Here is a 55,717-nt window from a genome sequence, read left to right on the forward strand (position 1 = left end):
AAGAGGATAATTATTTTTTATCTCCCTTAGCATAGGATTTCTAATATTCATTCCATATTTAATTCGATTAACAGCTGGCTTTAAATGCAGGCTCATACCAAAGATAAGTTCTTCATCCTTTTCAATACCAAGGTCTAGCTGTTCTTCTATCTTGGATAAGGTAAAGGTTACAAGTTCAAAAATATCTTTCTCAATTACATGGTCAATTTCTCCTCTTTTTTGGGAGACCATTTTTGTACCTAATAAATGCATAGCAATATATGCTATCTCTTCTTGTGGAAAGGTTACTTCATATAGTGCTTCCACTTCTTTCACCATTTGACTTGCAACATGATATTCTTTTTGTTGTTGCATTTCATCTAAATCAGCATGGATAAGTGCTGCATAGTGTCCGCTTACAATTCTTTTATGCGCTATAATGATATGAATTAACAAGTTATTGATTGCTATATCTGATAAAGTAATATCATGTTTCTCAATTTGTCTTAAAATAATAGTTTGGATTTTCTCCTTGTTAGTATCAGAGAAAAAGGATGGAAGCGGTACATCTAACGCACTACTTGTTTGCTGATTTCTATTAAGCACATATTCAGATAAACAAAAACGGACCTTTATCTCTTCTCCTAATACTTTTAGTCCATAATTTGGTTTTGCTTCCAAAGTAATATCATATTTTTGTAATATTTCTTTTACACTTTTTATATCTAATTGAATCGTTGATTTACTAATATATAATTCTTCGGCTAAGTCATCTAGCTTAATATAGTGGTCACTTAACAGAAAACGAGTAATTAAATAGGTTACTCTATCTTCTGGAGTCTTTGGTATTGCCTTATTATAAAAGGAATTTTCAACAGAGATTGACTGTAAAAAGGCTTGAAATAATTGTTTATCCCTAATCTCTAATTTATATCCTTTTGAAATAACAGCGATAATCCTCGCTCCATTGCTATTCAATATATAATCTAAATTCTTGATGTCTTCTCTAATCGTCCTACTCGTCACTTCATTTTCGGTAGCTAAATAACTTCCTGTTATAGGTGTATCCGCTGTCATTAATTCTCGTAGTATCTCTTTCATCCGGGAGCTTAACAATACAAAGTCTCCTTTCCTTAGTGGGGTACGTAATGTTTTTGCCCATACTAAAGTAGCTGCATTCATTACTCAAAAAGGCTCTGATCCTTTTTTCATGACCAGAACCATTATACTACATAAACAAATAGTATCTTATACTTATTTATTGCGATATATTTCAATAATCTCTACAGCTAAATCACGTACAGTCATAGCAGTCATCAAATGATCCTGAGAATGAACCAAGATAACGTTCACACCTTTTCCATTACCACTTGCTTCTTCTTGAAGTAGTTTTGTTTGAAAACTATGTGCTTTTCCAAGCTCTGCACTAGACTCTGCTAACAGTTTGTCTGCTTGTTCGAATTTCCCTTCTTTTGCTTCTTGTATTGCCTCCATTGCGCAAGAACGTCCATTCCCAGCGAATAAGATAATTTGAAATGCGATTTCTGTCATTTTGTCCATTGCTTCCATACATAGCCACTCCGTTTCTTTCCAGCCTATTTCTAAGATTCTAGAAGAGGCTTTTCTCTATAAGCTAAAACCTCTTCTATATTCATTTCTTTCTACTTATCCTTGTTTTTCTGTTTCATAATAGTTCTTATCTAGAACTTTTAAGAATGGCCACCAAATCGCCATTACTACTAATAAGTTGAATATCTGAAGTGCTGCACCTCTCCATGAGTTTCCTGTAGCTAAGAATCCACTTATTCCAATTGGAGTAGTCCAAGAAACGATAATTCCCGCTGGCTTAGGTACTAGCCCTACTGACATTGTAAAATAGGTAATAATTGTAATAACAACAGGTGCTAATAACCAAGGGATAACAACTAATGGATTCATGATGATAGGTAGACCGAAAATGATGGGTTCATTTACATTAAAGATTCCTGCTGGTCCTCCTAATTTCCCCAATTCTTTTGTCTGTCTACTTTTCCCTACTAAGAAAATCAAGATTACTACTGCCAATGTCATCCCAGTTCCACCCATACCAACTAGGAATGTGTCCATAAATTGCTTGGTAATAATATTTGGAAGCTCTGTTCCAGCCTGGAAAGCACTTAAATTCTGATCATTTAATGCATACCATATTGGATCTAATACAGAGTTCATAATAATTTGTCCATGTAAACCAAAGAACCAGAATATTTGAATTAAAAGTACTACTATAATCGTAGCAGGTAGGCTGCTTCCTAAGCTAGTTAAAGGTTCTTGGATAATAGTATAGATAAAGTTTTGTACCGTATCAAACGATGTAAAACTAAATAAGATACGAATAATTAAGAAGAAAGTCAATGTTAGTGTGATTGGTATTAATGCACTAAAGGACCTTGAAACTGATTCTGGTACACCTGGTGGCATTTTAATAGTCCAATTCTTCTTCACAAAGAAACGATATAATTCCGCAGAAATAAAAGCGGTAAAAATCCCCAAGAACATACCTTGAGCTCCTAGAATAGCAGTAGGGATAACCCCAGTAACACCATCTAGCTCTTGCGGGTTTAAGATTAGGAAAGAGGCAACAGCCACTGCTGATCCATAAATGGCTTCTAACCCATAGCTTTGAGTTAGTTTATAACCTATTCCCATCAGTACGAATAATCCCATAATACTAAGTGTAGCAGCAGAAGCTGGCCCTAACGCATTTTGGTAGGCAGCGTAACTATCTTCACTTAGTACTTTATCAAGGAAAGGAAAATTAGCAATTACAACAAAGATAGAACCAAATATGATTAAAGGCAAGGCAATCATAAATCCATCTCTTAATGCCGCCAAATAGCGATTGTTATTCAACTTTTCTGCAATAGGCAAAAGACTGTTTTCTAGTATTTCCATAAATTTATTCATGGTCATTTCCCCTCATTTAATAGTAAGTGCTTTCATTTATCAGTAAAATGGTGCTTAGTTATTCTCAATCAATTCTAATGCTTTATTTAATACAGCTAATCCATCAATACGGCCATATGCAACTGGATCAATTACATCTAACGGTATACCAACTTCTTCGGCTGAACTAGCTAATTTCTTTTTCAAGAAGCGCATTTGTGGACCAATCAATAATACATCCGCTCGCTCCATATCTGATACTGCTTTATCTTGAGCAACTGCCCAAATCTCTGCTTCGATCCCTTTCTCCGCTGCAGCTTCTTTCATTTTAGAAACTAATAAGCTTGTTGACATACCTGAAGAACATGCTAATAAAATTCTTTTCATGGTGAATAACCTCCATAACATTTATTTAAAAGATTTATATGTGGATAATTTCTACACTCTTATCTTATATTGAAAACTCTTACAACTAAAGCTATTGTTTTTCCGTCTGAAGGGGGAAAAAGTATGGTTGATTAGGTAGGCTGGGACTCTCCGTAAAAAAAATCCCAACAAGTGTTGGGATTTTAAAATACTACTTCACTATTTCTTTCTTCTCTTTCGATAGGAACCAACCTACTATAGCAATAAGTAATAATACCGACCAAAAAATGGTTTTCCATAGCGTACTTTTCCCAAATCCTTCTTCAATGATAGCTAGATTCGGATGGGAAAGTGCATATACAGCTAACTTAACGCCAACCCATGCAACGATAGCAAAAGCTGTTGTCTCAAGTCCTGGTCTTCTTTCTAATAATCCTACAAAATAATTAGCAGCAAATCGCATGATAACAATACCAATAATACCTGCTAGAAGAACTACAAGAAAATGGCCACCATCCAGCCCACCAATTGTAGGTAGATTTGTTAATGGTAACGTAACCGCCAAAGCTACTGCTGCCAAAATGGCATCAACTGCAAATGCAACATCCGCAAATTCGACTTTTATTACAGTCACCCAAAAACCAGAACCTTTACTTTCTTTCGTACCATCTTTATTTTTAGGTTGAAGGAAGTGCTTCTTCCCCAAATGGTAAAGAGCAATTCCTATTAAATAAATAGCCCCTAAAGCCTGAACTTGCCATATATTTGCTAAATACGAAATAATAAATAATGATCCAAAACGGAAAATAAACGCCCCGCCTAAACCATAGAAAAGAGCCTTTTTCCTTTGCTCATCTGGTAAATGCTTTACCATTGTAGCAATTACCAGTGCGTTATCTGCAGCTAGTATTCCCTCAAGTGCGATAAGAACCATCAGTACCCAGCCATACTCTAATAACATAACTGTATCCAAAGAAGAAAAACCCCTTTCCCTTGTTTTATTTCTTAACCACTAGCTCATCATGATCATCACTAACTTTATTATCTGCGAAAATTAGATTTGTATGAAATTTATAGGTACATCTTTGTGAAGAAGGCTCCAATTCAGGTGACAACTGAAAGGTAAAAGGAACGATTAAATCCTCCTCTTCCTTCAACTGTTTAGACATTAATATAGTCGTCACGGTTTGAACTGGTTCCAATATTCCATTTTGTGTTTCTTTCATGAGCATACACTCTAATCTTTTTAACTTTTGACTCTTTGTTCCTCCCTTAATATGAAAGTTACCTGATATAATCTCATGATATTTTGCTTCTTTTTTACTAATTTTTAAATCAACTTTAGGTGAACCAATTTTTAACCATTTCGCTACTAATTTAAGCAAGTAATCCTTCCTCCTGTTTTTATAAAGAATAGTTATTTTATGAACTGTGCATATACGAATACACAGTAATGCTTCTTGGTGGATTTATTTTTTCTGATGTTACTATGCCAATGTGTATAAACTTATCGTAATAAGTAGTGCTAAAAAAATACCTATCACTTTTCAATCAGTAAACTCGCTCCTTGAATTATTTTTTCCATGTTTAGGAACTAATTGTTCTTGAGCAAATATATCTTTCTTTTTAAAATGAAAAAACAAAAGACCTTTACCAAGAATCATTTGGTAAAGGTCCTAATACTTATATCCATATCCCTTTACCTAATGGCAAAGGTCTCGCAAACAACGTAACGTTGCCAGTTAAGCCGGTGACCCATGGAATCACGAAATGTCGACGTAACTGTTAGCTACTCCCCTTTGGAGTATATAACTTACATTTATACAGTCATTATTTGTAAGACTGTACTTTAATATTAATATGCCTGCTATTGTTACGTCAAGGGGCATTTTATCCATAAAAGACACCCTTGAAAAAAATACATTCTCTTCTATTTAACTAAAAACAGAATTTTTTTCATTTAATCCTAAGGTTCGATTATTTGATTCTTTAATTTGATGTAGTAGTGCTGGATTTACTTCTAAAGATAAGCCATAGGATGGAATCATATCTTGTATCTTAGAAGACCACTCCGCCATATACTCAGGAAAACATTTAGAAATAACTTCAAGCATAACCTGCACAGCTGTAGATGCACCAGGTGAAGCGCCAAGTAGGGCTGCAATAGAGCCATCCTCTGAATGAACTACTTCTGTACCAAACTGTAATGTACCTTTTCCTCCATCAACAGTATCTTTAATTACTTGTACACGCTGACCAGCTATTACTAAATCCCAGTCTTTTGCATGAGCACTTGGAATAAATTCACGTAGTTCTTCCATTCTCTGCTCTTTTGACAACATGACCTGCTGTATTAAATATTTAGTCAATGGCATATTTTTTGCGCCAGCCGCAAGCATAGTAGAAAGATTATTTGGTTTAACAGATGATAACAAATCAAACATAGAACCTTTCTTTAGAAACTTAGGAGAAAAACCGGCGAAAGGACCGAATAAAAGAGATTTCTGATTATCTATATAGCGTGTATCTAGATGTGGTACTGACATTGGGGGTGCTCCTACTTTTGCTTTCCCATATACTTTAGCATGGTGCTTCTCTACTATTTCTTGATTATTGCACACCATGAATATCCCACTTACTGGAAACCCACCTATATTTCTTCCCTCTGGAATACCTGACTTTTGTAATAAATGTAGGCTGCCTCCACCACCGCCAATAAAGACAAACTTTGCTTTATGAATTTCCGTTGTACCTGTTATTAGGTTTCTTACTTTTAATTCCCATAATCCATCAGCTGTTCTTTTAATATCATTTACACTGTGGTTGTAGTTTAAATCAACATCTTGATTTTCTAGATATCGAAATAAAGACCTAGTCAAAGCACCAAAATTAACATCTGTGCCTTCATCGATTTTTGTTGCCGCTATTTGTTCTGTAGAATCTCTTTCTTGCATAATGAGGGGAATCCATTTCTTTAAAATCTCTGGGTCATCTGAAAAATTCATTTCTTCGAAAAGAGGATTATTTGATAGCGCTTTAAAACGTTTCTTTAAGAATCTAACATCTTGACTTCCTTCTACGAAACTCATGTGAGGTATTGATCTTATAAAGTCTTGAGGATTATGTAATACTTTAGCTCTTACAAGATGGGACCAAAATTGCATAGATACTTGAAACTGCTCGTTGATTGTAACGGCCTTACTAATATCAATAGATCCATCTGGCTTTTCTACTGTATAGTTTAATTCACATAATGCCGCATGCCCTGTTCCTGCATTATTCCACTCATTAGAACTTTCCTCTCCTGCTTGAGAAAGTTTTTCAAATACAGAAAGCTTCCAATTTGGAGCTAGTTCTTTAAGTAGAGTTCCTAAAGTTGCACTCATAATTCCGGCACCAATTAAGATAACATCTGTGTTCATTTCTCTTCTGCTCATAATGACACCCCTTAATCCTATAGATTTGCAGATAAGATGTAAGCGCTAACTTCTAATAGTACCAGCAAATGAAGAATGTACACTTGCCACACACCTTCTCTGAATTACCAGTTATTTAATACTTTTCATTAATATTTTCATAAAAATTAAATTATTTAACTTTTATTATACGATAGTTAAGAAATATTGAAAAGTATGAATTAGAAGATACTTACAGCTAAAAGGCTTTAATCTATTAATAAACAGGTTAACGTTTTTCCTATTAGTTTCTTAAAAGACTAATTGAATTCCTAAATAAAGTGCCATACACCATATAATGATAGCTGATAGCCGATTAATCCTTTTTAATACCAAGTTTGGGTTTCTTAACTTACCAATTCTCCTACCCAGGATTGCTAAGAAAAAGAACCACACCCAAGATACTCCTATACAGGCCGCTGTAAAAAATAGTTTATCTACATGCGAATAGGCAAGTGAGCTGGTTCCTATCACACCGATAGTATCCATAATAGCATGTGGATTTAACAAGGATACCGATGCAGCAAAGGTAATTTGCTTTCTTGCTGGAAAGCTTTTTGGCTCCTTGCTATTAGCAATTCCATCAGGGTTACTTCTCCACATAACTACTCCCATATAGAGTAAGAAAAATAATCCTATAAGAAATACAAGTGTCTTGATCCAAGTTATAGTAAAAATAATAATCGATACACCCATGACAGCTAAAAGAATTAAAATAGAATCACATAGACCTGCAGTGATAATAGCTGGAAACGAACCTCTCAATTTCTTTTGTGTTGCTCCTTGGTTAAATATAAAGATATTTTGTACACCTAAAGGCAAGATTAAGCCTAATGCCAAAATCATCCCATGAATGAATGCTTGCATATTGTTCTTCCTCCGTTTGTTTTTTTAAGCATACTTCACTCTTTTCGGTATGTCTTCATCCAATTGGATGGTTTCAAAACCAACCAATTGTTACAATAGAGTATATATGTCGACGGAGGTAAACCACCTATGCAAGATATTCATTGGAAACCCGTGAAGGATTCTTCCATTCCTCTTCATTTACAAATATCAGAGTATATAAAACAAAAGATTATGTATGGTGAGTGGACACTAGGGATGAAAATACCAACGCAAAGAGCATTATCACAACAATTTCAAGTTAACCGAAGCACCATTGTTTATGCTTTGGACCATTTAATCGCAGATGGATTGTTAGAAACGAAAGTTGGAAGTGGTACTTATGTGATTAATAACACATGGAGTCTACTCTCCTCTCCACCTCTAAATTGGAATAACTATGTGCAATCAGGTATTCATAAACCTAATAGACAAATAATACAAGAGATTAATAAAGCCGAAGCAATTCCTACTATCATTCGGCTAGGAACAGGTGAGCTTGCACCGGATTTGCTACCAAATGATTCTTTGCAAAAAATCTTACAAAGCGCTCATCAATCCTCCATCTCCCTTGGTTATGTGGAACCAAAAGGACTCTTATCTTTACGTAAATCCATTTGTGACTACTTACGAACAAAGGAAATTATGGCATCACCAGAATCTATACTAGTTGTTTCTGGAGGATTGCAGGCATTACAGCTCCTCTCAGTTGGACTCCTAGAGCGAGGAGCTACTATTCTTCATGAGTCTCCATCTTACTTAAACTCTATCCATGTTTTTCAATCTGCCGGAATGCACTTGTTAGGTATCCCCCTCGATAAAGATGGTCTTGAAATGAAGGAAATAGAAAGTATAAAAAAACAGCACAATGCTCAATTAATCTATACAATCCCAACCTTTCATAACCCTACAGGAACGGTTATGTCTGAGAGTAGACGCTCTGCATTACTTAAGATAAGTAACCATATTTCCTTACCGATTATTGAAGATGATGTGTATGGCGATTTATGGTTTACACACAAGCCACCTCGAACTTTGAAATCTAATGATACACATGGAAATGTCTTATATATAGGAAGTATATCTAAAACGTTAAGTCCAGGACTTAGAATTGGCTGGATTGTTGGGCCAGAACCAGTTATAGACCGACTAGCAGATATTAAAATGCAAACAGACTATGGCTCAAGTACTCTTTCCCAATTTGCTGTACAGGAATGGTTAAATAGTGGTTTATATGAGGAATTCTTAGAGCAAACAAGGAAGAAATTAAAGATCAAAAGAGATTATACACTGGAGCTCTTGAATAAGCATTTTTCTTCATTAGCAACCTGGAATATCCCAGAAGGAGGCTTCTATATTTGGCTTCGTATACACTCAACAGTATCTACTAATAAAATTTTCGATATAGCTTTGCGTCATGGTATTTTGCTTAATCCAGGGAGTGTCTATGATAATAAGGACACAGAGCACCTTCGAATATCTTATTCTTATGCAACATTGAAGCAGTTGGATGAGGGATTAAAAATACTGGCAAAGATTGTTCAAGATTTAAAAATGTAATACGCATACTTATGTAAAGAGCTCTATCCAAATGGATAGAGCTCTTTATTTTTAAGCCTCAATCATTTTTTTCGTTGTACTTCTTCCTTTGTGTGGTTTCTCATTTTTAGTCATTGTTAACCCTAAAACAGTAGCCTACTAATTCCTTCCAGCTCTATTTTTATCGGTATTTTACACATCATTTTTAAGAGAATTATTGGATTTAATTAATATACATAAATAGCAATTATTTTGTGTAATTCCTTCAGATAGACTTTAGCCATTTTACTTAAATTGGTTTTTCTATTCACAACCCAACCAACAGTAATAACTTCTTTCTCTTCCAACGGTACAGATATAATATTAGATCCATTTAAATCTTCACTAAGAATACCTGTTGAGATGGTATATCCATTTAGCCCAATCAATAGATTAAATAACGTTGCTCGATCACTTACTTGAATACTTTTTTTACTTGGAATAGTACTATGAATTTCTTCTGCATAATAAAATGAGTTAAACTCACCCTGTTCAAAACTAAGTCGTGGATATTCCTCTAAATCTTCTAATGTAACAGATGCTTTCTTAGCTAAGGGGTTTTGTGAACTTACAAAAATATGTGGCGATGCTTTGAAAAGTTCATGAAACACTAATCCTTGTTCTTTTAATAACTGCATCATTACTTTTTCATTAAAGGAGCTAACATATAAGATTCCAATCTCACTACGTAACTGCTTTACATCCTCAATAATTTCGTATGTTCTCGTTTCTCTCAATGTAAATTGGTACTTTTCTTCTCCATAGTTCTTAATCATTTCGACAAATGCATTTACAGCAAATGCATAATGCTGTGTTGATACAGCAAAAAGTTGTTGAGAAGGAGCTGTATCAAAGTATCGTCTCTCTAACAGCTCCGTTTGTTCTATAACCTGTCTTGCATACCCAAGAAATTCAGCGCCATCTGATGAAAGAGAGATACCAGTAGATGTCCGAGTAAAAATAGTAATCCCTAATTCTTTCTCTAGCTCTTTTATTGCTTTAGATAAAGTAGGTTGCGAAATATATAGTCTACGAGCAGCTTCATTGATGGAACCACACATTACTACTTCAATAACATATTTTAATTGTTGTAATTTCATTGTTAATCCCTCATTAGTCCTTCTTCTCATTCATTAATATGATTATAATTCCATTCCTTTTTTTGCTATTTTAACCTTAACCAAGTACCAATTCAATAGAATATAAGTCTGGTAAACCTTTTAAAAAACAAATCGGAAAAAATCCCCAATTCAAATCCTATTGTTATAGCTTTTTGTTATAGCACCTAATTACTTTTATCAGTTACACGAATCCCTAGTATTCATGTTAGGATACAGTAATAAACAAAAGGGAAGAGGTAAATACATGCAAACTACTAACCATTCAACTATTTTTCGTGCTGATCAAGTGGGAAGTCTTTTAAGATCTGAAACTATTAAGAAAGCTCGTTTACAACATGCTACTAATCTCCTTACAGCTGCAGAGCTTCGCCAATTAGAAGATAAAGAAATCGCTCGTATTGTAGAAAAACAAAAAGAGATTGGCCTAGGTGCAGTTACAGATGGAGAATTTCGTAGAGCTTGGTGGCATTTTGATTTCTTAGAAGGTTTAACTGGAGTGGAAGGCTACTGGTCTGGAGAAGGGATTCAATTTCAACAACAAAAAACAAAATCACGAGCAATCAGAGTAACAGATAAATTAGACTTTGGAAATCATCCGATGCTTGAAGATTTTAAGTATTTACACAAATTAGCTGGAGACCATGTAGCAAAATATACGATTCCTAGTCCAAGCATGCTTCATTTCCGCGGTGAGGTTGATTCCTCTGCTTATCAGGAGGAAGAAGAATTCTTTGATGATTTAGCGAAAACGTATAAAAAGGGGTTACAAGCATTTTATGATGCTGGTTGCCGTTATTTACAACTTGATGATACAGCTTGGGCTTACCTTTGCTCAGAAGAACAAAAGGAACAACTTCGATCAAAAGGAAAAAATCCCGACTATTTAGCAAAAGTTTACTTAGATACATTAAACAAAGCGGTCGCCGATCGTCCTGATGATTTTACTATTACGATGCACATTTGCCGAGGTAACTTCCGCTCTACATGGATATCATCTGGTGGTTATGAGCCTATAGCAGAACAATTATTTGGTCATTTGAATATTGATGGATTCTTCTTAGAATATGACAACGATCGTTCAGGCGGATTCGAACCACTACGTTATGTGAACAGACCTGATCTTAACATTGTATTAGGATTAGTTACTTCTAAGTTTGGTGACCTAGAAGATAAAAATACAATCATTAAACGTATTGAAGAGGCATCTAAATTTGTCAATCTAAATCAACTAGCTTTAAGTCCACAATGTGGCTTTGCTTCTACAGAGGAAGGCAATTTACTGACTGAAGAACAACAATGGGCAAAATTGCGTCATGTAGTGGAAATTTCTCAACAAGTTTGGAAATAAAAATATTCTATTAACCAGAAATAATTCCCATAAGGAGGAATAGTATGAGAGTTGTGCAAACGTCTCAAGTTTTAGCTGAAAGTAAATTCAATAAGTTTCATCGATTAGTATTTCTTTGGTGCTTTTTTGCCATTGCCTTTGATGGTTTTGATATTGCTTTATATGGAATAGGATTGCCCTTAATGATGGAAGATTACGGATTGACAGTTGTAGAAGCTGGAGTTATTGGGAGCTACACAGTTATCGGAATGATGGTTGGTACTTTTCTACTTGGCTCACTTTCTGATCTTGTTGGACGTAAAAAAATACTAGCCATCTGTATGACTATATTTAGTGTGTTCTCTTTACTTGCTGGCCTAGCACCTAACTCTACGGTATTCACCATTATGCGAATTATTGCAGCACTAGGTATGGGAGGATTAATGCCGGCTGTGATTGCTGTTATGACCGAATACTCACCTAAGAAAAATCGAGCACTAACTGTTGCAACGATGTATTGTGGTTATTCTATTGGTTCTATCATAGCATCCTTAATTGGCATGTATTTAATGGAAAGTCTTGGTTGGAGATTTCTATATTGGCTTGGTGTCATTCCCATTATCGCCATCCCCTTCTTCTTAAAACAATTTCCTGAGTCCCTTTCTTATCATATTGTTCGTAATCAAGGAGATAAAATAGCATCTATCCTTAATAAAGTAGATCCTAAGGGGAACTATCAAGCAACTGATGATTTTGAGTATAATAGCGTAAAAGAACAAGCAAAGGGATTCCCTGCAAAGAAATTATTTTTAGATAATCGAGCTGTTAGCACTATAGCTTTTTGGGTAACTGTATTTTGCTGTCTACTGATGATTTATAGTTTGAATACTTGGCTTCCTAAGATTATGCAAAGCTCTGGTTATGGAATTACATCAAGCCTTTCCTTTAGTCTTATTTTAGGTGTTGGACAAATTGGTGGATCGTTATTAGGTGGTTATTTAGTAGAACGATTAGGTCATCGCAAGGTTCTTGTTACTATGTTCTTAATAGGTTCCTTCTGCTTTGTTTCTTTAAGCTTAACTTCTAATCTTTTGTTACTATATGTATTGATTGCCATTGGTGGTGCCTGTACGGTAGGAACACAGAACCTAGTAAATCCCTATATTTCGGAATTTTATCCAAGGGAAATCCGCACTACAGGGTTAAGTATGACAGTAGGTATTGGGAGAGTAGGCGCTATTTTAGCTCCCATTCTAATTGGCATGTTGCTAGCATCTAACTTAGATCCTAAGAATGCTTTCATGGCATTTGCTATCCCAAGTTTAATCGGGGGAATATCTCTGTTGTTAGTTCAAGAGAGATTTGGAAGCTTTGATAAAGTTAGAAATAAACCTATCACATATGCTCCTATTGAGAATGAGGGAATTGGAGTCTCGAAGTAGTTTTGATTTTATATATACAATTTATATTTTGATAAATGACCACTTTAAAGTGGTCTTTGTTGTGCTCAGAACTCTATCTTGTTGCGGAAGGCTTGCTTTTTGTTGCGGGAACCTTGCTTTTTATTGCGGATAAAGACCTAAACCTAAAAAGAACCCTTTTTTACAAAAGGGCCCCTAAATACATTAATCTATTCTATTTTTTCTTTTACGTACAACAATGAGAATACTACCACCAATTACTAACAACAATCCTACTGTCAACCAGTTGTACTGGTTTGTAGAAGTGTTTGGTAGTGTTGCTCCATTGTTTATACTTTGTTTATTTGAATCACTGGAATTGTTAGTTGAACCTGTGCTCACCTTAACAGGATCCTGTGTTCCTGGTTCTTCTGTCCCCGGCTTCTCTGTTCCTGGCTCTTCTGTCCCTGGTTCTTCTGTCCCCGGCTCTTCTGTTCCTGGCTCTTCTGTTCCTGGCTCTTCTGTTCCTGGCTCTTCTGTTCCTGGCTCTTCTATTCCTGGCTCTTCTGTTCCTGGCTCTTCTGTTCCTGGTTCTTCTGTTCCTGGTTCTTCTGTTCCTGGCTCTTCTGTTCCTGGTTCTTCTGTTCCTGGTTCTTCTGTTCCTGGTTCTTCTTCCTTCATGACACTGGAGTAATAATCTTCTACTTCACTAGCAGAAAGCACCTTATTACTGTATATACGCAAATCATCCATTAACCCGTTGAATGGTGTATCCCAATAGTTAACACCCAGACCAAATACTGCATCAGTGGTTGTAAAAATATCAGGGAAGTTTGAACCAGTAAATGCTTCTTCTCCATTTACATAGATAACCACTTCTCCATTATTAACGGTTGTCACTAGATGTGTCCATTTGTTTGTCGGAATGGTTGTTTCAGTAGTTGCGTCATACCAAGTTTGACTACCAGACCATAGCATTGTCTTGCCTTCACCTGGCCCAGAAGGTACTAAACTAATCCAGTTATTTTCGTTTCTACTACCAAAGAATGTAGTAGTATGCTGCGTAATCTCTTTTGGATTTAACCAAAGAGATAGAGAATATGCATTGCTAGAAATCAATCCTTTTGGCAAAGAAATACCAGATTTCCCATCAAATACTGCAGCTTGTCCTGTGATTCCTTTCTCATACGTAATACTACCGCCAGTACTATTTATGAATTCTCCAGTAATATTTCCGGCATTATGGCTTCCTGTTGTATCTTCTAAATTATTTTCAAAATCAAAATTGGCGGTTAATCCATCTGGATTTTCATAGAGTGACTTCACTTCTTCCATAGGAAGCACAACTCCATCATAGACTCGAACTTCATCCATTAGCCCTTTGTACGGAGTGTCCCAATAGTTAACACCTAAAGAAAATTGTGCATCTACAGTAGTAAAGACATCTGGGAAATTTTTATTTGAGAACTTTTCCACTCCATTGATATAAACCTTCGCTTCTCCTTCGTTTACAGTAAGAGCAAAATGTGTCCATTCTCCAGTTGGTATAATTGCATCTGAGACGGCATCATACCAATCATCTCCATTATGTGACCACACCTTTGTAACACCATGTGCATTAGGCACAACACTAATCCAATTGTTTTCTGTTCTTGCTCCAAAGAAGGTGGTTGTGAATTCTGTAATTTCTTCGGGCTTTAACCAAAGTGATACAGAGTACTTATCACTAGCAATCAAACCATTTGCCAACTTTACTCCTGATTTACCGTCAAACTTAGCAGCCTTACCAACAATCCCTTCTTCAAATGTGATATTTCCACCAGTATTATGAATTCGGTCTCCTGTTGTAGTAGCATCTTCCTGATTTTCAGAACGATCTGCTAATCCATTGCTGAAGTCATAATATGCTGATAAACCTCCTTGTTCTTCTGCAAGGACCCTCACACTAATTTTTAATGTTTCTACAGCATCACCCAGTGTAATGGTTGCTGTTAATTCTACACTCGCATCATCAGAGCCAAAGGTTGGACGAGTAACTTTCCCTTCATTAGATATAGCTTCTGGATGAGAAGAAGCCCATGTAATCTTTGTTCCTTGCGTTGCTTCTGTTGGTAAAACAATATCCTTAATAACTTCTGCTGGAATGGTACTACCTAATTCCTCTTTAATACTAGCTACTACATCTTGATTTGGTTTACTTGCCACATGACTGCCCCAAATCACTGTACCATTACCTGACATAGCACTGAATGTCATAACCCAACTTTCAGAAGTAGGATCATATTGACGAATAAACACACCATCATACGTTGCTCCCTCAACAGTTAGCTCCACTCTATAGTTATCAGATAGCTTCCAGGTACCTGTTACCGCACCAGATATCGTATGATCTTCATTTAGTTTTATCCAAGTAGATTCTGTCAACTTACCTGTAATCTCTTTTCCATGGTTAATATATTTATAATCTCCTATGATGCTTGATTCTGAGACTGCTTGTATTGTTTCACCAGCATATTGATATGGAGTTGGCACTGGCCAGCCCTCCCTATTTTTAAATGCCTGATGTACCCTTAACTGGTGAAGCTCTCCTTGTTGTGGAAAACGAGTATGTGTTACGATAAACTCTTTTCCTAGCTCCTCATCAATTAAATAAGAGTTATGACCAGGAGCCATATAACCAGTTCCTATTCCCGTTCCTTCTTCTCCTAAGTCTCGCTTAAACAAAAAATTCCCTATCATTTTATTACCTATATCTTTATGATCACTATTTGATGGAAAATTCCCTACACCGATGTTAAAGCTCTCTGGAAACACAACTTCATTTCCTGCTGCATCTACATATGGTCCATCAATATTCTCTGATCGGAATTGGCGCATTTGATAGCCACCCTCTGCAGCTAGTCCACCATACGTGATATATAGGTAGTAGTAACCACTTTCCTTATCGTAAACCGCATATGTTCCTTCTCCAGATCTACCATAGCCTCCAGCAATCTTTGTACCAAAATATCGATCTATCATTCTACCATCAGAAGTCTCACCATCTTTTCCTGGATAGATTGGCACACCTGTTTCTTTATCTAATGGCAGAATAAAGGTACCACCTGACCATGAACCATAAGTCATCCATAGATCCCCATTTTCATCATAAAGAACATTTGCATCAATGGCATTCGTATATAAGGCATTATTATAGTTGCCTTCACTAGTAAACCAATTTGGATTTGGCTCTTCTATAATTCCATTATCTATAAGCTTAGATAGATTTGTATTTTTCCAATGCTTATTTACATCGCTTCTATTATCCTTTGCATCATAATTGGTAAAACCAGAATATATAATAGTATCTCTATATTCAAATGGACCTTCTATATTTTTGGAAACTGCAATACCTATTGCTGATCGAATGTAGGTAGAAGAAACACTATAATACAAAGTATAAGCGCCCTTTGATCCATCCTCCCAAATAAAGTCCTTATTCCAGATAATATCAGGTGCCCATACAGAAAACCCTCCCGTACTATCCGCATCATCTTCTCCTGCCCATTTAAAAGACTCTGCTAGATTAGCTGATAAGTCTCCATAGATTGGATTATTTGTTGGAGTTTGATATTCTCTTTCTACTAAAGAACTCCAATTCATTAAATCAGATGATTTAGCTGCTGCAATATGTGAACCAAATACATAGTAAGAACCATTATCTGCTTTGATAATAGATGGATCATGAACCGAAACACGTTGGAAATTAATTGCTTCTGACTCATCAACCTCTGCATTTACTTCTTGACTTGGAAAATAAGTAAGAGATACTACTAATATTGCAATCAAAATAATAATAGAACTTCTTCGAAAAAGTTTCTTCACTATTTCATTTCCCCTCTCATTGCTAGTAATTGTAAACGCATACAAAATACTCTTTAATAATTTCTCTCTCTCTATAATAGGAGGGATATTCTAGTTGTCATTTATTATCCTATTTTTTATGTAAGTAAGAGACGATTCTAGTGATTATAGCAACTTCACTACTCTTTTTAATTAACTTTTTCATTAACCAACTCCTTTATGTCCTATTTTTCATAACAGAGAAATTCATCAACTTCCTCAACACTAGATTACTATATATATACTACATAAACAATAGTAAAATCGTTGTATTAGAGTGTCTATCTCTTACATTTTTTCACCTAATAGAATCGATCTCTTAAAAAGGGATATATTTTAATTTACCAGCTACCGATTCGGACACTAAAAACCGACATAAGATTAACGAATATATTAATAAAATGAACAAATTAAAAACAAGCACCTATCATCTTAACAGGTGCTTGTCCTAGACATATATTAATTATTTAAATCCTGTATTCCAGGAGCATGTTCATTTGGCATATCTGGTAGTTCTGGAACTGGATAGCCATTCGGAGGAGCAATTACAGATAAATCTCCTCCATTTCTACTTGGAGTAGTACCTTGGAATATCTCCCCGATACGAGTTTCGTCTAACCTGAAGTTAAATTGAGCATTATGAAAGCCCATATCTATATATTTTCGACATTCTGGATATTTATTTATATCATAATTCGGAACAGGGAATATTTTACCCCAATCTACTCCTAGTGTTTCTAGCGCTTTCGCAAAAGCATTTTGATGCGCATTATCACGAACAATCAAAAAAGCAAGAGTTTCTCTTAATGTCTTATTATTACTCATCTCATATATTCTCGACTTTTGAAGAACACCTGTTGATTCTAAAACAACATTATTTAAAAGATTTGCTACCAGATTACCATGGTCATATACCCAAGAACCATTCCAAGGATTCCCACCAGCATCTACAGGGAGAGAAGACTTTGCACCCATAATATAATGATGAGGGTTTGCTCCACCTTTTATTACATCATCTAATGGTGCTCCGTCACTCGCCATATTTCCAGGCATTTCTTCACCTGAATCATTTAACAGTTGGTTAATAGTGGATTGCACTAGCTCTACATGGCTAAGTTCTTCTAAAAAAACACCTCTAATTAAATCTCGATATTGCTTATCTTTTCCTCGGAAATTAGCACTTTGGAAGGAAAATTGCATCATGGTACGCATTTCTCCAAATTGACCACCTAAGGCTTCTTGCAGTACTTTTGCAGCATTAGGATCTGGCTTATCTGGAACAATCATATTAATGAGATCTTCTTTGTAAAAATACATAATTAATCAAACTCCTTTCCTGTTATATCTTTATACTTCCTGTTAATAGTGAATTTATACCAAGTGTTTTATAGACTCTTCGCACTAAGTATGAAAAAATAGAATACTCATACTAAATGTAATAAATTTCTAACTTATAGAGAGATGCTTTAGATGATTAATTATGATGGCCGTACTTTTGTGTCTATTGAAAATACAAATTATCTAGAAAAAATTCCATTTTATCTTTCTAAAATTACTTTTTCTACAAGCTGATACTATTAAAAATGCTGTCTCTTTATAAATTTTAGAGATCCTTTATTCCTTCTTTATAAAAACTTTAAACATTTTATCTATTCTATATTTCATACTAGAGTTATTTTGGAGGAGGAATTAGAATGGAAGAAACAATGTCAGTTATGTTTACCATCCCGTCATGGTATGTATTAGTTCCATTATCTGTAATTAGCTTCATATGGTTAATGGTATGGGCGAAAAAACGTCAAAAGGCGGTAGTACCGTTAACTCCTAAGCATTTTGTTGTTCTTATTACCTTTGGGATATATTCACTTTGTGTTCTACACTTAGTATTTTTCCCTATTGAAGTGAATATCGGAATTTATGCAAACCAAATAGAATGGTATAAAACCATTAACTTTATTCCTCTTTTAACTATTGATCTAACTACATTTATATTAAATATAATCATGCTTATTCCCTTAGGCATGTATATACCACTGTTAAAGAAAGGGTATGTCACTGCTAGAAATATTGCAAAACTTGGGTTTATGATAAGTCTATCTTTTGAGTTAGTTCAACTTCTTATCCGAGTGACTTTAGGAAGTGGAAGAACCACAGATATTAATGACCTATTAGCGAACACAGTCGGTACAGTTATTGGTTTTATTTTTATGAAGAGACTCTTGAACATATCATCAATGAGAAGCTTGTTTAAACCATTTAAACTTTAACTACTATAAGGAGGTAAACCGTTTGACCAACATTTTAATAGTAGATGTTGACAAAGAAATTGCTGAATTAATAGAGGTTTATTTAAAAAACGAAGGATATGTAACAACTTTAGCTTCCAATGGTATAGAAGCACTTCATATACTAGAACAAACCAATCCTGATTTAATTGTATTAGATATTATGATGCCTAAAATGGATGGATTAGAATTCTGTAAGAATGTGCGTAAAGACAACCATCTACCCATCCTGATGGTTAGTGCAAAAGTAGAAGATATGGATAAAATTATTGGGTTGATGACAGGAGCAGATGATTATATGATCAAGCCTTTCAACCCTTTAGAGTTAATTGCAAGAGTAAAGGCATTGCTTCGAAGAGCTAATTACAAACAGAAAGATAAGGAGGAAGACATTCTCTATGTCCGTTCCCTTATCATTGATAAACAGAGCCATACACTAACAACCGAAAATGGACTAATCAAGCTGACCGCAAGAGAATTTGACATATTATACTTACTTGCCAAAAATCGTGGACGTGTATTTTCGTCAGAAGAGCTATTCGAGAGGGTTTGGAAGGAGTCGTGTGTAGGTTCGAACCAAACAGTGATGGTTCATATTAGTAATCTACGTGAGAAATTAGAAGCTGCTGTCCCAGGTGAAACCTTTATTCAAACAGTATGGGGAGTTGGATATAAAATTGAGAAATAATGTAATGCTCCTTTTGAAATATTTGCCTATCTGGAAGGTTATTGTCTATCTTTTCATTTCGATGCTCCTATCCATGGTAACAGGTTTTATTCTAATAACAGCTGCAAGCTATTTAGAAGAAGGTTCAAGATTTTTTGAGAGTTTCTTTTTCCTATTATCCTATTTCCAACAGTTTCTTTTGATCCTCTTTTACCTTGTTATCGTATGTTTTTATCTTTTTATCTTCTATCAATTCGAAAGGAATAGATTTCTATCCTACTATATAGAAAAAATGGGTAAGAATGTCCAATTACTTACAAATACGGACATTTCGACTAGAATGGCTTCCATCCCAAGTGAATTCCAAGCTCTAGCTGATTCCCTTCAAGATATACTTATGCAATCAGAAGAAGCCATTGAAGAAGTCAAAAAGGCAGAACAATTGAAGAATGACCTAATAACAAATGTAGCTCATGATCTACGCTCACCGCTAACTTCCATTCTTGGCTATTTAGAGCTTATTAACCAAGACCGGTATCGCGATGAAGTAGAGCTTCGTCATTATATTCAAGTAGTTTATGATAAATCTTCTAGTTTGCATACATTAATCAACGATATTTTTGAATATACTTACATGCAAAACCAACCTAGCAAACTTACATTCCATGCCGTTAATATGGAAGAATTACTAAATCAGTTAGCAATTCACTCAAAAACACAGTTAGAAAGAAATGGAATGGAGTACCGGTTTTATTCTTCTGTAAAACATTCAATTGTCATGGCAGATGGAGGAAAACTAATACGTGTATTAGAGAATTTAATTCAGAATGCCATTCGATATGGCAATGAAGGGAAATATATTGATATTGCACTTCGTGATACAGAGGAAATAATCGAAATAGAGATTGCTAATTATGGCCACCCTATTCCCCCTTCAGATCTTCCATATATTTTTGACCGATTCTATCGTGTCGAGAAATCTCGTTCTCATTATACTGGTGGCTCTGGGTTAGGGCTAGCAATTGCTAAAAGTATTATAGACCAACATAATGGCACAATAGAAGTAGTAAGTAACCCTACTAGAACCGCGTTTACTATCAAGTTAGTTAAAGAACAGCTTGCCGTTTCATCATAGAATGGCAAGCTGTTTCTGCTTAAAAAATCCTCTATCTTTACATTCCCTAGACCCTTATAGTCTATTTTCATTTCCCTTTTTCTGAAGCTGTTGCATAGCGAGCTTTCTATACAATTCGTGATTATCCATTAATTCGTGATGTGTACCAACACCAGTAATAGTTCCCCCATCTAGAATAACAATCTGATCTGCTTCTACAATAGTAGATATTCGGTGTGCAATGACCAATGTAGTTCTACCTTTCATCAAATGTTCCAGAGCTTTTTGAACAAGTTGCTCTGAAGCACTATCTAAATTGGAGGTTGCTTCATCTAATAAGAGAATTTTCGGATCACGTATTAAAGCTCGTGCGATGGAGATTCTTTGTCTTTGTCCACCCGATAACTTAATTCCTCGCTCTCCCACCTCTGTATCAAATCCTTGTGGAAGCCTAGATACAAACTCTAAAGCATGGGCAAGTTCTGCCGCTACTTCTATTTCTTTATCTGAAACTTCTCTTTCCATTCCATAAATAATATTATCTCGAATAGTTCCTGACATTAATGGACTATCTTGAGAGACATAACTTAATTGACTACGCCAACTTCTCAATTGAAATTGCTGAATACTCCTATCTCCCAGCAAAATATCTCCAGCATTAGGTGTATAGAATCTTTCCAATAAAGAGAATAACGTTGTTTTCCCACTCCCACTTGGACCAACAAATGCCGTTGTTTTTCCAGAAGGAATAAATAATGTTATATTATTCAGAATGAGCCTTTCCTCTTTATATCCAAAGTCAACATGGTGAAAGTGAATATCTTGGGATGTATTATAATCTTGACTGGTTCCATCCCTTGGCTCCTTATTAAGGGACAAGATATATTGCACCCTTTCAGCTCCTCCTAATGCCTTTTGAAAGGCGGAAAAAAAATTAGCCATTTGACTAAAGGGAACTACAATTTGAAACATGTAAATGATAATGGCTACAAGAGAACCTGCTGATAAAGCACCAGAAGCCACCTGTACACCACCATATCCAATTAATAGAACAAGTACTAACATCATGATAAATGACATGATAGGTGTAATAACAGCAAGAATTCTTGCTTCTTTTAGTCCATAATGAAACAACTGGTCAATACGTTCATTTCCCTTTATTCTTTCCTTTTTCTCTGCAGTAAACGCCTTAACAAGGCGAATATCCACAAGGACTCTTCCAAGATTTGCAGAAAACTTTGCCATTTCATCTTGTGTGAGCTGTGAGATTTTCAAAATTTTATGTCCTAGTGGCAGGATGATTGCTATAGCAATTGGAACTGCGACCAACATGATTAATGTCATCTTCCAATCAATAAATAAAAGAATGACAATAGATCCTATAATAGTAACTAATCCAGTAATAAATGTGGTCAAATGTTGTGTGATCAAAGATTTAATGGTGTCTGTATCTTGTGTTATACGACTCATTGTATCTCCTGATTCATACTGATCAAAAAAGGGAATAGGTGATTGAAGAACATGTTGCCAAAGCCTTTTTCGGATGGATGCTACAATGTATTCCCCTACATGGTTCATATAATAGTAGGAAAATCCAGAAGAAGTTGATTCTACAATAAAGGCAACCCCTAATAAGATGATAATAGATGGATCAATAGCCGAATGAGATAACTGATCAACCATGGACTTTGTTAAGAGAGGTACAATAAGTCCAGCAACAGTCTCCACCAAACTTAGAATAATAGCCAAACAAACTAATTTAACTGGTGGCCTCGATGTTTTTATTAATAACCAAAATTCTTTTATACGTTTAGCACTAGAAGGATCCTTTTGTTTCATTGCCATCGGATAATTCCACGCCTTTCCTGTTTAGATAAATATCTAAAGCATCAGCAAGCCATTCTTCTTCTTCTTCTGAAAAAGGAGAAGCTATTAGCCATTGGTCATCTTTTATTTCATCTGCTTTTTTGGATATTTCCTGCACGAAGGCAAGGTCATCACCTGTAAGTTCTTTTATTAATAGCATCATTTCTTCAATAAGTTCTTGAACTCTTTCATTATCTGGTTCTAACTCCCGAAGGCCTTTTAGTTCGATGGATATTTCTATCCACTTTTTATCTACTTCTAGTTGCTTTGTCTCAGAAACATTATATATGTCTTCTATACGGTCTTCTCCCATAAAGCCTTTTAGCCATTCCTTTTGTTCCTCATCCATTTGTATGGAATGAATAAGAGAAATAAAAATAGAAGGTTCTACTTCATTATGATCCTCTAATGCATGTATAGCATGATCTAATGCCTTTATTACATTTTCAATTTGTTCCTTCTTATGAACCATCTCTTTTTTCTGAAAGGAAAGGGTATCCTTAAGGTTCCAGGTTTCTTTCTGAAAAAATTCTTTAATTTGTTCTAAAGAATAGCCTAAAAACTTTAATGTTATAATTTTTTGTAAAGATATGAAATCTTTATTAGTATAAAAGCGTCTACCCTTTTCAGTTACATACGAGGGCTTTAATAAATTCATTTCATCATAATAGCGTAAAGTACGAATGGTAGTAGCTGTCTTCTTGGAAAATTCCCCAATCGAATATCTTTCTTTCATAAACAATCCCTCCAATTAATATTCTATCTATATCTTAAAACCTTACGTTACGTGAGAAGCAAGTAGAAATATATTTTATTATAAAATTTTATTTTTTATTTAAGAGGGGAAATATGGAGCAAATAAAAAGAGAGACAGGTGTTTAAAACATCTGTCTCAGCTTGTTTACTATTCTTTTAGAAACTAATGATGAATTTATTTCTAGTGAGATTAAATACTCATTTGACTCAGCTATTTCTTCGGTGCCAATTCAATAGCTGAATGAATGGCAGCTAGCATGCTTTGTTCAGCGGCAATATTTTTCCCTGCAATATCAAAGGCTGTTCCGTGGTCAACAGATGTACGAATGATTCCACCCTTCAGTCCAACGGTGATGTTTACACCATCTTCAATCCCCATTACTTTAATCGGAGCATGACCTTGGTCGTGATAGCAAGCTACTACAATATCAAAGTCTCCTCTTCCTGCTCGAAAGAAAAGAGTATCAGCAGGTAGTGGTCCTGCTACATTGATTCCTTCCGCTTGTGCTTGTTCAATACCTGGCTGTAATTTTTCCTCTTCTTCCCCATAGCCGAATAAGCCATTTTCTCCTGCATGTGGATTTATTCCACAAACCGCGATGCGCGGGTTATCAAAACCTGCTCGTGAAAGTGTCTCATGAGCTAATTTAACCACTTTATAGGTTCTTTCTGGGTTGATGCTATTAATAGCATCAATTAAACCCATATGTGTTGTTAAGTGAATTACCTTTAAATTAGGTGTAGTTAGCATCATAGAAAAATCTTCTGTATCTGTTAGATCAGCCAAAATTTCTGTATGTCCTGGGTACATGTGACCGCCCTTATGCAAAGCCTCTTTATTCAAAGGTGCAGTACAAATAGAGTCGATTTTCCCATCCTTTGCAAGCTCAATAGATTTTGCAATAAATTGAAAGGCTGCATCTCCAGCAATTGACGAAACTTCTCCATAAGGTAAATCTATCGGTAAGAGGTCTAGGTCAATCACATCGATTGTTCCATATTCATATATACCATCTGCTGGATTATTAATTATGTTTATGTTCGCATTTGATTCAACTATAGGTTTTACACGTTCTAATATTTTTGCATCCCCAATAACAACAGGACGGCAAATTTGATATACCTCTTCATGCGCAAGGGCTTTGACAATAATTTCCGGCCCAATCCCCGCTGCATCTCCCATTGTAATTCCAATCACTGGTTTTATCATAATAGCTCCCCCTTTAGTTTATGAATGGCATTAATAAATACTTCTGGTGTTCCAAATCCACCAGCCTTTGTTATGACATACAAATTTTCATTTCCAAAAAACTTTGAAATAGGAACACCTATTTCCAATTCATCGAATAATTCAAAGCCTTTAACATCCCAATGATGGCATATTTGTTTTGCTGTGTCTCCACCTGTCATGGAAACACCTTTAAAGTAATCTTTTTCTAAAAGAACGGAGCATACAGAGCCAATAGCTTTTACAATTTCATTACTAATCTCTGTATGTGTTAAACCTTTAGCTTCTCCAATTTTCCAAGCTTTTTCAATATCACTAGCTTCTCCAGTTGAATAAATAACAACATCTAGCCCTTGTTCTGCCTTTTCCATTGCATGGTTATAGACTCTTCTAATTTCATTTGCACGTTCCTCATCATCTGAAACAGATTTATAGGATTCAAATGCAATGGGATATACATTTGTCTTTTCTAACAATAGCTTTAACTGTGCTCTTGAGTTTTTATTCACGCTTCCTACCACTGTAAGAATAGGACCAGCGTTTTTAGGAATAGCCAATTTATGCTTCTGTTCCGGTATATCATAGTAGGCTGGAAGATAATTTGCGATACCTGCTGAACCTACCCATGAGAATTGATAAGATAGCTGCTTGGTGACAGTTAGAATTTTCTCTAAATGCTTTTCCTCTGTTGAATCGACAATAATATAAGCAATATTTTGTTTATAATAATCATTTAACTTTTCTTGAATTCTTGTTACACCTTGCTCCAAATCATCAATTGTGATTGCTCCAATTTTCCTGTCTGTTTGTTTTTGGAGAAGTTCAGGTAAAAAGGAAATGGTAACAGGCGTCTTGGGATCTCTCGATATTTCCGTTTCAGCTAACGGAACTCCCTTTAAATAATGAGAAGAATGTAAGATTGTACGATTATTCTTTGGATATCCTGGTGCAATCATCATAAAGTCTGGTTTAACTACGTCATAGACTGCATCAATTTCTGCACCAATATTTCCTCGCATCGTAGAATCTATTTTCTTAAAAATATAGGGTATACCCGCTTCCTTTAAGAATATGGTAGCCTCTTTCACCTTTTGATAGGCTTCTTCTCGATTAATAGAACGACTGTCTGTATCAAAAATAATTGCTTCATAATTATAAATAGACTCTTTATCTATATCAAATAATACGGAGGTTTTTAGACCATGTTGTGCTAGTTGAACTCCGCTATCATTAGCACCCGTTAAATCGTCTGCAATGATTGCTAATTTCATTTTGTTATCCTCCCCATAATAAGCACCAAGGCGCCTGTTTAAGCAAATGGCGCCTTCTTTGCTTATTCTCTTTACTCATAATAGCCTGTAATGGATTATGATTGAACTAATTTGCTTTTTTTCTCTAATCGTTTTGCTAAGAATCCGATGGCAATTGGGAGCAGGATTGCAGTCGTTACAACACTTGCTGCAATTTGCACAGTTGCTATATCTGCAAATTCTGCAAAAGATGCATTTGCAGCCACAATTGCTGCTGGGGTTGCTACAGCATTACCTGCCGTTGTACCTTCTGCTGCACCAACAAGTGGATTCCAGCCAATCCATTTAAATAATAAGTAGCCTGTTCCTCCCGTGAAAACAACTGTAATCACTCCTAACAAAATACCAGCTAACCCACCATCAATAATAGCGGAGAAGTTAATTCCCATACCTAATGCGAAAGCAAAGAATGGAATAAGCATATCGCTACCTTTTGTTAAGAATGCCTTTAACTCTGAATCTAAGTTACCTAAAACCATACCGATTACGATAGGTAGAAGTACTGCAATGAAGGATTGAGCTGAAAACATACCATCTACAAATCCCATTGTTCCAAAAATGGATAGTGCCACCATTGTTAAGAATGGTCCATCATTTAAAGCTAATAGAGAATATGCTGCTTTATCATCTTCTTTTCCATATTGACCTACAATTGCCATATACATGCCACCATTACTATTTGTCATAGCTGCAATAATAGCAAGTGGTGCCATTCCTATGAATAAACCATTACTATCTGCTAACAAATAAGCAATTAAACCAACAGCAGCTCCTACTACCCATTTTAATGCTAGTAGTGATGCCCCTTTACCAAGTGATACACCTACATTTTTTACACTAATTTGTGAACCTGCAATGAATAGAAAGAGAGCAATTAACGTATTGGCACCGGTTACAAATAAGGATTCAGTAAATCCTCCAATTCTTAATGCATCTGGGAAAAATGTATTAATTGTCGCTGCTAATAGCAATGGAACAACCATCATTCCACCAGGAATTTTATCTAAAGTTGCTTTAATTCTCATTTTGTTTTCCCCCTTAGGATTGTATAAAAAAGTAACATGTTTTCTAAAGTAAACCGTTTACATTTATTATATTAAAATAAACCGTTTACAAAAGCAACACTTTTCCTAAAAAAAAATTAGAATTAATAAAAAATCGTTTAATTATGCAACACTTCATTCATTCCTATCATTATGAATTAATCTAAGTCTAGTTTAGCTTACCCTTAAAAAAATGGCGTAAGCTTAAAGATTAATCTTTAAGCTTACGCCATAAGGTTGCACGATTGATACCCAACCGTTCTGCTGCTTTTGTTTGATTATTATTTTCTTCCTTTAATACTAGTTTAATGATTTCCTTTTCCATATCTTTAAGAGTACCTTTTTGAAAAATCTCAATAGATGGAAATTGTTCGTTTGTGATAGTTTTTTCAATTGTTTCCTTTTGAATAACATACTCCTTTGAATTCAGGGCAACTTGCTTGATTAGATTTTTCAAGTCATCAATCTGATTTGGATAAGTATAATTCTCTAAAAATTGAAATGCTTCATTGCTAATTTTCACAGCAGTTGTTCCATATTTCTGATTGTAGTAGCCAAGGAAATATTGGGCTAATGTTCGAATATCTTCGGTTCTTTCCAACAGATTTGGCATAATAATTTTTGTAAGCTTTAATCCTGGAATAAGTTCAGGGACAAACCCATTTTCAGAAAGTATGAATAAGCGAACCTGATGTTTTTGACATTCTTTTAAAAAGAGAGAGAACCTATCCTGATCTTTCACAAATTCTGTATTTAACAACTTAATTGTCTGTATTCTTTGTAGTGGCAAACTATCCAAATACTCTAGCTCAAACTCCTTGAAGTTAATAGTTACAAGCAAGCCGCCAGTTGTATATTTTTGATGAATATGATGAGCAATAAAGGCCTTACTAGTTCCTTTTTTTCCTTCTAAAAGAATGATCTGATTACTTCTATATAATGTTTCTATATGCTTAAGTATTTTTTTAATCGCATCAGACGTGTCCGCAATTGGTTCACTTAATGCTTCTGTCTCTATACTAAGCCCTTGTTGCTCATTAAAAGGCGATGTATTTTTTTCCATCACAATAAACTTATAAGACTGTTCGTCTAATTGAATACAATGGCCAATTACATTTAACATCTGATCATTGTAAATAAAATTTTTAATCGTCTTATCTTGGTTCATTTCTAGATTTGTGTTTACTATATATAAATGTTCTTCTGTCAAAGGATTAGACGGTATATCTTCCCAGTGCTCATAAATAATTTTATTTTGTCCATCTATCACCATTATATTTTGATTATCTTTGACAATAAATTGCTCTAAAACCTTCACAAGATTATTTTTTTCTTTCATATAACGAAAAAGATTTTCAGCATCTTCGAGGGAAGCCATAATGGATTCTTTACCTGATTGAATTAAAAAACCCTTAAGACCATAAACTATTGATGTTCTTAGTGTAATCACATCTCCCACAATTTGCTCATAACCAGCTTTTTGCAACTCTAAAATTAATGGAGCTACCTCTTGTTGGTCGGATATAGTGAATACCTGTAAAGGAAGCTCTAATAAATCTATAATAGCTTGAGCTCCTGAGGTAATATTTGAGAAACCTACAATTGCTGTCTTTTTCTCCAAATTAGTTGCCAAAGAAAGCGACCGAATCATATCATATCCAGAAAGATGCATATCCAAAACAGGGATACGAACATTCTTCTTCATTAATTGAGCTGTACCACCCCTGCTTATAAGAATATCTATTCCATTTCTCTCTGCTTCAATAGCCTTCTTAACTCCTTCCTCTAAATCTCCCTGTGAATAGCTAATATCTAGTTTAGGAAATAGAGGAATGCATTCCTGAATAACAGGAATCATTGCTTCGTATGGAACAACAATATGTATCTTTATCTTCATTTGAATTCCTGCCTTTTACATTTGACCAGTGTATTATTCCTATATTTTAACATAAAATAGAATAGAAATCGTTGAATAAAATGTTTACAGGTTGTTAACAAAAACCAAGGGAGAGTTATTCTCTTTTATACAAAAAAAGGATTGAGCACTCCTAGTTGCCCAACCCTTTTCCTTATTATTTAGCTTTCCTAGAAACTCTCACTACATTAAAGATACTTGCTGCTAAGCCACCCCAAAGAATAACCATTCCAGCAACCATCATTGTTATCGCACTTGCTGACATGTTAAGAAACCTCTCTTTCGTTTTCTAAAGCTGCATTTGATTTCCATTTCTTCAAGGATAGAAGAACACCAATAATGATACTTGCTATTACTACAAGAATACCTGCAAAGAAGATTAATTTAGTCGGATAGCCCCCATAATTCTCCTCTATATTTTGACGAATGTTATCAAACATCATATAACCAAGTACGATTGGTGTTACAACACTTAAGCAGAATCTCCACCAAGCACCAATACGTATATCAGAAAGTTCGTTTGTATGTGACTGCAAGCCTTTTAAGCCTTTAAAGAACCAAGCAATTAGGATAACCTCAACTAGCCCTGCTGTAACGATTCCAAAGTTATTAATGAAATAATCGACAACATCTAGTATATATAGTCCGCCATTAGTTGCGTATATTAAGGAAACTGCTGTTGCCACTAAACCGCTCGTTAATACTGCTTTCGTTCTTGATACATTAAACTTATCTTGAATACCAGAAATAAATGTCTCTACAATAGAAATAAGAGATGTCATACCTGCAAACACAAGAGAAAGGAAGAATAGTACACCAAACAGTCCATTTAATCCTGGGAATTCATTGATGATACTAGGGAAAACAACAAATGCCAGTCCAATTCCACCTGAGACTACATCTTCTACAGCAACTCCCTGTTGATTTGCCATAAATCCTAGAGCTGCAAAAACTCCAATACCTGCTAATAACTCAAATCCTGAGTTAGAAAATGCTGTGATAAATGCATTGTTATTGATATCTGATTTTTTTGGTAGATAGCTAGAATAAGTGATCATAATCGCAAATCCAATGGATAAAGAGAAGAAAATCTGACCATATGCAGCAATCCATACTTTTCCATCAAAAAGCATATCCCAGTTTGGCTTGAAGAAAGCATCTAATCCTGTTGCTGCTCCATCAAGTGTTAAAGCACGAATCACAATTGCTAAAAACATAACTATAAGTACTGGTAGAAAAATTTTATTCAATTTTTCAATACCTTTAGCAACTCCGCGATATAAAACAAATAAAGTAACGACCCATACAAAAAGTAGTGGAATAATAATGCCAGGTACTAATCCACCAATTGTTCCAGGTGTATCAGCTATTTTTAGAACATCATTATTAAAGAAACTGCCAGGGTCTGTTCCCCACTTAGTACCGAATGAATAGATTGTATATTTAATAGCCCATGCAACAATAACGGAATAATAAGTACAAATAACAAATGCTATTAATAATTGCCACCAACCAAGCCATTCTGCTTTCTTATTTAGACGGAATAAGGAAAGTGGTGCTGAACCACGAAATTTCTGTCCAATTGTGAATTCTAAGATCAGTATTGGAATACCTGCTGTTAAGATAGCAAATAAATATGGTAGGAAAAATGCTCCTCCTCCATTTTCATAAGCAACTGCTGGAAATCTCCAAATATTTCCTAAACCAATTGCCGATCCAACAGCTGCTAATATAAAACCATACCTGGACCCCCACTGTTGTCGCTGTTCCATAAGTTAAACCTCCAATAAACTTTCTTTTATAAAAATTCAGATAAATATAAATATTGCTTACTTACTATATCGGTTATTTTTTTAGATGTCAAACTACTTTTTCTCTTTTTTTATTGTAAATTCAAATTTCTTTATATGAAAATAGTATTTCATTCTACTCTATTGTGTTTCTATTATACTTTTTGTTGTTTCTATAACACCTATTTCTATACTTAAACTTTTTTACTATATTGAATAATGTTAAAAAGAAAAAGAGCGTCATCTATATGATGTACGCCCTTTTTAAACAATTGGCAAATATATTTTTACCCCTTCATCCCAGTTATAGAAATTCCTTCTATAATATGACGCTGTGCCACAATATAAACAATTAATACAGGGATAACAGAGATAACAGTACCAGTCGGCTGTATATAATCTTTTAAATAATATTAACTATTTAATTGGCTCGCAGGGCGCTCTTTTGCTTTATCTGCTTCTCCCGCATTTTTATTCGCAGCATCCCGGTCTCTTTCCATTTCTTCTACCGTTTTCACTTCTAACCTTGCAGCACCTCGATAATCTTTGGTCGGAAGTAGTGTACCTGTTTGAAGCCTAACCTTAGCCTCAGCAATAGCATCTGTATATTGAGGTAACCATTCTTCTAACCCTACTAATAATTCATCTACCATTTGCCAGATTTCCTTTGGGTTACAAACAGCACCAACAAGTGGATCCATCATCATGGCTTGACGTAATAATTGATCGTCACCCGTTATGGCTGCTTCCACCGCCAAGCGTTGTACAGAAATACTCACATTACACACTGCAGCACACCCAAGTGGTAAGTTACCTACTACCGGCATATTAATGCCATTTCTATCTACATACCCTGGAGCTTCAATAACAGCATCATCTGGTAGATTAGTAATAACACCATTATTCACAACATTAAAATGGCCTCTATAAACTCTACCTGTTTCAAGCGCTTCCAAAATATAAGAGCCATGCTCTTCACTTCTATTCTCTTGCTTATATTCAAAGGCGGGGTCCTTCATCCAGTTTGGAAAATCCGTTTGAAACCATGTTCTCCCCTCTGTACAAACGCGTAAATACCCACCTGTTTCTCCATTAATCCATGATCCTAGATCAATCCATTCCTTAATTTCTTCTGGTCTTTTTCGGTACCAAGGAACATATTCACTCAAGTGTCCGTTAGACTCAGTACTGTAATATCCAAACCTCTTTAGCATATCAATCCTTACTTTTTCTGTTTTACTATATTCATGATGATTTTCAAATGCAGACAATAGTTCTCCAGTCATATCCCTGCCTTTGTATGCTACTTTGATATACCAGGTTTGATGATTGATACCTGCACAGATAATATCAATTTCTTCTTTCTCTTTCCCCAGAACTTCAGCAATTTGTCTGTGGCCACCCTGCACTCCATGGCATAATCCAATGGTTCTTACACCGCCATATGTATTACAAGCCCACGTTAGCATTGCCATTGGATTTGCATAGTTTAATAGCAGGCAGTCCTCTTTTGCTACCTCACGAATATCTTTGCAAATTTCTAACATTGTAGCAATTCCGCGCTGGCCATACATAATACCACCAGCACTTAATGTATCACCGACACATTGGTCTACGCCGTATTTCAATGGAATTTCAATATCCTTTTTGAACGCCTCTAGTCCACCAATTCGAACCACATTAAAAACATATTTAGCTCCCTCTAATGCTTCTCTTCGGTTGGTAGTAGAGTGAATGTTAATAGATAATCCATTTTCATCAATGTCGCGCTGACAAAGTTGTGTCACCATATCCAAGTTATCCTGACTAATATCCGTAAAAGAAACTTTCATATTTCTGAACTCGGGTACAGAAAGTAAATCTCGTAATAATCCTCTTGTAAAACCGATACTACCGGCACCAATAAATGTTACTTTGAACGTCATATTAACAACCTCCTTGTAACACTTATAGTAGCACCTTAATTTTGTAAGCGCTTTAAAAAATCTAATCTATTTTAGTTGTTTTTGTGTACTATTCTCACCTACTTCTCTCTATTTAGTCCACATTCCTTTTGCGTATGTACTTGCTCTTCTGAGTGCAGTAGGTGTTGTACCTGTGTACTTTTTAAATACTTTACTAAAGTATTGACTGCTGTTCATTCCAACAAAGCTTGATATTTTCGTAATAGGAATATCGGTTTGAGTAATGAGCATTTTTGCCTTCTCTATTCTTATTTTCGTTAAATAATCGATAATGGTACAACCCGTTGATTCTTTAAAGATGCGGTGTAGGTAGTTAGGATGGAGGTGAGTAATAGCAGATAGATGATCCATTTTTATTTCATAGTCATAGTTTTCATGAAGATATTCCATTACTTTTTTTAAGTAAATACCCGTTTGTTGATTGGAATCTTGTTTGGTTTCTAATAGATTTCTAGCAATAAGAACAAGTAGTTGCGAGATTAAAATATGAACCATTAAGTAATTATCCTTATCCTTATTCCATCGCTTGTCGAGCTCTAGCACTAAATTTCTCAAAGACTGAAATACTTCATTCCTATCTCTCAATAAATAGTAAGACTGCTTATTTGTAAGTAACTCATGTAGCTCTTCATTTTCCTGTGCAAGCTCATATAAAGTAGGAAATGTTCGTTGCATCTCTGTTAGAATAAACTCAATATTTAGCATTCTACAAGGTTGATCTTTGTTAACGATTAATTTGTGTGGTATTTGACTATCAATTAAGATAAACTGACTCTTCTTCAAGTTAAGCTTTTCTTTTTTTACTTCCACAAGACATTCACCTGATATTACATACATAATTTCAATAGCGGCATGTGAGTGAGATGGCATATGAAAACCGTTCCATTCTCTAAAGTAATAAGCAGTTACTTTTGGATATAGTCTACCGTCGCTGAAATGAGATAGGCTCCCTTTTCCCATAATTCATACCCCCTTATACATAGTGACTTCACAGGAAGACAGATAATACACAAGCTACCTGTCTTCTAATACAACATATCAACTGTCTATACATTAAAATTCCTTCTAACAGCAGTCCCATGTATACATGACATTTGAAAAATCTAACTTTCTCAGATTTTCTCTTGTAATGAAGAAATTTGCAATCCCACAATCTCCCCACATAATTCCATTGTCAGAGTCGCTGTCTATTTGAAGGAGGATCGTATCATGATTTTCATAGCTCTTATCATATTCTCTAGGATCACTCTGCGTAAAATAGGGATACCCACCCATCTTATGCCCTTCACCTAAAAATGTATCAGAATATAGCTCCCACAATTCATATTCCCTTTCGCCATCTTTTATCATGACAGATAAATCAACTGTTTCACCTAATAGTTCTCCATTTTTGTAATCATTAACGGTGACAGGCTCATATTCAAGATGAAAGGCCAGGGACAATTCTTCTTGTATAGGAAAATAAGATATGTCTAGGTCATCCATGTAAGAAAAGTCTGTTACTAATAAGGATTCATCTTTTTCTACAATAGCGTGATAAATTACCTTGAAATTAGCCTGATTTGTTAGATTATCAAAGTCTAATCCCATTACATCATCTTCAGCAGATATATAAAATTGTATAATACCTTGCTGTGGCATGTGTTCTAGCTGAGGTATCTCTGCAAAATTTAACTGTGCTAATAATTTCATTGGTTTGTTATCAGTATCTCTTGGAGCAGGCATCGTTTTGGGCATATAGGGATTACCTGCGAATTTACTTTGGTGTAGAGCTGTTTTTTCCTTTTTAACAGAGACTCTCACTACTGGTTTTAAGGTAGTTTCAATTGCTTCTCTGTAACTCTCTAATTCCTTTGGTAAAGTTAATGCTGGGGTATTTCCCATTTAATCGCCACCTTGTTTGAAATTTAACCTATAAGGATATTTCTAGCTTTCTAGTAAGTTATCCTTTAGTAAAAAAGGTCTATTCTTATATATTAAAAAGCAAGCACATCATCATTTCGATGAAAGCTTGCTTTTTGTCATCACACAAATCAAGATGGTCTTTTTCTTTTATAAAAAGCGAAAAGTAGAATAAACCACAATGGTGTTAAAAGAAGTGCAGGGCGAGTTGCATCCGCAATAAGCATTATAATAAGAATAAAAGCAAATAACGTTAATACTGCATAGTTCATAAACGGAGTCAAAGGTGCCTTAAAGTTAGATTTAGCCTGTAAATTCGGTTGTGTTTTCTTATATTTGATATGACTAATAAGAATAACACCCCAAACCCATATAAAGCAGATGGCACTAACGGTTGTAACAATACTAAAGGCTTGTTCAGGAATCAGTTTACTTAAAAGAGCTCCTACTGAAACGACAATCGTTGATACAAAGAGAGCATTACTCGGCACCGCGTTTTTATTTAATTTTCTTAGACTATCTGGTGCTTGTTTATTATTACTTAAATTAAAGAGAATTCGACTTGTTGAAAACATTCCACTGTTACATGCTGATGCGGCTGAAGTTAAAACTACAAAATTTATAATACCCGCAGCAAGTGGAATACCTACCAAACTAAACGTTCTTACAAATGGACTTTCTGTTGCACTTAGATCTGTCCATGGATTAATACTTAACAAAATGATTAGTGCTCCAACATAGAAAAATAGGATCCTTAATGGAATCTTATTAATAGCAGAGGGAATATTCTTTTGTGGATTAGATGTTTCAGCAGCCGAAACACCAATTAATTCTACTCCTACATAAGCAAATATAACCATTTGGAAAGAAAGCAAGAAACCAGATATTCCATTTGGGAATAGTCCACCATGTATCCATAAATTACTAAGAGCTACGGGACCAGCATCTGTATTGTAGCCTATTACTAGTAATATTACCCCTAACACTATTAGAGCAAGTATGGTGATTACTTTAATTAAAGCAAACCAAAACTCAAGCTCTCCAAAGAGTTTTACAGTTAATAGATTCAATCCTAATAAGATAATTAAACAAATAATAGCAGGAATCCACTGAGGTATATTAAACCAATATTGGACATACACTCCAACAGCTATAACATCTGCCATAGCAGTCATAATCCAACAGAACCAATATGTCCATCCAGTGATAAATGCTACCCTAGGTCCTAAATAATCCTCAGCAATATCTGTAAATGACTGATAACCTGCTTTAGATAGCATTAATTCTCCTAGTGATCGCATAACAAAGAACAAAGCAATTCCCACTATTAAGTAAGCAAGAATAATAGATGGACCTGCAAGCTGTATTGCTTTTCCTGATCCTAGGAACAAACCAGTACCAATTGTACCCCCAATAGCAATTAGTTGGACATGACGATTAGATAGATCCCTTTTTAACTCCTGTTTTGCCATAACTACTCCTCCTACAAATCTTGATGCAATATACATGTGCTGAATAAAAAAGAGAGATTGGCAATTTTCACCAATCTCTCTCGTTCGTTCATAAGAAGAATAAAATACTATATTTAGGCGCATAAAAGGCATATACACATACTAAATAAAAATTTGATACTCTTCTGTCCTTTTGCCTGAGATTGTGAACCCTTCGGCGCCGTGAATTCCCACGGTCTCTCCAGAAGCTGCTCCTGCTATAGTGTGATCCATAGCAATCATAGCTTTCTAGTTATTAAGTTTTAAATATTGTTTTATTTTAGTAGGAGTAAGATAGTTTGTCAATAAGAGCATTATAACTTTTATTGATCCATTCGTGTTTTCATAAACATGAATAATTAGCCTACCTAGCTATTTATGGAACCATTACTGATTGATTATCAATTTCGATTGTTTTTATATTGTTTTTATCTAAGAAAATTCTATCTCCATCTTGGTCTAAACTATATTGGAATTTAAAACCAAGATCGGTTGTACTTGTGGAGCTTAAACTTAACTCAATCACTTTATCATCTTTTGTAATTACCTTCACTTTAGGATTTTTCTTTGGTAAATATTCTGTATTTCCATCTAAGCGTTTACCTTCAATTCCAATCCCAATAGTAGATACATATACCTGCTTAAGTGCTAGTTCTTCCTTTTGATTTGAAATTGTTAGATCAACATTTATATTCTTAGCGTTCTCTTGAGCTATGAATTTATTTGTAAATGGACCTTTGGCAATTGTTTCGTTTGTTTTCTCTTCTACAATAGCATCCGCCTTAACTGTAACCTTCTCTCCATCCAAGCTGATTGTTGTATCAACATCAAACATAGCAATTAGCTTCTTACCATCTTCTGCTACTCGTTGTTCAACCATATAGCTAACATCTTTTTTTGTCTCTACTTCCAAATTTAGAATGAAAGCATCCTTTGGAAACGTACTTCCATCTGCTTTCTCGAAGGAAACAATGATAATAGAGCTCTTTCCACCACTGATGCTATCTTCTATTTTCATTTTTATGCCCGATTGAATAGCTACTTGATTATTTGTTGTGTTATTGGCTAAACTGCTAGCTCCTTTGTTATTAAAAAACATCGAGATATAGTCTGTGTTTTGCGCTGCTAAAACGCTAGTAGAAGTACCAATTACTAGCAAGGCTGCTGCAACCACCAATCCTTTTTTCATATTTCCAGATAATTTTTTTCCTTCTTTTTTAAAATACATATCCATTTCCACCCTTTCAATTCTTTCTTTTAAAATAATACATAGATATAGAATTTGTTCTAATTATCCCTCCTCTGTTAAAGTCTCTTAAGCAAATATAATGATCTTGTTACCTTCTCTATTTGCTTAATCTACGCTCCAATTTTATCCATATATTTTAAAGATTTTTTAAAGAAAGATATAACCTTCTCTAAATTTAAGGGAAAGTTCTTCTAAAATATGCTCCTTGATTCAACTATAAATACCATATACCACCAAAGTTTGAATATCATACAAATACCACCTAAGATTCTAATCTTAGGTGGTATTTGTTATTTTCCCTCGCGAAAATGACTAGTAACAAAAGCGATATGGTCAGTCAGAGACACGTAAAGTAATCCATGACTTGACTTCCATTCCATATTCTTTCATTGCATACTAATAATTTATTTTACAAGGTTAAAATGTGTATCTTCTAATTCACTTGCTAATTATAATAAAGTTATGGTTGGTATAATGCCTATTTGCGGATTTAGTTTAGTAGAAGGGCTTATGGACTGTATACTTGCCGGCTTTCTTCGACCAACAAAATCTCATCTTCAGGCACCCAAAAGCTACGTGTGGTCGAGTTACTATATGTGGTTGAAAGATAAAAATCTAATTCTATATTCTGTACAGCAGGGTGTGCAAAGGTCTATAACCCTGTCGTTTACCAACCAAGTGATTCAAGAGCTTGGTGCTACCAATATGGTCATTGGCTATTCCTCCATCATTTATATGCTTTCTGCTGTTTCCTTTGCTAAGCTTGCCTCCACTAAATTCCTTGAGCTGCTTACTAAGAAGCAATGGATTTATATAAGTTTTTTATTATTAGGTATCTATTGCTTATGTGTACCTCTCATGAATTCTATTATTCTCATTTGTCTTTTACAATTAATTCCTGGGATAGGCACTGGTATACTTTTCTCGCTTCTTACCACTGAAGCAATGCAATCTATTCCGCAACAAAAGCGCTCTACTGCATGGGCTTCTTTCTTATCCTCTCATAAGGAAAAGAAAAGCTTATTTAAGAAGAAGGCTTCTTAATACGAAATAAAGACCTTCTACCATTCAGAAGGTCTTTATTTTCTATTTTAATGTACGTTTCAAGAATTCTTTTGTACGTTCTTGTTTAGGGTTATGGAAGATTTCGTCTGGGCTACCTTCTTCGGCAATAACTCCCTTATCCATGAATACGACTTTATCTGAAACCTCTTTAGCAAATTCCATTTCATGTGTAACAATGATCATAGTTAGACCTGAATGTGCAAGGTCTTTCATGACTTTTAATACTTCTCCTACCATTTCAGGATCAAGTGCTGATGTAGGTTCATCAAATAACATCACATCTGGTTCCATGGAAAGAGCTCTAGCAATGGCTACGCGCTGCTTCTGACCACCAGATAGTTGCTTTGGCTTAGCATTGATATACTTATCCATTCCTACAACTTTTAAGTATTTCATTGCTACTTCCTCTGATTCAGACTTTGAGCGCTTTAGTACCTTAACTTGCCCTACTATACAGTTGTTCAGCACATTATGGTTATTGAATAAGTTAAATTGTTGGAAAACCATACCGAGATGCTTTCGGTAGTTCGCTACATCTAACTTTTCATCTACTATATTCTCACCATGATAAAGAATTTGTCCGCCGCTTGGTTTTTCTAAAAGATTTATGCATCGAAGAAGAGTTGATTTACCGGATCCAGAAGAACCAATGATAGACACAACTTCTCCTTTATTTACGGAAAAATTAATGTCTTTTAAAACTTCATTAGCTCCATAAGATTTGTTGAGATGCCTGATATCAATGATTGTTTCCATACTCTCTTCACCTTCTCCCATTATTATTTGCCTCTTACTTTTTCATTTTCAACTAGTGTAAAACTGTCAGAGCCATCTAATTTTTTTTCTAAATATAGAAGTACTCTTGTTACAAGGAAAGTCATCACGAAGTAAATCATACATGCTACAAAGAAGGATTCGAAATATCTAAAGTTATTACCTGAAATCGATTTTGTAACAAAGTATAATTCTGTAACAGAGATAACATTTAATACAGACGTATCTTTGATATTTATAACAAATTGGTTACCTGTTGCAGGTAATATGTTTCGAATAACCTGTGGAAGCACTACATTCCACATGGTTTGTAGATGGTTCATTCCTATTGCATGAGCCGCTTCAAATTGTCCTTTATCAATGGATACAACACCACCGCGAACAATTTCCGCCATATATGCTCCAGTATTAATAGATACTACAATGATTGCTGCAGTAAATACATTCATGTTTATACCAAATGCTAGCGCAGAACCATAATAAATAACCATTGCTTGAACAATCATTGGAGTTCCACGGAAGAATTCAATATAGATAGATAGAATAATATTCACTACTTTAAGTGTTACTTTTTTTGCGCCTCGTTCTGGTTCAGGTATGGTACGAACTACTCCAGCAATTAAACCAATAATTGCACCTAAAACAGTCCCAATTAGAGCAATTAGTAGTGTTAATCCAGCACCACGAAGAAACATTGGCCAGTTTTCTGAAATTATTTTAATGATCCACTCAAGACTCATTCTTTCTCCTCACTTACCGTATAAAACCGACTGTATATAGAATACAGCCGGCTCACTGATTTTTATTCTGCTGCTGGTTGGTTATTTATGGCATTATCCATAATGCTTGTACGATCTTCTTCTGAAATATCTGCTAAGATCTTATTAATTTTTTCCGTTAAATCACTATCTTTTTGTAGACCAACAGCAATTGCTGTGTCATCTTCTGATGTTTCAAATCCTTCTTTAAACTCCACCATTGCATAATTATCATTTGCAGCTGAAGCACTTACTCCTTCAGGACGTTCTGACACATATCCATCGATAATTCCTGATTCAAGAGCAACTCTCATAGCAGGGAAGTTATCCATTGCCGTTTTTTTATCGACACCTTCGATTTGGTCAATTACTGAGTAATGGAAGGTATTTAACTGAGCTGTAATTTTCGCTCCTTTAAAGTCTTGAATAGAAGTAGCATTTTCAAATTCACTACCTTTTTTTACAACCATAACTAGATTCGAGTTATAGTAGTTATCTGTAAAATCAATTGTTTCTTTTCTTTCAGCAGTTGGTGACATACCTGCAATGATTGCATCGATTTTGCCTGAAGTTAAAGATGGTACTAATCCATCCCACTCTGTTTTTACAATTACTAATTTCTTCCCTAAGCCTTCTGCTACTTTCTTCGCAATTTCCACATCATATCCGCCAGCATATTCTGCAGAGCCGTCAATTTTAACAGCCCCGTTTGAATCATCATTCTGCGTCCAGTTGAATGGAGCATATCCTGCTTCAAGACCTACTTTGAATGTATCATCATCTGAAGAGCTAGAAGCTGATTTACTACTTGAACCACAACCTGCTAAAAGAAGCATCGTTAATCCTAATAAAATCATAAATAATGATTTTTTATTTCTCATTTTAATTTCCCCCTATTATTCTATTATTTTACTAAAACAAAAAACGACCTGAGTAAACTCAAGGTCGTTGTGTATGCGATAGCCTTAAAGTCCTCTCTTTTTATCCCAAATGAGATAGCACAACTCAATAAACAATCGTTTATCGAGACAGTCCTGCAGTTCTTAACTACAGACCCAGCATGTAAGATGGAGAATCCCACACACTTCGGCGACATTTCCTTCTCTCTAGTATCATTGCTCCTCCAGCTCCACTAAAGACTGTTAAATATCGCGCCTCTACCCCACCATAAAAAGTGAGGTCTTATTTAATTATTAATTAATAGTATCGTATTTTATTGAGTTTCGTCAATACGAATTTATTATTTGTCACTTTTTGTCTTTATCTATCCAAAAAATACACAACACTTGCAAAACGTAATGATTTCGATTATCATGAAAGCAATAATAATTTATGAGGTGAAAAGCATGAAACCAAATATACATCCAAACTATGAAAAAGTAGTATTTATGGATACAAACAGTGGCTTTAAATTTCTCACTGGCTCAACAAAGAAAGCAAATGAAACCATTACTTGGGAGGACGGTAATACTTATCCACTTATTAAAATAGAGATCAGCTCTGATACTCACCCATTCTATACTGGGAAACAAAAATTCGCTGATAAAGGTGGAAGAGTCGATCGATTCCTTCAAAAATATAATATGAAAGATAAAAAGGAAGATAATTAATACTTTACTTTTAGCTTTTACTCCATAAAATGTCATAATGACGCTTTATGGAGTAATTTAACTTAAAAAGAGAGAGGGTGATTTGCGTGGTGAAAGAGAAGGTAATGGAAATCTTTGTGAGAGACATTGTGAAGAATCTGCCAAGGAAAAAGAAGAAAATATATCAGTTTATTGTAGATATAGAAGAAGATCTTGCTAAACAATCTAAAACGAAAAAAGAGTTTATGACTTTACTTCGCACACAATTACCACATCAACAAGCTGCCTCTCACTTTGATTTGTCACTTCAAGAAGTAGTAACTATCATGGAAGAAGCAGAGGATATCATTAGTAGAATACTTGATAGTAAAATAAAAAAGTATAAATGGATGGACTATACAGAAATGGTAAGTGAAGAACAGGTGGATGCAAAGAAAGAAAAGAATACGCAATATTTTCTTTGCCTCAATTAACGGTTCCCCCCTTTTGTTCACGTCTTATTTTACAACTACCTAAGACTTGACTCATTCTCATAGGTCCATTCAGATTTCTTATCCTCTTTCTTCATAGAAAGCAAAAAAAGCGACAAAGAAGTACTTCCTTCTTTGTCGCTTCTTAACCCTATTTTCCAAATCTTTGACGATAGCCACATTTTCTACAAAGCTCTTCTACCGCTACCCTTTGGGAGAACCCATCTACCAGATTTTTCGCTCTATCACCCTCGATAATATCAGAAAAAGAGTTGTCATTAATATTTCCTAGATTAATTACTCCTTCTCCATCTAGACAACAAGGAATAACCGTACCATTTGCTAGGATACCTGCTTGTGTTCGCATACCATAGCAAAAGCCTTTTCCATCATCTTCTTCCTCATGTAATGCAGGCCATTTAAACTCATAATCTTGATTGATAAAAATACGTTCTGCTAATTTTACTCCGCTTCCTGGTGTAATTTTTTCCTCAATTTTAAAGTCCAGGTCAAACTCATTTTCAATGATTTCTAACAACTCTCGATTACGTTCTCTTTCCAAATTTGTCGCGTTATCTTGTGTAAGATTCCATAATCTTAGTGATACGATTAAATCAGATTGACTAGTTGCTTCTTTAATAAAAGAAAGAATACTTCTTACATATCCCTCTTTATCCTTTGACCCAATATGTCCATCAAAGCTATGAAGGGAAAAATTCATTTGCCTAAGCGCAGGTTTATTTAATAACTTTTCCCTCTTTTTATTGATTAGTGTTCCGTTCGTTGTAATATTTACTTTAAACCCTTTTTCATGGCTCATATCTAATAATTTGTCTATTTTAGGGTGAAGCAACGGCTCCCCCTTAACATGTAAATATATATAATCAGTATGTGGTTTAATTTGGTCTAATCGCTTCTCAAAATCTTCTAAAGAAATAAATTGCTTCTGTCTTTCCGTAGGCGGGCAAAAACTGCAAGCTAGATTACACACACTGGTAATCTCTAAGTAAAACTTTTTAAATTTCTTCACCATTTTTCCTCACTTCTTTTAATCCTTTAAGCAGGTTAAACTATTGTCTCTACCTATTACAGCATATTTATTCACAAATGGAAATATGGTTATTCAAGGAATTTACTGTTAATATGTTCTTTTTCATAAAAAAAGAGACCAATTATTAAACTGGTCCCAATCATTATTATTCTTTTGCACTCACACTAGAAGAATCTATAGAAGAACGTGAGCCTATTTTAAAAGCATAAAAGCTTATTGTTACAAGAGCTAGAAATAAAATACCTACAATCAATGACATACGTGTATCAACATTGATCCACATTCCGACTAATACCATTATTAAGAAGGCAATAGTTAGATAATTTGTCACAGGTGCAAATGGCATTTTTAATGGATGATTGGCCATTTCAGCAGCTCTTATTTTTCTAAAGCGGATTTGACTAATTAATATAACAAACCATGGTACCATACCAGGAAGCACACTTGCACTATAAACATGTACAAATATATCTTCTGGAGCCACATAACTTAAAACCACTCCAACTAAAAGGCCGATTAGCACACCAACTGTTCCGAATAACGGTACTCCATTATTGGATAACTTTAAAAAGAATTTCGGTGCTTGACCATTCATAGCTAGTGTATAAAGCATGCGCCCAGCACTATAAATACCACTGTTACAGCCTGACATAGCAGCTGTTATGACAACAAAGTTAATAATACCAGCAGCTGCAGTAATCCCCACTTTCGCAAAGGTTGCTACAAATGGGCTTCCTATTGATGTAAGTTGATCCCATGGATAAACTGCTACAATAATAAAAATGGCACCAATATAGAAGATTAAAATACGCCATATAATGCTTTGAATAGCTTTTGGTAATGTTTCCTGAGGATTTTTTGCTTCCCCAGCTGTAATCCCGATTAATTCAACCCCTTGATAGGCTGCAACTACTAACGATAGAGCGAAGAAAAATCCAGACCATCCACCAGCAAAGAAGCCGCCATGCTCCCATAGATTAGAGATACCTAGAGCATTTCCACCATTACCAAACCCAAATAAGATAAGTCCGATTCCTGCAATAATCATCAAAATGATGGTTACAATTTTAATCATGGCAAACCAAAATTCAAATTCTCCAAAGGATTTTACGGAAATCAAGTTAGCTAAACCAAGAATCACCATGGCGATAATACCAGGGATCCAAGTAGGTAGATCTGGGAACCAGTATTTCATATACGTTCCTACGGCGATTATTTCCGCCATCCCAACAATAATCCATTGAAACCAGTTACTCCATGCAGTCAAATAACCTGCTAAAGGATGAATATATTTATGTCCAAATGTCGCAAATGAACCTGTGCTTGGCTCCATATATAACATCTCGCCCATTGCGCGCATGATAAAAAAGATAAAAACCCCTGAGATTGCATAAGCGAGTAGTACAGATGGGCCAGTCCATTTTATGGTGCTTGCAGAGCCCATGAATAGACCAACACCAATTGTACCACCTAGTGCAATCATTTGGATGTGACGTGATTGTAGACTTCTGTTTAGTTCATTAGTTGTCATTTTTTGTTCCTCTCCTTGCATTTCAAAATACGTATATTCTTATAAACTAGTAAACTTTAAGTTTGGAATAAAGTGCTTTAATCTTAAGTCTTCTTTCGAACAAACTTAAACACCAATACTTATACGGAAGTTTCATTCACTCCAGAAAGACACTTGTATTCTCTAAAAAGACACTTCATGAGTATACTCTAACTAGACTCCTAAAATCAATAAGGAATCTACTTTTATTTGGATGAAATAGTCTATTCATTTTTATCTATAAGGTTTTTTTAACAGACTTAGCTGTTTTATCCAACTACAATTTTGTGAATAGGAATAACTTTATTGCATAAATAGCATGGAAATCATCTATTAATCTATAAAGAGTTTTTTACATAGAATCTATACACAATCTTTACACTAAATTATGAATGAAGAAACACACACAAAATATAATGAAGAGGAAATACATATATTCAAAAGGTTTATTTATGTTCCTTGGAGAATTTAAAAACTAACAGCTTCACTTCAAGAACTAAATAATCTGTTCTATTATGCATTTGTTAAAAAATGATAAGGAGTGATTATATGGATACGAGTTCTCACATCATTATGGGTCTTGGCTTAGCTGCACTTGCGCATATAAATCCAGTTGTCGCAAATCATTCTACCCTTTCACAGGCTGTCATATTCGGTACAGTAATCGGTTCAAATGCACCTGATTTTGACTTTGTCTATCGACTACGAAGCAAGGGCAGTTATATTCGCAATCATCGTTCCTGGTCTCATTCCATTCTAGCTCTGCCTTTATGGAGCCTCGCCGTTTCAGGTATTATTTATGCCCTATTACCAGCTTCATCTTTTCTCCACCTTTTCTTATGGACATTCTTAGCAGTAATTCTACATGTATTTTTTGACTTATTTAATGTACATGGAACTCAAGTTTTACTACCCTTCTCTAAAAAGTGGGTTGCTTTTGACACACTTCCATTAGTGGACCCTACTATTCTATTCGTACATATACTAGGTTTTTCCCTTCTACCTTTTTTCGAAATGGGTACCATATTTTCCGTCATCTATCTATTTATTTTTCTGTACCTTACTGTTCGTGCTCTTTCAACACTTGCAGCAAGGAGAAAGTTGCAAAACCATTTTCAAAACTCCATACGAATAAAATTAATCCCACGTATTTCCTTGTTTCATTGGGATGTCATTATTGAAACAAATGAAGATTTCTTATTTGGCGCTTACTCTAGGGGTAATCTAGTGGTCGAACATTCTCTTTCAAAAAAAATAGACTATCCTGAGCTAGTCTCTGATAGTAAAAGTCACCCTCTTATTTCTGATTTTCTTTCTAGTACCCAATATGCCTATCCACTTGTTCATACAAGAAAAAATGGATATTTCATATATTGGAGAGATCTTCGTTTTCGTACGAAGAAGTTTTTTCCAAGTCTTGCTATTATCGCCGTATCGTCTGATAACCAAACGAGAAAGGGGTTTATCGGTACGCTACACTCCTTAAAACAATACAAGCAGGTAATCAAACAATTAAAAAATACTGTATTCTTAAAAAAGGGCTGATACTATGGAAAAGAAAATCTTAATTATTTCATCTGATATTACTGGGCATGGACATAAGAGCATCACAGAATCTCTGTGTGAAAAAGTTCAAACGCACAATGAAGTCGAAATTTTTGTAGTAGATGGTTTTTCACTTGGTAAAAAGTTGCTACTAAAGATTGGGCAATCCTACGGTCCCATTACGAGAAACTCAGAAAACCTTTGGAAAATGATTTGGAAATTCTCTGCTAAAAAGCCCCAGTTAGTAGATAATTTTATTGAAGCATTAATACGAGACAACTTCTTAAAACTACTGGATGAGGTAAAACCAGATATTATCCTTTCTGTTCATCCTAATTTTAATGGATCTATTTTAAATATATTAGAGAAACAAAATATACAGATTCCATTCTTCACTTTGATTGCTGATCTTGTAAACATCTTTCCTCTATGGGCTGATAAGAGAGCCAGTTATATTATTAGCCCTACCTTTGAAGCACAAAATAAGTGTCTTGAATTCGGTATTCCAGATGATAAAATAATTGTTTCCGGTTTTCCAGTTCGTTCTCGATTTTTCCCTAAAAACTATAGTCAGCGCAAATTATATGAAAAAGGACAATCTTTGACATGCTTGGTTATGAGTGGTGGAGAAGGTGTAGGAAACATGAAAAAGATAGCAGAAAACCTACTGAATAATTTTGATTGTAAGGTTAAAATCGTAGCTGGAAAAAATGCACAGCTTAAAAAGAAACTAGAAATGTCTCTAAGAGCAAAATATGGAGAAAGAGTAGAAATTTATGGTTTCACAAAAAACATCCATGACTTAATGCTTTCTTCAGATATTGCATTTACTAGAGGAAGTCCTAATGTTATGTTTGAGGCAATAGCTACTAATACACCGCTCATTATTACCGGTGCTTTACCTGGCCAGGAAGAGGATAACCCAACATTTGCAGAGAACTTCAATTTAGGAGTAGTATGCAAAAATCCTAAACAAATAAAATATACCATAGCTAATTTACTCCAAAATGATGGAGAGAAATTAAATGAAATGATTTTAAGCCAACGCAATTTTATTAATACAAACGCAGCAGAAGAAATTCTACAATTCATTCTGGAAGTTGGAAATCCTTATTATGAAGAAGCGAAAAAGAAGCTTTCCTAAAAAGAAAAAGCTAACTTAGAGGTCCTTGATAAAGTACCTTTCAAGCTAGCTTTTTTTCTTCATTTTTTAACGAGTCATATCGCATGCATCATTATATTTTTAAGAACTAGATCTGGTCTTTCCTCTGTAATTAAATGCCCTGTTTTTTCATATGTAATTAACTGAGCATCTGGTAAATCACTTACTAGTCTTTTACCAATTTCCAAAGGAACCACTCTGTCTTCTTCTCCCCATATTAATAATGTTGGAACATGAATATCCCGAAGTTGTGTAGGTAGCAGATCTCCCTCACGATGACGTAGAAGCCTTGTTAATGCTTTATAAAATCCTTTTTCAAGCAGAGGCTTACCGAACTCTTCCATCATCTCATCATCAATTAACGATTGATCAAAAAAAACATTACTTAGATGATGTTTAACATCCTTTCTTTGAATATAGTAATACACAAATTTTTCAAAGTAAGGTAAATAAGACGTCAAAACAAGCGATTTTCTTGCTCGCTTCAAATAACCTGAACTACATAGTAATACTAATTTGTTCATTTTCTCTGGAGCTAGTAGAGCCATATTTAAGGCAATCTGACCTCCCATAGAGTGAGCAACAATATGAGAATTAGATAAACCAAATATCCCCATACAATCAAGCATTAGCTTCGCATAGTTTTGAAAGCTATAGATAAACGAAGTAGATTTCTCACTTTTTCCAAATCCAGGTAGATCAACAGCAATCACAGAATAATGTTTTTTAAGAAAAGGAATAATTCTGCGAAAGGTATAGGTCGAAGAAGCAAAGCCGTGTATTAAAAAAATTGGTGGTTTATCGTTTAATAGGTATTCACAGTACAGATTAACTCCTCCAACGTTAAGGTAGGTTTGATGTAATTCACTATTCGTCAATGCTTCTGCCCCTCCATGAATAATTGTTTTTGTTATTATTCATCAAATGGAGTTGGAGAATACAGGAAATGAGAATATATTTTATTGGTTTTTCTAGTATAGTTTTGGAATATTGTTGGTGGTGCTTTTTACTATGGGGTTTTATTTTGGCGAAGAGTCTATAGATTTTTATTTACTTTTTGGGTATGTGTTTTCTATATTATGATAAGAAAGCATGTGATGTGTATATATGGTATAGCTTCACATGCTTCTTTCGCTCTTTAAGATAAGCAGTTAATCTTTTACTCTTCATTAATAACTCTAGCTACACCTTGACCGCATTTTTTTACATTGATGCAGTGCTGCCTCATCAGCCTTCACACAATCAATTGCTTCAACTAACGCAATAATGATAGACTCCATATCATCTTTTAATACTTCGACTTTGTAGCTATCCCCCCAAGTGAACCACTCTTTGCTCACTTTCCCAATCACTTCGCCATGCTGTAAGACGTGAAAATCCATATCCCACCAGTTGCCCTTAACTTCAATACCTGCTGCAGCAATCGTATAATGTGCCTTAAAGAAAGAAAACTCCTTCTTAATTGTTAAAATTTTTGACCGTTTACCTCGACAAAAAACTTCGGCAACCAACTAAACATCTTTTTCGTGATGAGTGCAACTTCTTTTCTTGTTATATCTTGAATGGAGTATTTCTTTGGAAGTTGCATAAAGCTCCCCTCCACATAATAAACATCCTTTTCCTGCTGATTCTTAACTGTAAACTTGCCACTTAGGCTAAATACCTTTTGTTTTATATAGAGTTGTTTCATTTTTAAGAGATCCTTATAATAAGAATCTATAAATATATCAGTATTTTTTATCATTCACCTTTTTAGTATCTAAAATTTATAGTTAAGGTAATAATTCTACTATCAACCATTATCTTTATATTTTCCTATACAAATAGTTAACTGTCCATATACTCCGGCTCACCTTATTAAAATGAAGTGAAGCCAACTTAGAGTTCCAATCAATTTATAACTTAATGTTCTGCTTCCTCAAGGTATTCTCTAACACTAACTGCGTAATGACTGTTTGGAAGGTAGGAAATCTCTAGCGATTTTCCAGATAAGTTTTCATGATAATAGCTTCTAGAAATATCCAAGGAATAAACATCTAATGTAAGATCATTAAATTCCAGTTCCATTAGAAATTCAGTCCCATGTTCAGGATCATCAAACTCCGCTCCAGTTGGGACCGCTACAATTTTTTTAAACTGTTTGTTTTCAAAGGCTGTCTTATCTTTATAAATTAAGGTAGCAGTTTCTATGAATGAATAGCTACCTAATAGCATGAAAGAAACAATGAAGAAACAGATAATCTTAGCAAACCAATTTCTTGTACCTATGATTATGGCAATAAACATAATACTAAAGCAGAGGAAAATGCTTGTAACACTGTATGCACCAATCATTTCAGAGATAATGAAATTTTCATCTATTAGTTCAGATATCCCCCATAAAATAATTGTAATAATGAAGAAAAGTACAGAAATGAATGCGGTTAAACCAGCAATACTTTCTCTACTATACTTACCTAGCCAAGAGCTACGCTTAACTCTTTTTTTCTTTTTCAGCTTTTTTTTCATACTACTTCACCTCCGATATGAAGTCATATTTAAATTAACATGTACCTGACTGGAAAAAAAGGTGTGTCCCCTTAATTCTTGAAAGAAGGGGACTATTCTTCCTACTCTTGCCATTGCTGACGCCACTCTTCAACTTTAGCATCAATTTCTTTTTTCGTTTGCTCTCTTTCCAGTTCTTTTTCCTCTTTTATTTCTGAAAAATGATTATTACGTATATCTTCCGAAGACTGTGCTAATTTCAAAATTTGACTCTTTACATCTGTGTTAATAAAGTTCTCGTTGTTTAAAAAATAGACAGCTTGTTGTATCCGATTTAATTCTGCACTAGAAGCGTAATATAAAGGGTTATAAATCTCATTCATACGCTCCATTGCCTCGATCGATTGCTGTAGCGTCACTCCTTGTGTCCATACAAGCTGCCCAAGCGTTGGTTTCCATTTTTTCGTTATTTGAACTTCAAGTTCTGCAGGATCATCTACCGTGATATACTCTCCACCTCCAGAATCAGCCACTTGCTTTAATTGCTGTTGGCCTTCGTTATCAACATTTAAACCAATAATATTGATAGTAGCTTTGATACTTTGATCTTGGAGTTGCTTGGCTGCTGCAACAGGATCCCCATCACATGTTTCCACTCCATCACTCACTATATAAACCTGATTATAGTATTCATCTGATGGATATGCTTGCAGAATTTCCCCTGCTTTATTGATTGCTCCAGCTAATGGGGTCCAGCCACTTGCCTGGAATGAATTTAGCGAGTTTGTAAAATCTTCAGCTTGATAAGTTGATAAAGGATACACTATTTCCACTGATGAACAGGATTTTGCTTTATCAGAATCGGCAGATGAACCAACATGTCCATATGCCATTAACGAGACACTGGCATCACTAGGAATTTGCTCTACGAACTTGCTAATTGCTACTTTTGCTTGCTCCATTCTTGTTTGGCCTGCTACAACCTCTTTCATACTGCCGCTTGCATCCATTAATACCAAAGTATTTACTTTCTTTTGCTTTGTAGTTACCTGATCCTCTCCATTTGGTAACTCCGGCATTACATATCCATGTTCATATAAAGTTAATTGGTCATAGTAGTTTTTATAATTTCCTGATCCAAGCATATAAACTAGGTAATCATATATCTCCTCACTGCTTAGGTTTTTATGTTTAGTAAAATAAGTTTTGAGCTCTTTCTCCACAATGGGATTGAACGTTTGCTCAAGAAAATCCAAGTATTTCTGTCTATCCCAACTTTCCAATGTTTCTAACTTTTGATCCATATGCTTCTCAATCAATACGCCCGCTTGTTGATCAATCATTTCTTCCACTGTTCTAGCAGCAGTTGGTATTTTCACTTCAACCTTTTCATCAGTTGCTGCAGTTTGGGTAGGCTTTGCATTCTCCGATTGAAGTTGATCTTGATCCTTTGCACACGCTGCAATTACTACTAATGATAGAATACAGCTTAATATTGCGCCTCTTTGAATAAGATTCATCTATTATCCTCCTTCTAGATCATTTCCTTAATTTTTTATACGTTCTAAAGTAAGATAGGTTTCTGAGACTTTTGGTATAATCTGCCTTGAAAGAACCAGGAATTTATTCCTACAAGCTAACCTTCAGAAGCTACATGCTTCTATAAGAAACACATATGTTTTATTAGTAAGCTAATCAATTCCGCCAGTAATTATGTTGTTTCAAACAATTACTCTTAGCTTTTAATACACCTAATTATGCTATATAACAATATTTCAATATTTGTTCAATATTTCACAATATTTTCATATGATTCCATGCTATGATGAAATTGTGCTATTGGTAAAACATTACATTAGTTAGAAAGGTGAACATAATAGTCAAAATATTACCTTTCTTAAGAACCCATGTATATACTTAAACGTTAGGAGAGATGAACATGCAAGCAGTAGTAGTCAATCAAAAAAGTAGAGCAAACGTTGAAGTTATGGAGAAGGAATTAAGACCCTTGAAAGCAGGTGAAGCATTAGTAACTGTAGAGTACTGCGGGGTATGTCATACTGATCTTCATGTAGCTGCTGGTGATTTTGGTAATGTGGAAGGTCGCATCCTTGGTCATGAAGGTATAGGTATTGTTACTAAAGTAGCTGAAGATGTTACTAGCTTAAAAATTGGTGATAGAGTTAGTATTGCCTGGATGTTTCAATCTTGTGGAAGATGTGAGTATTGCACAACTGGTAGGGAAACATTTTGTCGGAAAGTGAAGAATGCTGGTTATAGCGTTGATGGCGGAATGGCAGAACAATGTATTGTAACTGCTGATTATGCTGTGAAAGTACCTGATGGACTAGATCCAGCTCAAGCTAGTAGTATAACATGTGCTGGAGTTACTACGTATAAAGCCATTAAGGTCTCTGATATTAAAGCTGGTCAATGGATTGTTGTCTATGGTTGTGGTGGATTAGGAAACCTTGCAATCCAATATGCTAAACATGTATTCAATGCCAAAGTGATAGCAGTAGACATTAATGATGACAAGTTAACATTAGCTAAAGAAATAGGCGCAGATATGACTATTAACCCTATTACACAAGGAGATGCTGATAAGATTATTCAAGAAAAAGTCAGTGGAGCACATGCCGCAGTTGTAACAGCAGTATCTAAACTAGCATTTAATTCCGCTGTCAATGCAGTGCGTGCCTGTGGTAAGGTTGTTGCAGTAGGTTTACCTTCAGAAACAATGGATCTAAATATCCCAAGATTGGTGCTTGATGGTATTGAAGTAGTAGGATCGCTGGTTGGCACTCGTAAAGATTTAGAAGAAGCTTTTCAATTTGGTGCTCAAGGTCTGGTAGTACCCCTTGTAAAAACTCGTTCCTTGAATGAAATACAAGATGTATTCGAAGAAATGGAACAAGGTAAGATCCAAGGTCGTATGGTAATCGATTTTAAACAGCACAAATGTACTAATTGCTAGTTTGAAATCATTTATTTATCTAAACATATAGTGCGTAACTCTTAAAAATTACGAGTAGATTTCAATAAGAATGGAAGTCACTGAAATCTATATCAATCATTATATTAATAGCATTAAGAGAGGTGGGATCACAAGTAAGAACTTGTTACCCACTTTTTTAATACTTTTTGGTTTAAATCTTCTAAACTCTCTATGCATTAATAACAAACAATTATCTGACGTATAAATTTCCCCTTTGGAACTTCACACCGATCAACTATTTTAAAACCCGCTTCACTAAGTATCTCATCTATATCTTCCGTTGTCACGATGACCATTTTTTTAGCAAAGCGACGTGCGCATTGGAGCATTTCCAACTTTTCCTTATCTGAAACGACTGAGCAAAGATTATATGGCATATCTATAATTGCAACATCATACATTTCTGTTATGTCTCTCATATCCCTTAAGAATACAGGTCCAGATAGCCCAAAATGAGAGAGATTTCCTCGAATTCCTTTCATTACTAAAGGATTATAATCACTACCTGTGATATCTACTCCCATCGATAAAGCCTCCACCAGTACCGTGCCAATGCCGCAACATGGATCAATCGCATTAACGTCTTTTATTTCTGGAACTGCAATATTCACTATTGCTCTGGCTACTCGTGTAGGTAATGCGGTTGAATAGTTATGAGGCTTTTGTTGATGAATAAGCCACATACCTTGATTTTCCGAATAGTATCCGAAAAACCACACTCCTTTTACCTTCGTAATAGCGAATACTATCTCAGGATGATGGAGATTTGCTACACCTGGAATTAAACATGCAACTTGTCTAGCGATCTCCTTTCTTTCTTGAAATTCCATTTTGTCTAGGAGTTCTATACCTCGATAATTGATTCCAATTGCCTTGAATGTACCTTTCAATGAAGGCATTTCCCGAACCTTTATTAATAAGTCTTCCAAGCTATTACACTTAAAAAGAACCTCTATTCTCTCTTTTATAAAGGGACTCTTACTTGGGTCTATGTTAATTGAGCTCTCTAATACAAATGTTTGTAAATGAGAGTGAAATAGAGAACGAACTTCTAATTGGCATAAATTCTGTTCTTCTTCTGCATAATTGAACATATATAAATAGGAGTTGGGCACTAAACTAGTTTGGCTCAAGTTCTATCTTCTCCTTTTTCTTGGATAAGTCTTGGGGTTTTATTAAATCTCAAAACGCCATACTCTTCACTAGGAGTATGGCTACCTTGTTTCTACTTTTGAACTTCTTACTTTAAAGCCCATTACATTTTCTAAACATTATATGCTTTTTAGATTCGAGATTTTTTAAAACCCTCTTCTTTCAAGTATTCACATGCTTCCTCATAGCCTGAAAAACTATCTTCTAGATTTACCCCAGCGTATATATTCCAAAAGCCTTCTTCTTGGAGAAGTAGGAGCTCCAAATTTTCAGCATTAACCCATCTTTCTTCTTTCATTGATTCTTCGATAGTAGTCTCTTCTTCTAGTGTATTAGGAACTAATGATTGAATTGATTTTTCAATAATTTCTCTTAGCTCTTCCCTTGAAAAATCTCGAATATTGACCATACCTTTATCATCCGTAGCGTACTCATCTAGCTTGTACGCATATACAAAGCCATTTCCATTAGGATGTAAGTGATACACTACATTCTTTTTTTCACTTGCCTCTTCCATATAATGAAAATTAACACGTTTTAATGAAACATTCTTTCGTTCCAATTGAGGAAACGATTCTATAACTTTAAGCTTATCTTCAAATGATAACATATTTGCCTCCAAGGTTTTTTGCTCATTATATCATTATAAGAAGTCATTACCTATGATTTAGTAAAATGAGATTATTCTTTCCATTTAATATTTCTTAAAGTGAAAGTATTAGTTAGATCTATTTTGTATACTGCAATTTGTACAGATTATAATTAAGCAGAGCAATAACAAAAGCGGGTTTTATTCATTTAATCAAATATATTTATCTTTCAATTGGTCGCTTCCAATACCACCAATAACCATTAAAATTAGTGGTAAAAAGTTAGTAATCGCTTTCGGTAAGCCTTCTAGTATCAAAATATTTGTATCAAAAAAATAATTTAAAGCAATAATAATTATTTTTGAAATTAACAAAAAGACTCCTAATAAAAACACACCATCGAACAAAACCTTCCACCTTGGATATGCTAATTTCTTACTATCTTGTATTACTTTCTCTTTCAATTCTTCATCACTCCTTAATAGTTCATCTATCGTAATACCAAATAAATCACTTAGATCAATGATTACCTCGATATTTGGATAGTTTTTACCTGTCTCCCATTTTGAAACGGACTGGCGACTAACATGAATTTTTTCAGCAAGTTCTGTTTGTGACCAGCCCTTTTTTTCTCTTTCTTTTTTTAATCGTTCACTAAAAAACATATTTCTCATCGCCTTTCCTTACAATTTTATTATTAAAGAAGTGAATAGATGAAGTAAAGCTAGTTCTAGGTGCATCAAGGCGCAACCTTAAGTTGCCACATAAAATGTTACCCAAAATTGAGGGCTCTCAGCAAATTAATGTTTTATTTGTAATCAATACAACTTATCTTATCCTTCAAGAATACAATGATACAAAGCGGGAAAATCCCCCTTAATAAAAAAGAAGGATACTGGATTGATTCAATTAAAATGGTACCTGTAGTTAGGACACTTGAAAAAGAGTGTTTTATCTACAGGTATTTTTTTATATACTTATAATTACTAAATAGGGATTAGAGGACAACATGAGTAGAATAACATTTTCAATT

Annotated in this window: 47 protein-coding genes, 1 pseudogene and 2 riboswitches (1 of these 50 only partly in view); of the genes and pseudogenes, 12 read left to right on the forward strand and 36 right to left on the reverse strand. The window is 34.8% G+C overall.

Annotated features, from left to right (window positions below):
- From F9279_RS08005 to F9279_RS08040, 8 genes are all read right to left on the reverse strand, one after another.
- Positions 1-1,080, reverse strand: partial view of a BglG family transcription antiterminator gene (locus F9279_RS08005; RefSeq protein ID WP_226793355.1) — the 5' portion only. 837 nt of this gene lie to the left of the window's left edge; only the first 1,080 of its 1,917 coding nucleotides appear in the window; it begins with the start codon at positions 1,078-1,080; its stop codon lies off the left edge, out of view.
- 153 nt (positions 1,081-1,233) lie between these two features.
- Positions 1,234-1,539 carry a PTS lactose/cellobiose transporter subunit IIA gene (locus tag F9279_RS08010; protein ID WP_152112328.1) on the reverse strand — a complete coding sequence of 102 codons (306 nt, stop codon included), beginning with the start codon at positions 1,537-1,539 and terminating at the stop codon, positions 1,234-1,236.
- A gap of 105 nt (positions 1,540-1,644) precedes the next feature.
- Positions 1,645-2,922, reverse strand: a complete 1,278-nt coding sequence (gene celB / locus F9279_RS08015) for a PTS cellobiose transporter subunit IIC (RefSeq protein WP_152112276.1) — start codon at positions 2,920-2,922, stop codon at positions 1,645-1,647.
- Between the two features lie 54 nt (positions 2,923-2,976).
- Positions 2,977-3,288, reverse strand: coding sequence for a PTS sugar transporter subunit IIB (locus F9279_RS08020; RefSeq protein ID WP_152112277.1), 312 nt, complete (start codon positions 3,286-3,288; stop codon positions 2,977-2,979).
- 190 nt (positions 3,289-3,478) lie between these two features.
- A complete protein-coding gene (locus F9279_RS08025; protein WP_152112278.1) occupies positions 3,479-4,240 on the reverse strand; it encodes a TerC family protein in 762 nt (253 codons plus the stop codon).
- 25 nt (positions 4,241-4,265) lie between these two features.
- Complete coding sequence (locus tag F9279_RS08030; protein WP_193224510.1) at positions 4,266-4,652, reverse strand: sporulation protein; 387 nt, start codon at positions 4,650-4,652, stop codon at positions 4,266-4,268.
- Between the two features lie 549 nt (positions 4,653-5,201).
- Positions 5,202-6,704 (reverse strand): malate dehydrogenase (quinone), encoded by a 1,503-nt coding sequence (gene mqo, locus F9279_RS08035; protein ID WP_152112280.1) that lies wholly within the window; start codon positions 6,702-6,704, stop codon positions 5,202-5,204.
- 270 nt (positions 6,705-6,974) lie between these two features.
- Positions 6,975-7,589, reverse strand: a complete 615-nt coding sequence (locus F9279_RS08040; protein WP_152112281.1) for a LysE/ArgO family amino acid transporter — start codon at positions 7,587-7,589, stop codon at positions 6,975-6,977.
- Positions 7,590-7,718: 129 nt separating this feature from the next.
- Here F9279_RS08040 and F9279_RS08045 point away from each other — a divergent pair, with 129 nt between their 5' ends.
- Positions 7,719-9,167 carry a PLP-dependent aminotransferase family protein gene (locus tag F9279_RS08045; protein WP_152112282.1) on the forward strand — a complete coding sequence of 483 codons (1,449 nt, stop codon included), beginning with the start codon at positions 7,719-7,721 and terminating at the stop codon, positions 9,165-9,167.
- Positions 9,168-9,373: 206 nt separating this feature from the next.
- Here the strand turns inward: F9279_RS08045 and F9279_RS08050 are convergent, their stop codons facing one another.
- Complete coding sequence (locus tag F9279_RS08050; RefSeq protein WP_152112283.1) at positions 9,374-10,285, reverse strand: LysR family transcriptional regulator; 912 nt, start codon at positions 10,283-10,285, stop codon at positions 9,374-9,376.
- A gap of 265 nt (positions 10,286-10,550) precedes the next feature.
- Here F9279_RS08050 and F9279_RS08055 point away from each other — a divergent pair, with 265 nt between their 5' ends.
- Both F9279_RS08055 and F9279_RS08060 read left to right on the forward strand, forming a co-directional pair.
- Positions 10,551-11,654 carry a 5-methyltetrahydropteroyltriglutamate--homocysteine S-methyltransferase gene (locus tag F9279_RS08055; RefSeq protein WP_152112284.1) on the forward strand — a complete coding sequence of 368 codons (1,104 nt, stop codon included), beginning with the start codon at positions 10,551-10,553 and terminating at the stop codon, positions 11,652-11,654.
- A 44-nt stretch (positions 11,655-11,698) separates the two neighbouring features.
- The gene (locus tag F9279_RS08060; protein WP_152112285.1) at positions 11,699-13,075 is read left to right on the forward strand and encodes an MFS transporter; all 1,377 of its coding nucleotides are present in this window, start codon (positions 11,699-11,701) and stop codon (positions 13,073-13,075) included.
- 183 nt (positions 13,076-13,258) lie between these two features.
- On the opposite strand, the gene F9279_RS08065 is transcribed toward F9279_RS08060, so the two are convergent.
- Together F9279_RS08065 and F9279_RS08070 are read right to left on the reverse strand one after the other, a co-directional pair.
- Positions 13,259-16,897, reverse strand: coding sequence for a LamG-like jellyroll fold domain-containing protein (locus tag F9279_RS08065; RefSeq protein ID WP_152112286.1), 3,639 nt, complete (start codon positions 16,895-16,897; stop codon positions 13,259-13,261).
- A 477-nt stretch (positions 16,898-17,374) separates the two neighbouring features.
- The gene (locus F9279_RS08070; RefSeq protein WP_152112287.1) at positions 17,375-18,232 is read right to left on the reverse strand and encodes a manganese catalase family protein; all 858 of its coding nucleotides are present in this window, start codon (positions 18,230-18,232) and stop codon (positions 17,375-17,377) included.
- 377 nt (positions 18,233-18,609) lie between these two features.
- On the opposite strand from F9279_RS08070, the gene F9279_RS08075 reads away from it, so the two are divergent.
- The 3 genes from F9279_RS08075 (at position 18,610) to F9279_RS08085 (ending at position 21,002) form a co-directional block, all read left to right on the forward strand.
- A complete protein-coding gene (locus F9279_RS08075) occupies positions 18,610-19,182 on the forward strand; it encodes a VanZ family protein (RefSeq protein WP_152112288.1) in 573 nt (190 codons plus the stop codon).
- 22 nt (positions 19,183-19,204) lie between these two features.
- Positions 19,205-19,888, forward strand: a complete 684-nt coding sequence (locus F9279_RS08080; protein WP_152112289.1) for a response regulator transcription factor — start codon at positions 19,205-19,207, stop codon at positions 19,886-19,888.
- Between the two features lie 271 nt (positions 19,889-20,159).
- Positions 20,160-21,002, forward strand: a complete 843-nt coding sequence (locus F9279_RS08085) for a sensor histidine kinase (RefSeq protein WP_226793359.1) — start codon at positions 20,160-20,162, stop codon at positions 21,000-21,002.
- 54 nt (positions 21,003-21,056) lie between these two features.
- On the opposite strand, the gene F9279_RS08090 is transcribed toward F9279_RS08085, so the two are convergent.
- The 13 genes from F9279_RS08090 to F9279_RS08155 all read right to left on the reverse strand — a co-directional run bounded on the left by F9279_RS08090 (position 21,057) and on the right by F9279_RS08155 (position 37,473).
- Positions 21,057-22,820 carry an ABC transporter ATP-binding protein gene (locus F9279_RS08090; protein ID WP_152112329.1) on the reverse strand — a complete coding sequence of 588 codons (1,764 nt, stop codon included), beginning with the start codon at positions 22,818-22,820 and terminating at the stop codon, positions 21,057-21,059.
- Positions 22,798-23,583, reverse strand: a complete 786-nt coding sequence (locus F9279_RS08095) for a MerR family transcriptional regulator (protein WP_152112291.1) — start codon at positions 23,581-23,583, stop codon at positions 22,798-22,800. Before F9279_RS08095 ends, F9279_RS08090 begins: the two co-directional genes overlap by 23 nt.
- A gap of 231 nt (positions 23,584-23,814) precedes the next feature.
- Positions 23,815-24,810, reverse strand: a complete 996-nt coding sequence (gene pdxA / locus F9279_RS08100) for a 4-hydroxythreonine-4-phosphate dehydrogenase PdxA (protein WP_152112330.1) — start codon at positions 24,808-24,810, stop codon at positions 23,815-23,817.
- Entirely contained in the window at positions 24,810-26,102 is a 1,293-nt protein-coding gene (locus F9279_RS08105) for a four-carbon acid sugar kinase family protein (RefSeq protein WP_152112292.1), read from the reverse strand. The genes pdxA and F9279_RS08105 overlap by 1 nt, the downstream gene beginning before the upstream one ends.
- A 95-nt stretch (positions 26,103-26,197) precedes the next feature.
- Positions 26,198-27,166 (reverse strand): 2-keto-3-deoxygluconate permease, encoded by a 969-nt coding sequence (locus F9279_RS08110; RefSeq protein WP_152112293.1) that lies wholly within the window; start codon positions 27,164-27,166, stop codon positions 26,198-26,200.
- A 229-nt stretch (positions 27,167-27,395) separates the two neighbouring features.
- On the reverse strand, positions 27,396-29,081 hold the full coding sequence (locus F9279_RS08115; RefSeq protein WP_152112294.1) for a sigma-54-dependent transcriptional regulator: 1,686 nt from the start codon (positions 29,079-29,081) through the stop codon (positions 27,396-27,398).
- A 175-nt stretch (positions 29,082-29,256) separates the two neighbouring features.
- Positions 29,257-29,364 (reverse strand): methionine/alanine import family NSS transporter small subunit, encoded by a 108-nt coding sequence (locus F9279_RS08120; RefSeq protein WP_152112295.1) that lies wholly within the window; start codon positions 29,362-29,364, stop codon positions 29,257-29,259.
- A 1-nt stretch (position 29,365) separates the two neighbouring features.
- The gene (locus F9279_RS08125) at positions 29,366-30,871 is read right to left on the reverse strand and encodes a sodium-dependent transporter (protein WP_152112296.1); all 1,506 of its coding nucleotides are present in this window, start codon (positions 30,869-30,871) and stop codon (positions 29,366-29,368) included.
- A gap of 431 nt (positions 30,872-31,302) precedes the next feature.
- On the reverse strand, positions 31,303-32,814 hold the full coding sequence (locus F9279_RS08135) for an alpha-glucosidase/alpha-galactosidase (RefSeq protein ID WP_152112297.1): 1,512 nt from the start codon (positions 32,812-32,814) through the stop codon (positions 31,303-31,305).
- A gap of 108 nt (positions 32,815-32,922) precedes the next feature.
- Positions 32,923-33,813, reverse strand: a complete 891-nt coding sequence (locus tag F9279_RS08140) for a helix-turn-helix domain-containing protein (protein WP_152112298.1) — start codon at positions 33,811-33,813, stop codon at positions 32,923-32,925.
- A gap of 105 nt (positions 33,814-33,918) precedes the next feature.
- Positions 33,919-34,737 carry a YwqG family protein gene (locus F9279_RS08145; RefSeq protein WP_152112299.1) on the reverse strand — a complete coding sequence of 273 codons (819 nt, stop codon included), beginning with the start codon at positions 34,735-34,737 and terminating at the stop codon, positions 33,919-33,921.
- Positions 34,738-34,886: 149 nt separating this feature from the next.
- On the reverse strand, positions 34,887-36,227 hold the full coding sequence (locus tag F9279_RS08150; RefSeq protein ID WP_152112300.1) for an amino acid permease: 1,341 nt from the start codon (positions 36,225-36,227) through the stop codon (positions 34,887-34,889).
- A 154-nt stretch (positions 36,228-36,381) separates the two neighbouring features.
- Positions 36,382-36,461, reverse strand: a riboswitch (glycine riboswitch).
- Between the two features lie 160 nt (positions 36,462-36,621).
- A complete protein-coding gene (locus F9279_RS08155; RefSeq protein WP_152112301.1) occupies positions 36,622-37,473 on the reverse strand; it encodes a hypothetical protein in 852 nt (283 codons plus the stop codon).
- A 621-nt stretch (positions 37,474-38,094) separates the two neighbouring features.
- Here F9279_RS08155 and F9279_RS08160 point away from each other — a divergent pair.
- On the forward strand, positions 38,095-38,538 hold the full coding sequence (locus F9279_RS08160; protein ID WP_226793362.1) for a hypothetical protein: 444 nt from the start codon (positions 38,095-38,097) through the stop codon (positions 38,536-38,538).
- Between the two features lie 42 nt (positions 38,539-38,580).
- On the opposite strand, the gene F9279_RS08165 is transcribed toward F9279_RS08160, so the two are convergent.
- The 3 genes from F9279_RS08165 to F9279_RS08175 all read right to left on the reverse strand — a co-directional run bounded on the left by F9279_RS08165 (position 38,581) and on the right by F9279_RS08175 (position 40,972).
- On the reverse strand, positions 38,581-39,315 hold the full coding sequence (locus F9279_RS08165) for an amino acid ABC transporter ATP-binding protein (protein WP_152112331.1): 735 nt from the start codon (positions 39,313-39,315) through the stop codon (positions 38,581-38,583).
- Between the two features lie 23 nt (positions 39,316-39,338).
- Positions 39,339-40,073, reverse strand: a complete 735-nt coding sequence (locus F9279_RS08170) for an amino acid ABC transporter permease (protein ID WP_152112303.1) — start codon at positions 40,071-40,073, stop codon at positions 39,339-39,341.
- A gap of 62 nt (positions 40,074-40,135) precedes the next feature.
- Positions 40,136-40,972, reverse strand: coding sequence for a transporter substrate-binding domain-containing protein (locus tag F9279_RS08175; protein WP_152112304.1), 837 nt, complete (start codon positions 40,970-40,972; stop codon positions 40,136-40,138).
- 107 nt (positions 40,973-41,079) lie between these two features.
- Positions 41,080-41,259, reverse strand: a riboswitch (Lysine riboswitch).
- A gap of 178 nt (positions 41,260-41,437) precedes the next feature.
- Here F9279_RS08175 and F9279_RS08180 point away from each other — a divergent pair.
- Together F9279_RS08180 and F9279_RS08185 are read left to right on the forward strand one after the other, a co-directional pair.
- A complete protein-coding gene (locus F9279_RS08180; protein ID WP_152112305.1) occupies positions 41,438-41,701 on the forward strand; it encodes a type B 50S ribosomal protein L31 in 264 nt (87 codons plus the stop codon).
- Between the two features lie 89 nt (positions 41,702-41,790).
- The gene (locus tag F9279_RS08185; RefSeq protein WP_193224512.1) at positions 41,791-42,153 is read left to right on the forward strand and encodes a hypothetical protein; all 363 of its coding nucleotides are present in this window, start codon (positions 41,791-41,793) and stop codon (positions 42,151-42,153) included.
- A 148-nt stretch (positions 42,154-42,301) separates the two neighbouring features.
- Here F9279_RS08185 and F9279_RS08190 read toward each other — a convergent pair whose 3' ends face one another.
- Both F9279_RS08190 and F9279_RS08195 read right to left on the reverse strand, forming a co-directional pair.
- A complete protein-coding gene (locus F9279_RS08190; protein WP_152112332.1) occupies positions 42,302-43,180 on the reverse strand; it encodes a radical SAM/SPASM domain-containing protein in 879 nt (292 codons plus the stop codon).
- A 166-nt stretch (positions 43,181-43,346) separates the two neighbouring features.
- On the reverse strand, positions 43,347-44,732 hold the full coding sequence (locus tag F9279_RS08195; protein ID WP_152112307.1) for an amino acid permease: 1,386 nt from the start codon (positions 44,730-44,732) through the stop codon (positions 43,347-43,349).
- 567 nt (positions 44,733-45,299) lie between these two features.
- On the opposite strand from F9279_RS08195, the gene F9279_RS08200 reads away from it, so the two are divergent.
- Together F9279_RS08200 and F9279_RS08205 are read left to right on the forward strand one after the other, a co-directional pair.
- Positions 45,300-46,295 carry a metal-dependent hydrolase gene (locus F9279_RS08200; protein ID WP_193224513.1) on the forward strand — a complete coding sequence of 332 codons (996 nt, stop codon included), beginning with the start codon at positions 45,300-45,302 and terminating at the stop codon, positions 46,293-46,295.
- A 4-nt stretch (positions 46,296-46,299) separates the two neighbouring features.
- Positions 46,300-47,439 (forward strand): MGDG synthase family glycosyltransferase, encoded by a 1,140-nt coding sequence (locus F9279_RS08205; protein WP_152112309.1) that lies wholly within the window; start codon positions 46,300-46,302, stop codon positions 47,437-47,439.
- A 74-nt stretch (positions 47,440-47,513) separates the two neighbouring features.
- Here F9279_RS08205 and F9279_RS08210 read toward each other — a convergent pair whose 3' ends face one another.
- From F9279_RS08210 to F9279_RS08225, 4 genes and pseudogenes are all read right to left on the reverse strand, one after another.
- The gene (locus tag F9279_RS08210; protein ID WP_152112310.1) at positions 47,514-48,335 is read right to left on the reverse strand and encodes an alpha/beta fold hydrolase; all 822 of its coding nucleotides are present in this window, start codon (positions 48,333-48,335) and stop codon (positions 47,514-47,516) included.
- 300 nt (positions 48,336-48,635) lie between these two features.
- Positions 48,636-49,201, reverse strand: a pseudogene (locus tag F9279_RS08215) (LURP-one-related/scramblase family protein).
- 158 nt (positions 49,202-49,359) lie between these two features.
- Complete coding sequence (locus F9279_RS08220) at positions 49,360-49,965, reverse strand: hypothetical protein (RefSeq protein WP_152112311.1); 606 nt, start codon at positions 49,963-49,965, stop codon at positions 49,360-49,362.
- A 101-nt stretch (positions 49,966-50,066) separates the two neighbouring features.
- Positions 50,067-51,464 (reverse strand): vWA domain-containing protein, encoded by a 1,398-nt coding sequence (locus tag F9279_RS08225; RefSeq protein ID WP_152112312.1) that lies wholly within the window; start codon positions 51,462-51,464, stop codon positions 50,067-50,069.
- 419 nt (positions 51,465-51,883) lie between these two features.
- On the opposite strand from F9279_RS08225, the gene adhP reads away from it, so the two are divergent.
- A complete protein-coding gene (gene adhP, locus F9279_RS08230; protein WP_152112313.1) occupies positions 51,884-52,921 on the forward strand; it encodes an alcohol dehydrogenase AdhP in 1,038 nt (345 codons plus the stop codon).
- Between the two features lie 197 nt (positions 52,922-53,118).
- Here adhP and F9279_RS08235 read toward each other — a convergent pair whose 3' ends face one another.
- The 3 genes from F9279_RS08235 to F9279_RS08245 all read right to left on the reverse strand — a co-directional run bounded on the left by F9279_RS08235 (position 53,119) and on the right by F9279_RS08245 (position 55,349).
- Entirely contained in the window at positions 53,119-54,075 is a 957-nt protein-coding gene (locus tag F9279_RS08235) for a TRM11 family SAM-dependent methyltransferase (RefSeq protein WP_152112314.1), read from the reverse strand.
- A 149-nt stretch (positions 54,076-54,224) separates the two neighbouring features.
- Positions 54,225-54,704: a hypothetical protein gene (locus F9279_RS08240; RefSeq protein ID WP_152112315.1), complete on the reverse strand. Its 480-nt coding sequence runs from the start codon at positions 54,702-54,704 to the stop codon at positions 54,225-54,227.
- A gap of 192 nt (positions 54,705-54,896) precedes the next feature.
- Positions 54,897-55,349: a helix-turn-helix domain-containing protein gene (locus F9279_RS08245; protein WP_152112333.1), complete on the reverse strand. Its 453-nt coding sequence runs from the start codon at positions 55,347-55,349 to the stop codon at positions 54,897-54,899.
- Between the last annotated feature and the right edge of the window lie 368 nt (positions 55,350-55,717).

The organism is Bacillus sp. B1-b2 (assembly GCF_009183415.1).
Lineage (GTDB): Bacteria > Bacillota > Bacilli > Bacillales > Cytobacillaceae > Niallia.

Bases quoted from the DNA above. Each gene is read 5' to 3' on its own strand.
- F9279_RS08010 (WP_152112328.1), bottom strand. From the start codon at position 1,539: ATGGACAAAATGACAGAAATCGCATTTCAAATTATCTTATTCGCTGGG.
- celB (WP_152112276.1), bottom strand. From the start codon at position 2,922: ATGAATAAATTTATGGAAATACTAGAAAACAGTCTTTTGCCTATTGCA.
- F9279_RS08020 (WP_152112277.1), bottom strand. From the start codon at position 3,288: ATGAAAAGAATTTTATTAGCATGTTCTTCAGGTATGTCAACAAGCTTA.
- mqo (WP_152112280.1), bottom strand. From the start codon at position 6,704: ATGAGCAGAAGAGAAATGAACACAGATGTTATCTTAATTGGTGCCGGA.
- F9279_RS08040 (WP_152112281.1), bottom strand. From the start codon at position 7,589: ATGCAAGCATTCATTCATGGGATGATTTTGGCATTAGGCTTAATCTTG.
- F9279_RS08045 (WP_152112282.1), top strand. From the start codon at position 7,719: ATGCAAGATATTCATTGGAAACCCGTGAAGGATTCTTCCATTCCTCTT.
- F9279_RS08050 (WP_152112283.1), bottom strand. From the start codon at position 10,285: ATGAAATTACAACAATTAAAATATGTTATTGAAGTAGTAATGTGTGGT.
- F9279_RS08055 (WP_152112284.1), top strand. From the start codon at position 10,551: ATGCAAACTACTAACCATTCAACTATTTTTCGTGCTGATCAAGTGGGA.
- F9279_RS08060 (WP_152112285.1), top strand. From the start codon at position 11,699: ATGAGAGTTGTGCAAACGTCTCAAGTTTTAGCTGAAAGTAAATTCAAT.
- F9279_RS08070 (WP_152112287.1), bottom strand. From the start codon at position 18,232: ATGTATTTTTACAAAGAAGATCTCATTAATATGATTGTTCCAGATAAG.
- F9279_RS08075 (WP_152112288.1), top strand. From the start codon at position 18,610: ATGGAAGAAACAATGTCAGTTATGTTTACCATCCCGTCATGGTATGTA.
- F9279_RS08085 (WP_226793359.1), top strand. From the start codon at position 20,160: ATGGGTAAGAATGTCCAATTACTTACAAATACGGACATTTCGACTAGA.
- F9279_RS08090 (WP_152112329.1), bottom strand. From the start codon at position 22,820: ATGAAACAAAAGGATCCTTCTAGTGCTAAACGTATAAAAGAATTTTGG.
- F9279_RS08095 (WP_152112291.1), bottom strand. From the start codon at position 23,583: ATGAAAGAAAGATATTCGATTGGGGAATTTTCCAAGAAGACAGCTACT.
- F9279_RS08105 (WP_152112292.1), bottom strand. From the start codon at position 26,102: ATGAAATTAGCAATCATTGCAGACGATTTAACGGGTGCTAATGATAGC.
- F9279_RS08110 (WP_152112293.1), bottom strand. From the start codon at position 27,166: ATGAGAATTAAAGCAACTTTAGATAAAATTCCTGGTGGAATGATGGTT.
- F9279_RS08115 (WP_152112294.1), bottom strand. From the start codon at position 29,081: ATGAAGATAAAGATACATATTGTTGTTCCATACGAAGCAATGATTCCT.
- F9279_RS08120 (WP_152112295.1), bottom strand. From the start codon at position 29,364: ATGTCAGCAAGTGCGATAACAATGATGGTTGCTGGAATGGTTATTCTT.
- F9279_RS08125 (WP_152112296.1), bottom strand. From the start codon at position 30,871: ATGGAACAGCGACAACAGTGGGGGTCCAGGTATGGTTTTATATTAGCA.
- F9279_RS08135 (WP_152112297.1), bottom strand. From the start codon at position 32,814: ATGACGTTCAAAGTAACATTTATTGGTGCCGGTAGTATCGGTTTTACA.
- F9279_RS08140 (WP_152112298.1), bottom strand. From the start codon at position 33,813: ATGGGAAAAGGGAGCCTATCTCATTTCAGCGACGGTAGACTATATCCA.
- F9279_RS08145 (WP_152112299.1), bottom strand. From the start codon at position 34,737: ATGGGAAATACCCCAGCATTAACTTTACCAAAGGAATTAGAGAGTTAC.
- F9279_RS08150 (WP_152112300.1), bottom strand. From the start codon at position 36,227: ATGGCAAAACAGGAGTTAAAAAGGGATCTATCTAATCGTCATGTCCAA.
- F9279_RS08155 (WP_152112301.1), bottom strand. From the start codon at position 37,473: ATGTATTTTAAAAAAGAAGGAAAAAAATTATCTGGAAATATGAAAAAA.
- F9279_RS08165 (WP_152112331.1), bottom strand. From the start codon at position 39,315: ATGGAAACAATCATTGATATCAGGCATCTCAACAAATCTTATGGAGCT.
- F9279_RS08170 (WP_152112303.1), bottom strand. From the start codon at position 40,073: ATGAGTCTTGAGTGGATCATTAAAATAATTTCAGAAAACTGGCCAATG.
- F9279_RS08175 (WP_152112304.1), bottom strand. From the start codon at position 40,972: ATGAGAAATAAAAAATCATTATTTATGATTTTATTAGGATTAACGATG.
- F9279_RS08180 (WP_152112305.1), top strand. From the start codon at position 41,438: ATGAAACCAAATATACATCCAAACTATGAAAAAGTAGTATTTATGGAT.
- F9279_RS08195 (WP_152112307.1), bottom strand. From the start codon at position 44,732: ATGACAACTAATGAACTAAACAGAAGTCTACAATCACGTCACATCCAA.
- F9279_RS08200 (WP_193224513.1), top strand. From the start codon at position 45,300: ATGGATACGAGTTCTCACATCATTATGGGTCTTGGCTTAGCTGCACTT.
- F9279_RS08205 (WP_152112309.1), top strand. From the start codon at position 46,300: ATGGAAAAGAAAATCTTAATTATTTCATCTGATATTACTGGGCATGGA.
- F9279_RS08220 (WP_152112311.1), bottom strand. From the start codon at position 49,965: ATGAAAAAAAAGCTGAAAAAGAAAAAAAGAGTTAAGCGTAGCTCTTGG.
- F9279_RS08225 (WP_152112312.1), bottom strand. From the start codon at position 51,464: ATGAATCTTATTCAAAGAGGCGCAATATTAAGCTGTATTCTATCATTA.
- adhP (WP_152112313.1), top strand. From the start codon at position 51,884: ATGCAAGCAGTAGTAGTCAATCAAAAAAGTAGAGCAAACGTTGAAGTT.
- F9279_RS08240 (WP_152112315.1), bottom strand. From the start codon at position 54,704: ATGTTATCATTTGAAGATAAGCTTAAAGTTATAGAATCGTTTCCTCAA.
- F9279_RS08245 (WP_152112333.1), bottom strand. From the start codon at position 55,349: ATGTTTTTTAGTGAACGATTAAAAAAAGAAAGAGAAAAAAAGGGCTGG.